This window comes from Gilvibacter sp. (assembly GCF_965601605.1).
Lineage (GTDB): Bacteria > Bacteroidota > Bacteroidia > Flavobacteriales > Flavobacteriaceae > Gilvibacter.
Window position 1 is genome coordinate 1 of record NZ_CBFCWJ010000013.1, and the last position, 40,672, is coordinate 40,672.

Sequence of the window (40,672 nt, forward strand, 5' to 3'; positions counted from 1 at the left end):
CAGTGTGGCTAAAGCCATTGAATTTATTCAAGAATTGGGAGCTGAAAATTGCTTCAATGCCTTGCAAGCCATTAAGGCGAATGCGATGGATGCCTTTTTAGAGCGCGGTTTAATTGACCAACATCTGGGCGATCGTGAAATGCATTCGTCGATCTTTAATTTGAAATTGAATTCAGACGATTACTATCGCTTAAGAGATGCTGGAGTGCTGACCTCTTTACGAGGAGATGGTGTACGCGTAAGTTTTCATTTTTACAACTCCACCCAAGATTTGGATAGCTTGTTGCAGCTTATTGGCCAAGCTTAGTCAACAACGCTTACCCCTTTCCAAAAAGCAACGTGATCTTTGATCTCAGAGGCAGCGTCTTTTGGATTTGGATAAAACCAAGCGGCATCTGGATTCTCTGCTCCATTTACACTTAAGCTGTAATAACTGGCTTCTCCCTTCCAAGGGCAAGTAGTATGTGTTTGACTGTCTTTGAAAAACTCACTTTTGATGGCACTGGGTGGGAAGTAGTGATTTCCTTCAACGACTACCGTATTGTCGCTTTCAGCGATGATTTGATCATTCCAAATGGCTTTCATAGCTAGCTGTTCTTTTTCTTGCGTTTTTTCTTCTTTTTCTTATCATCAGGATCCGCTGCAAGGGCAAAGATCACAGGAAGTGCATAAGTCACATTAACGGCCTCTCCATTGGTATATCCAGGCTGCATTTTTGGTAGCGCGTTAATTACACGTTCCAGCTCTTGGTTCACTTGTAAGTAATCTCCGCGAATCAGTACATTTTGAATAGTGCCTTCTGAGCTGATCTCAAATTGAGCAGCCAGTCGGTGTTGTCCTGCAGGCAATCCCAAATTACCGATTAGCTCCATGTCAAAGTTTTTATTGATGAACTTTGAAATGCTTTCGCTAAGGCATTTTCTCTGTTTATCGTTGTCTCCTTTGCAATCTGGATAAACAGGTACTTGTTCAACTCCTGCAAAAGGAACGGTTTTGGCCTCTTGCGCCGTAGTCAAACCACTGCAGGCCAAGACCAATAAAATTAACAATTGACGCATTACTTCCCGGTTTTAAAAGTAAATGGCACTTTATAGGATATTGCCTTGGGCTTACCGGCCAACATGCCTGGTTTCATTTGTGGAATTTGAAGGATGTTTCTACGAGCTTCTGCTTGCAGTGCCTCGCTTCCGCCACTAGTTGAGATGATCTCTACTTTTCCTTCGGTGTTGATTTGAAAATCAACGATAACACGACCTTGATCGTTGTTCTTGTAAGCTTCTGGTGGGTATTTAAAGTTTTTAGCGATGTGTTTGGAGAGCATTGTCGTGAAGCATTTGTTCATCGCGGCAGGATCACCGGAAGTATCTTCACAGCCCGGCCAAACCGGTGGAAGCTCTCTCATAGTAACTTTATTCTTATCTACAGTTCCCCATTCTTCTTGGGCAAATGAAACACTAAAGGTGAGGACCAAAGCAAAGGTCAGTAGCAGTTTTTTAGTCATAGGTAAGTTGTTTTTGCCGATCTGCCTGACAGTCGGTATCTGTTTAACGCTCAGTTGGGATCAAAAATTATACCGCAACCGCGCCTTTGATGTGCGGGTGTGGATTATAATCAACTAAGGTAAAGTCTTCAAACTGAAAGTCAAAAATATTTTTGACCTCAGGATTGATCACCATTTTGGGGAGTGGACGAATATCTCTGGAAAGTTGCAGCTCCAATTGTTCAAAGTGATTGCTGTAAATATGGGCATCACCAAAGGTGTGAATAAAGTCTCCAGCCTCGTATCCGCATACTTGAGCAACCATCATAGTTAATAGAGCGTAAGACGCAATATTAAAAGGTACTCCAAGAAAGATATCCGCAGAGCGTTGATATAACTGACAAGACAGCTTGCCATCTGCAACATAAAATTGAAAGAATGCGTGACACGGCGGCAAAGCTGCTTTTCCATTAGCCACATTTTCTGAGAAGCTCACGGAGGTGTCTGGCATCACGCTTGGGTTCCACGCGCTAACCAACATTCTGCGGCTGTCTGGATTGGTCTTTAAACCTTCTATCACGGCCGTGATCTGATCGATGCCGTCAGAATTCCAGTTTCTCCATTGGTGTCCGTAGACGGGTCCGAGGTCTCCGTTCTCATCGGCCCATTCGTTCCAAATACGCACACCATTTTCTTTGAGATAGTCAATATTGGTATCGCCTTTTAAAAACCAAAGCAGTTCGTAAATAATGGATTTTAAATGAAGCTTTTTGGTAGTCACCATTGGGAATCCTTCGCTGAGATCAAATCGCATTTGGTAACCAAAAACACTTTTTGTTCCGGTTCCCGTTCTGTCTGTTTTGGTTACACCTTCTTGCATTACGTGGCGCACCAAGTCGTGATATTGCTTCATAAAATTCGGGCTAAAACTGGCTCTAAAATAGCAAAAAAGGGAGCAAATTGCACCGCGCTTTTTAGTGGATTTCCAATAGTTATTAACCGATCAGCATTCCGGCAATAGTAGCCGTAAGTAAGGCGGCAACAGTACCTCCAATTAGCGCTTTGATTCCAAAGGCTGCAAGGGTTTTCCGTTGAGACGGGGCCAATACTCCGATTCCTCCAATTTGGATACCAATAGAGGCGAAGTTGGCAAATCCACAAAGGGCGTAAGTGGCAATTACAATAGAGCGGTAGTTAGACAAAGCCCCTGAATTCTTAAGTTCACTTAAAGAAGCGTAAGCAAAGAATTCGTTCAGAATGGTCTTTTCGCCTAAAAGTTGTCCCACCGCAACCATATCCTCCGCAGGAACACCAATGATCCAAGCAACAGGAGCAAAGACATTACCCAAAAGGAACTGCATGGAGAGTCCGTCATAACGACCGTTCGTGGCAGCAACTATAGTATCGTTAAGACCTGTTGGTGCTCCAATCATATCCATAGTGATCCAATTGAAAACAGCCATTACAGCGGTAAAGACCAAAAGCATGGCACCCACATTTACTGCGAGTTTAAGCCCTTCTGTAGTCCCTCTGCTAATAGCGTCCAAAAGGTTACTACCAATTTTATCTTTGGAGATGTCCAATCTGCGGTTAACTTCTTCCGTCTCAGGATACAGCATTTTAGCAATGATGATCGCCGCAGGGGCAGACATTATGGAAGCCGTCAATAAGTGCTTGGCAAAAATGGCTTTTTCGGCATCACTTTCTCCACCTAAAAATGCAATATAAGCGGCAAGTACGCCACCAGCAATGGTGGTCATACCTCCAACCATCAGACAGAGCATTTCAGACTTGGTCATTTTATCCAAGTAAGGCTTCACCACTAAAGGCGCCTCTGTTTGTCCAATAAAGATATTGGCTGCTGCTGCCAGACTCTCTGCACCAGATAGGCGCATGGTTTTGCTCATTACCCAAGCAAATCCTTTTACCAAACGCTGTAGCACGCCCAAATAATAAAGCAAAGAAGTAAAGGCAGAAAAGAACACTATGGTAGGCAATACCTTGAAAGAGAAGATATATCCAAAGGTTTCTGTGTCGCTTACTAAGCCTCCAAAAAGGAATTCGGCTCCTGCTTCACTGAAATTTAAAAACTGAACCACTTTGGCAGAAAGCCAGTCAAAGGCATCGGCTACGGCGTCTACTTTTAAGACCAATACGGCAAAGATCAGCTGCAGACTGAGTCCGCTGAAAACCAAACGCCAATTGATCTTGCGCCGATTACTGGAAATCAAATAACAAACGCTTAATAAAAAGACCATTCCTAAAGCACCGCGCCAAAGGCTGTTCAGGCTTAGGCCTACGCCTTGGTCCGTGTCTAATGCTAAAGATTCGGTCTTTTCTTGGATTATTTCCTGAGTGAAACTGTAGCGCACTCCATTTTCTGTGAAGTTGAAAACGGAGTCGTTAAGGGTTTCAATTCGATACCTTCTAATAGTGTCAAATGGTTTTTCGTAAAAGAATACGAGTAGATCGTTTTGACGGGTATAGTCTCCACTAGCTACTAGAGTGTCTTTGGCCAAAAGGCTGTAGTGAAATCTATTGCCCGTTAAAACAAGGCTATCTAGGTCTTTGTCTATTGAAAATAGAGACTCTCCTGAAGTTTTTTCAATGGCATCAAATTGCCAAGTTCCTTCTTCTGACTGTTGAGCAACAGTTTGAGTTATAGCCGCTAGGCCAATCAGCAACAGGAAAAGTTTTTTCAACATTAGTTAGGAACGTTTGGAGATCTCGTCGCGAATGCGGGCCGCTTTTTCGTAGTCTTCATTAGCTACGGCTTGGTCCAACATTTCATTGAGCTCTTTTAGAGTGTAGCCCGTGTAGTCTTCGCTTTGAGCGCTTGAGGGCTCATCGGCGATCAGCTGTTCAACTAAAGAAGGTCCTTCTTCGGTTTCTTCTTCTTGAGAAGTTCCTTTGAGGAAGATTCCAGCTTTATCTAGGATGTTCTTGTAGGTGAAAATAGGCGCTTTGAATCGCAGCGCTAGGGCAATGGCATCACTGGTTCGCGCATCGATGATCTCTTCAATCTTATCGCGCTCACAAATAATGCTCGAATAAAAGACGCCATCCACCAATTTATGAATGATTACCTGCTTGACTTGGATGTCAAAACGGTCGGCAAAATTCTTAAAGAGGTCGTGGGTGAGTGGTCTTGGTGGTTTGATTTCCTTTTCCAAAGCAATCGCAATGGACTGGGCTTCAAAGGCTCCGATTACAATTGGAAGCTTGCGCTGTCCGTCCACTTCACTCAGGATGAGTGCATAAGCACCATTCTGGGTTTGACTGTATGAAATTCCTTTGATATTTAAACGGACCAGACTCATGAAATAGAAGAATAAAGAAAGGCTGTTAAAAACAGGACTTTACCCATGTTTAACAGCCCTTTATTCGGGTGCCAATTTAGCAAAAATTACGCGTTATTGGCTTTAAATTGCTTTAATTTTTCGGTCAATCGTGGAACCACATCAAAGGCGTCTCCAACGATCCCATAATCTGCCGCTTTAAAGAAAGGTGCTTCAGGATCTGTATTGATCACTACCTTTACTTTAGAGGAGTTGATTCCGGCCAAATGCTGAATAGCTCCAGAGATTCCAATAGCGATATACAAGTTCGACGCTACTGGTTTTCCAGTTTGACCAACGTGTTCACTGTGCGGTCTCCAACCCATATCACTTACTGGCTTAGAGCAAGCAGTAGCAGCACCAAGGGTGTCTGCCAGGTCTTCAATTAGATTCCAGTTTTCAGGTCCTTTTAAACCGCGTCCACCAGAAACTACTACTTCTGCATCGGCGATCGTTACCTTATCTGTAGCTTTATCAATAGAGGTTACTTCTACGCCATTGTCTCCTGCAAGCTCCACATCAAAGGCTGAAGCAGCTGCAGCACCACTGTTCTCGTGTAATCCGTAGGCATTTTTAGCCAAACCGATCACAGCAACATCGGTCTTTAGCTCGTTAATAGCAAAGGCCTTGTTGGTGTAAACTGTAGATTTAACTTTCATTGGGCTGGTGCTTTCTGGAAGTGCAACAACGTTAGGAGCATAAGCAGCTCCGAGTTCCACGGCCAAAAGCGGCGCCAAATATTTACTGTTTGCGCTGGAAGAAACCACAACGGTCTTCGCACCAGCGGCTTTTGCTGCTTGCGCTAGGGCCGCAGCGTAGTTCTTTGCATTGAAGGTCTCCAAAGCCGCATCGTTGATCTCCATCACCTTATCGGCTCCGTAGTTGCCTAGATCGGCAGCGTTTCCACCATTAATACTAACAGCAGTTACCTCTCCGCCCATGGCGTTTGCAACACCTTTGGCGTAAGAAGTCAATTCAAGGGCTACTTTCTTAAAGGCTCCTCCTTCTGATTCGGTATATACTAATACTGACATAATTCTTCTTTTTACAGGTGATTAAATCACCTTGGCTTCGTTGTGTAACAATTCGATTAACTGATCCAAGTTTTCAGGATCTACCATGGTTACGGCTCCTTTAGGTGCTGGCTTTTCAAAAGCAGCGGTCGCAGCATGAGCGTCTGCAGCATCCGCAGCAACTACATGTAAAGGTTTCTTTCTCGCCATCATGATCCCACGCATGTTTGGAATGCGAAGGTCACTTTCTTCCACTAATCCTTTTTGACCACCAATAACCAAAGGAAGGCTGGTCTTTACAGATTCCTTTCCTCCGTCAATCTCACGAACTGCAGTAGCATTGCTACCGTCAACTTCTAAATTGATACAGGTGTTAACAAAATTGGCGCCCAACATGGCTGCCATCATTCCCGGTACCATTCCGCCGTTGTAATCAATACTTTCTCGACCGGCAATAATAAGGTCGTAACCTCCATCTTGAGCCACTTTGGTCAATTGCTTGGCCACAAAGAATCCATCAGTCGCTGGAGCATCCACACGGATGGCTTCATCAGCTCCAATGGCTAGGGCTTTTCGCAAAGTTGGTTCTGCACTCGCATCTCCAACGTTGGCAACGTGCACAGTAGCACCTTGCTTCTCTTTGAACCACATGGCGCGGGTCAAACCAAATTCGTCATTAGGGTTGATCACAAATTGAACACCGTTGGTGTCAAATTGCGTATCGTTATCGGTAAAGTTAATTTTGGATGTAGTGTCTGGAACGTGACTAATACACACTAAAATCTTCATAGTTCAGACTTTTTTTAAGCTGTTTTTACTGTCGTCAAAGTTACCACTATAATTTCGAATATTTACTATGCACGCATAATAAATTTTCAAAAAAAATGCACTTATTTCCATTTTCTTGTGGTGGTGGAGACGAATAAATAGTATTTTTGTTTTTCTCAAAAAATGAAGGAGATGTTCGATCTGAGATCGACTTGAAATCCAAAGCGATAATTATGAAAACCATACAATTTAGAGAAGCAATAGCAGAAGCGATGAGCGAAGAAATGCGTCGCGATGAATCTATTTACTTAATGGGAGAGGAAGTTGCCGAATACAACGGGGCTTACAAGGCCTCAAAAGGTATGTTGGACGAATTTGGACCGAAGCGTATTATTGATACACCAATTTCGGAACTCGGTTTTGCTGGGATTGGAGTAGGGAGTGCAATGAACGGCAACCGTCCGATCATTGAATTCATGACCTTCAACTTCTCTTTAGTAGGTATTGACCAGATTATCAACAACGCCGCTAAGATGCGTCAAATGAGTGGTGGTCAGATCAACGTTCCTATGGTTTTCCGTGGGCCAACTGCTTCTGCAGGACAGCTTGCTGCAACACACTCGCAGGCTTTTGAAAGTTGGTACGCCAACTGTCCAGGTCTTAAAGTGGTTGTTCCTTCCAATCCAGCCGATGCGAAAGGATTGCTCAAAGCAGCTATCCGTGATGACGATCCTGTGATCTTTATGGAGTCCGAGCAGATGTATGGAGATAAAGGTGAGGTGCCAGAGGGCGAATACCTTATTCCTTTAGGAGTTGCTGACATTAAGCGAAGTGGTGACGACGTTACTATCGTCTCTTTTGGAAAGATTATCAAAGAGGCATATAAAGCCGCGGATGCCCTTGAGAAAGAAGGAATCTCTTGTGAGATCATTGACTTGCGTACTGTACGCCCAATGGATCACAACGCTATTTTAGAGTCTGTTAAGAAAACCAATCGTTTGGTAATTCTAGAAGAAGCTTGGCCATTTGGTAATATCGCTACAGAGATCACTTATCAAGTACAGAGTCAGGCCTTCGACTATTTGGACGCTCCTATAGTAAAGATCAATACGGCCGATACACCGGCTCCGTATTCTCCTGCATTATTGGAAGAATGGCTTCCCAATAGTGAAGATGTTGTTAAAGCCGTCAAAAAAGTGCTTTACAAATAAAATCTAGGCGCAATTTTTGCGTTCTAACTGCTTCAGAACAGAAGCGGCCCTGGCCCCCATTGTCTATGAGAGAACAACTACTTGTCTTCCTCTTACTCTTTACCTCTTTGAGCTTTGCTCAGACGAAGATCAGTGGAGAAGTGTTTGACGAGTTTGGAGATCCTGTTCCCTTTGCCAATGTAATTTTCAAAGATTCTTCAGAAGGAACCATTACCAATGAGAATGGTCGGTTCTATTTGGAATCCGATACTAGCTATGACACTGCCGTAGTTTCCTTTTTAGGGTATACCACCAAGGAGGTTCCTCTTACCAGCCGTACCACTTATAATATGAAGATCGAGCTGGCTGAAGAAGCCTCGAGCTTGGGAGAGGTAGTTGTATTCACAGGAAAGCAATCCAAAAAGAACAATCCCGCCATTGATATCCTTAGAAAGATCTGGGAGAATCGTCGGGAGAACGGTGTCAAAAAATTCAATCAGTATCAATACGAGAAGTATGAGAAGCTCGAGTTTGACCTAAACACGATCGACTCCGCCTTGATAAAGAGTAAGATCTTTAAAGGCATGGAGTTCATCTTTGATCAAACCGATACTTCTAAGATCACGGGAAATACCTATCTGCCCATCTTTATCAATGAGGCCTTTTCTAGAGTCTTTGGAGATAACCTCCAAAACTTACAAAAAGAGATTCTGGAAGGGAATAAGAATTCTGGTTTTAGTAATAATCAGACCATCATTGAATTTGTCAAGGACCTCTATTCAGAGTACGACGTTTACGACAATTACATCAAGTTCTTTGATAAGGCCTTTACCAGTCCGCTCTCCAGAACCGGGATCAATGTTTACAATTACGTCCTTTTAGACTCTGCGTATATCGGAGATAAGTGGTGTTATAATATTGTATACTACCCGCGGCGTAAGAACGAGCTGACCTTTAAAGGAGATTTTTGGGTGAACGATACCACTTGGGCCATTAAGGAGATCAATATGCAGGCCACCAAGAGTGCCAATTTGAACTGGGTGCGGGAGGTTTATATTGAACAGGAGTTTGATGTGCTCAACGATTCCATCTTTTTGATCACCCGAGATTATTTTCTGAGTGATTTTAGTCTGCGTAAAAAGGAGGGGGCTCGAGGTATCTATGGGAAGCGTACCACGCTTTACGACAATTACGAATTTGACATCCCCAAAGAGCGCGACTTTTATAAACAACAAGTAGATCCTTATGATTACGAGGTCTACAATAGGCCAGATGATTTTTGGGATGAGAACCGCATGGAGGATCTCAACAAGGATGAAAAGCAGATCTACACCCTCTTAGATACCTTAAAGACAGTTCCGAGATTCAAGACCTTATATAATATTGGTAGTGTTTTAGCCAGTGGTTATTACGAATTCCCAAACTTTGATTTTGGGCCGGTGTTTTCCATCTTCGGATTCAATGAGGCAGAAGGACTACGGATTCGCCTGGGTGGACGGACCTATTTTGGCCGTAACGATAAGTGGCGTATTGAAGGCTTTGGTGCCTATGGATTTAGGGACGAACGCTTCAAGTTTGGACTCTCTGGAAAGTGGCTGCTCGATAGGCGCTCCCGATTCATCATCTTTGGCGGGCATAGGAAGGACACCGAGCAGACCGGAGCATCCTTGACCAACACCAATGACGTGCTTGGGCGGAATTTGGCTTCATCGGCTTTAATTACTGTGGGAGCCAATGATAGACTGACTCGGATCAATCTCAGTACCGTTGGATTTGAGTTTGAGCCTTATAAAAACTTTATTTTCAGAACTACGGGCTCGTTTAGAACACTGACCTCGGCCACGGATACTTTTAGCCTGGATTATTTTGATGAGAACGGCGGCATACAATCCGAAGTAAGACAAGCAGAGCTTTCCACAGGATTGTTTTACACTCCTGGGCGCAAGACTTCCGGTTACGGCGTGGAGCGCACGGTAATCAATGACGGCGGATTTGCCTCCATATTTGTGGGAGCAACCTTTGGAATCAAGGATGTCTTTAATAGTGACTTTGAATATCAAAAGCTGCAAGCGCTCTATACACAACCATGGAATATTGGCGGTTTTGGCCGCGCTTATACCACTATTGAGGTTGGGAAGATCTTTGGAGAAGTTCCGCTGAGTTTATTGAGTCCAATTCCAGGAAACCAAACGTTGTTCAGTATTTACAACACCTTTAATCAGCTCGATTTTTACGAGTTTGTCAGTGATACTTATGCCTCCTTCCACTTGCAACACGACTTTGGAGGGCGCTTCTTTTCACGAATTCCAGGCTTGAGAAAGCTCAACTTGAGAGAGGTCATTGGGTTTAGAGCAGTTTATGGAGAGATCTCCGATGCCAACATCGCCCTGAATGCCTCCAACATACCTTATCAAGCGCCAGAGGACATCTATTGGGAATGGAGTGTCGGTATCGGGAACATCTTCAAAATCTTCCGTTTAGACTTTAATTTTAGAGGAAACTACCTCGATAACCCAGATGCGCGCCGCTTTGGTGTAACGGGAACTTTTGGGTTCAGTTTTTAGACGAGGGGGTTCACACTACTTATTAGCCTTGAGTTCAGGGGTTTTAATTCACTAGTATTCAATTTTTTAGGTAACGCCTTATTTCGGCGGTTATATTTGCGTTTCTAAATTTTATATCCCGACTGATTTCATTACTTTTGCGGTCGCAAATTGAAAGTCAACTAAAAATAGAAATATGTTAGAATCAAACATTATTTGGGTACCTATTGCACTCGCTGTGCTAGGTCTTCTATTCATGCTTGTAAAGATGAGCTGGGTGAAGAAGCAGGCTGCCGGAAACGAGCGCATGCAATCCATCTCTAAAAGTATTAAAGAAGGTGCATTGGCCTTTTTGAATGCTGAGTACCGTTTGTTATTGATCTTTGTTGTGGTAGCATCCGCAGCCTTGTTTGGAGTGTCTCAAATGGTTGAGACCACAAGCATCATGATCGTTCCTGCATTCATCCTTGGTGCATTCTTCTCAGCTTTGGCTGGAAACATCGGGATGCGCGTTGCAACAGAAGCAAACGCGCGTACTGCAGAGGCAGCTAAGACTAGTCTTCCACAGGCATTGCAAGTTTCCTTTGGTGGTGGTACAGTAATGGGATTAGGTGTAGCCGGTCTTGCGGTATTGGGTCTGAGCTTACTATTCATGTTCTTCATTGGACAGTTTATGGGTGCTGATGGCTCTTTCTACGACAACATGACCATTGTACTTGAAGCGCTTGCAGGATTCTCTCTTGGTGCGGAAAGTATTGCACTTTTTGCTCGTGTTGGTGGTGGTATCTATACCAAAGCTGCTGACGTTGGAGCTGACCTTGTAGGTAAAGTAGAGGCAGGTATTCCAGAAGATGATCCACGTAACCCAGCAACTATTGCAGATAACGTTGGTGACAACGTAGGAGACGTTGCCGGAATGGGAGCTGACTTGTTTGGTTCATATGTAGCAACTGTATTGGCTGCCATGGTATTGGGTAACTATGTTATTCGTGACATGAGCGCAACAGCTGCTTACACAGACGCATTTAACAATATGGGGCCTATCTTACTTCCGCTAGTAATTGCTGGGGTTGGAGTATTGGCTTCTATCTTAGGAACCTTCTTGGTTCGTATCAAAAATAACGATGCTAAAGAAGCGCAGGTTCAGAAAGCCTTGGATATGGGTAACTGGTTCGCGATCATCATTACTTTGATCGCTAGTTACTTCCTTATCGGTTGGATGTTGCCAGAGACCTTGACCATGAACTTCTTCGGGGAAGGGGCTAAGGAGATCGCTTCTATGAACGTATTCTGGTCTGCATGTATCGGATTGGCTGTTGGAGCCTTGATTTCTTTCGTTACTGCATTCTACACTTCTCTAGGGAAGAAACCTGTACTGGATATTGTACAAAACTCAGGAACTGGTGCTGCAACAAACATCATCGCTGGTCTTGCTGTAGGTATGAAATCTACACTGTGGTCAGTACTTCTTTTTGCTGCTGCGATCTACGGTTCTTATGAGCTTGCTGGATTCTACGGAGTAGCACTTGCTGCTTCTGCAATGATGGCAACTACGGCTATGCAGTTGGCAATCGATGCATTCGGTCCTATCGCAGATAACGCTGGTGGTGTTGCTGAGATGAGTGAACTAGAAGAGCACGTACGTCAACGTACAGACATCCTTGACTCAGTAGGTAACACAACTGCTGCTGTTGGAAAAGGATTTGCAATTGCTTCTGCAGCCTTGACTGCTTTGGCATTGTTTGCTGCTTATGTAACCTTTACAGGTATCCAAGGGATCAACATCTTTAAGGCTGATGTATTGGCTGCCCTATTCGTAGGGGGAATGATTCCTGTAGTATTCTCTGCCTTGGCTATGAAGTCTGTAGGTAAGGCTGCTATGGAAATGGTAAAAGAAGTACGTCGTCAGTTCAAAGAGATTCCTGGAATTATGGAAGGAACAGGTACTCCAGAGTACGCTAAGTGTGTAGATATTTCTACTAAAGCTGCTTTGAGAGAGATGATCGTTCCTGGATTGATCACTATTTTGACTCCTATCGCAATCGGTTTGATCTTCGGTGCTGAGCCACTAGGAGGTTATATGGCTGGTGTATGTGTTAGTGGTGTAATGTGGGCGATCTTCCAGAACAACGCTGGAGGTGCTTGGGACAACGCTAAGAAATCATTTGAAGCTGGAGTTGAGATCGACGGTGAGATGACTTACAAAGGTTCTGACGCGCACAAAGCGGCAGTAACTGGAGATACTGTTGGTGATCCATTTAAAGATACTTCAGGACCGTCTATGAATATCTTGATCAAATTGACTTGTTTGGTTGGATTGGTAATTGCTCCGATCTTAGGAGGTCACGGAGAAGAGGCTTATGCCGATAACGTGATTGAAGCGGGTAACGTAAAATTCGTTTCTGACGACGGTACGACTACCATCATCAAAATGAACGGAGACGCTACTGCTTTGGCAGAAGGAACTGAAGACATCACTGTTGAGGTGACTATGGACGAAGATGCTCAAGCAACTGCAACAGCTACTGTAAAGATCACTAAAGACGGTGAAACTACTACAGAGACCTTTACTGGAACTCCAGAAGAAGTTGAAGCTAAGGTGGAAGCTTACAAAGAGGCAGAAGGTGCTTCAGTAGACATTGAGATCGTAAAAGAAGTGAAAAAGGTAGTAGACGGATCGTCTAAATAATAAAACCTTTAGATATAAAAAAAGCCGCTCCATCGAGCGGCTTTTTTGTTTTTAAAATGTTCCTACTAAACCTACGGTATTATATCCCGCAGTAAAGCGCCAACTGATCCTGTGGCGGTTTTGATAACTGTCTTCATAACGTCGGCTTCCAAAAAGGTAGTTGTCCACGCTGTCTACAACAGCAATACTGATGGCCGCGCCTAGAACAATATCAGTTACCCAGTGGGCATCGTCCCATAAACGAGAAACTGGCGCAATGCTTCCTAGAGCGTAAATTCCAGATTTCACCCAGATATTGTCAAACTGCTTGGCAATGGAATGCGCCATAGAAATGGACAGGATGGTATGTCCAGAAGGGAAGGAGTGGTAACGTGCGGTTCCTTTAAAGGGTTCAAACTCAAAAGGGCCCGTAAAATCATCTGGTCGCGCACGACCAACAGCGGTTTTAAAAAAGGTTTGAAAAAGCCCGGAGGTGGCTGCGGATGCAATAATGAGCACTCCAGTTTTCCGCACCTTTTCATTTTTGGTCAACAATCCAAATCCGTAGATACCACCAGAGACCATAAAGAAATTCTGAGGACTTCCAAAGTACCAACCAAATTCTTTGAGTACGCCAGGGGCGTTGGGTTCTTGTTCTACAAAATAGTTACGCGCAGATTGATCCAGAGCCGTAAACATGGAAGTTGCGGTGATCACACTCACTGCCGTGAGGAAGTCGTCTCCCTGCCAACGCACAGGCGCTGTAATGCTGTGTTTAAAGCCTCCGAAGGCACTTTTGGCATCATACTTTAGGGTTTGCCAAATATTGGCGTCTTGAGCAAGTGTATCTGCATTAGGGGACTGTCCGAATAAGTTAAGACTCGAGCCCAGTAAAAACAGTACGATCAAAAATTTTTGCATGTAATTAGGACGAAAATCAACAGGTTTCGTTACAAACAAAAATAGACTATTTGATTTAGATGTTTATCTCGAGAAAGTCGCCACAAAAACAGCATCAACTTCACCGCTGCCAACCGGAGTATCCAGAATCTCCGTTTGCTCAATGCGCAGTCGCAGCATATCCGCAGTAAGCAATTCAATGGTGATCACAGCATCTTGATCATCTGCAGTGCCGGTAATTGTGAGGGTGTTGTCTTCCAAGCTCCAAGTGCCGTCTCCTAATAGATCGAGGTTTTCTAAAGTCTCTTCTTCACTTACACCTAAAAATGTTGTCGTCACGGTCATGGAGAATTGTCCTTCTGAGCTTACTTCATTCGGGTCTTCAGAAAAGGTAACAGTTGCGTCTATATCAAAACCTTCGCCTTCTTGAGTGGCGGTCACAGGTAAGCCTTCAATTACAGTAGTAATTGTAGAGTCAAAGTCAATGGTCTCAGCGGTCCACGTTCCTACTAAGGAAACTTCGGCTTCTTCTTCCGTGGTTGTAGTGGAATCATCATCAGAGCTGCAAGCAATGTACATAGGGACAAGCAGCAGCAGGGCTAGCAATTTTATAGTTTTCATAATCGATTTGGGTGTTAAGGGGTCTGTATTAAAAGAGTCCGTGAAGTTCCGCGTCAATGCGACTGATCACACTTCCGAGATCTTCCGGATTGTCTACAAAATTAAGGGTGTCCACATCAAAGATCAACAGATTGCTTTTGTCGTAATCGTGAATCCAAGCTTCGTAGCGCTCGTTGAGTCGACTTAAATAATCAATGCTGATGGAGTTCTCATATTCACGCCCTCTTTTGTGGATCTGACTCACCAAATTAGGGATGGAACTGCGCAAATAGATCAACAGATCAGGTGCTTCAGTCACACTTTCCATCAGATCAAAAAGCGAACGGTAATTTTCATAATCGCGATTGGTCATCAGACCCATCGCGTGTAGGTTAGGAGCAAAGATGTACGCATCTTCATAGATCGTGCGGTCTTGGATATAGTCCTTTCCACTTTCTCTAATATCCACAATTTGACGAAACCGACTGTTCAAGAAATAGATCTGTAGATTGAAAGACCAACGTTCCATTTGGTTGTAAAAATCATCCAAATAAGGATTGTCTTCCACATCCTCAAAATGAGGTTGCCATTTGTAGTGCTTTGCCAATAATTTGGTGAGCGTAGTCTTTCCTGAGCCTATGTTTCCGGCTATCGCAACATGCATAAAATTAGGATTGTTTAGAGTTTGGTTAGTCTGAAGGAATACACGAATTCTCCATCGTAAATATACAGGAATTCTGAAGTTAGTTGCAAGTCTTTTACGGCAATTTTTGTGCCCGATTCAGTGGCTTCGAACTGCTGCTCGGGAGCCTCTGTAAAATAGATCACATCTTGCTCATCCAGAGCAATTAAGCCTCTTTGAGGAGAGGTCCAGATCTGCGTAAAACCAGGGTTGTCAAATATCCGTAGAATACTTCCATAAACGTTATAGGTGATCACCTCAGAATCGGTTAAAAGATGGCAAAAATTGAAGTCGCTTGCCGTAGCCACAAGGTTGCCTTCTACAGGCTGCGAAATGATACTTCGTTTCCCCGATCTGTAATTGTAGAGCTCCAACTGCTGAGCGTCTTTGTTAAAGACCCAAACGCTATTGTTGTTTGCAACTCGAACGGCCTCAATGTTCAGATAATCCTCCACCTCATTGAAATTGACACGTTCAATTTCATTTAAGGTATTGTCTAGAAATACAGCAATATTGAAATCGGCATAATAAACCAAGATCCGCAAGGGATTAATGATGTCTACCGCGGCTATGCTGCCCAAAGTAAAATCTGCGTAGTTCCAGCGGTCTCTTTCACTGGTTTTGATCAATGCGTTGTTGACCACAGAATAGGTGTTGTTGTACGCGTCTACTCCAATAAACTTATCGGCATCCAAGCGGGTTTTGTCATCGAGCTTTAACTGCCCAAAAGCCAAAACCGGCAACAGTAAAAACAACAGCATCTTCATGCAGTCAAGATACAAAAACTAATCACATATCAGCTTGTATCCGTAACCGCGAACATTGACTATTTGAAGGCTGGAATCTGCTTTGAGTTTTTTGCGCAAATTGGAGATAAACACATCCATAGATCGGGCGTTGAAAAAGTCGTCACTGCCCCAGAGCTTTTTCAAAATAAAGGAGCGATCCAACAACTGATTCTTATTGGCGCAGAGGTGAAAGAGCAGTTCGCTCTCGCGGTGGGTCAATTTTACAGGCTCTTTGGATTTGTACTGCAATTCTTGACGGTTGGCGTTAAAGTTAAAAGCACCCAATTGGAAGTTGGTGTTTTTGTCCGGGTCGTCGTTCTGCTTGAGTGCATTTTTGATCCGAACGATCAGCTCCTCCATGCTGAAGGGTTTTTTTAGGTAATCGTTTCCACCTAGATTAAAACCGTTGACTACGTCTTCTGTCTGGGATTTGGCCGTTAAAAAGATGATGGGTGTTTGAGTGTCTTCTGCGCGAATTTCTTTGGCCAAAGTAAAGCCGTCTTTAAGCGGCATCATAACGTCCAGAACCAAGAGTTCCGGTTTTTCATGTTGGTAAGCCTTTAAAGCCTCCTGGCCGTTGACACAAAGGGTCACCTTAAAGTCACGAGTTTCCAAGCTCTCTTTGATGATCTGACCCAAGGCCGGTTCATCTTCTGCCAATACTATGTGGATGGGCTTATTCATGCGGAAGGGTTAAGGTAAATGTAGTGCCATTTTTTAAATTCACGCCTATGGCTCCTCCATGCTTTTCAATGATGTTCTTGGCGTAGTATAGGCCAATTCCAAAGCCTTTTACGTCATGGGTATCGCCTTTTGGGACCCGATAGAACTTTTCAAAAATACGCTGACTTTGCGCCTTACTTAATGAGTTTCCGTTGTCATGCACCGCGATCTTTACTCCGGCGGCATCGGTAGTGATATTCAGGCTGATGATGTCTCCGCCATACTTCAGGGCGTTGTCTATCAAAGTATTGATCACGTTCTCTAAATGAAAGGAGTCAGCGTGAATTTTTAGATCTTCCGGCGCGGCATTTAGGCTGATGGATTTCTGTGAGGTCACATAAGCCTCAGGCAAAACTGCCAAACGCGTGCAAAGCGCAACCAGGTCAATTTCTTCCTTATTCAAAACAAGTGCGTTGCTGTCTAGCGTTGCAGTCTCTAATAATTTTTCTACCATGCCCGAGAGTTTTTTAACCTGCTCTTGAGACATAGCTGCGTATTTTTTACTCTTCTCCGGATCGTTATCCGCATTGAACTTTTGGATGCCTTCCAGAGCCACACCAATGGTGGCTAATGGCGTTTTAAACTCATGGGTGATGTTAGAGATCAGATCGTTCTTGATCTCTGCCAATTGTTTTTGTTCTCTGATGATTCTGAGCAAATAAAGCAAACATCCAATGATACAACCCACAAAGATCAAAGAGAGCCCCAAGCTAATGCCGTTGCGATGCAAGATCAGCGGAGTGGTATTTCTAAAGAAGACCTTCAAGGAGCTGTCTTGCATCAAAAAGCTGGACTTGGCTTGCAAAGACTTTACAGAAGGATTGGAATTCAAGGTGCCTAAGGTTTGGGTTTCACCCCAAGGCGTGTCGTATTTTAAACTGTAATCTATCCAGAGTTCACGCTCGTGCAGTTCTTCATGAAAGATCGAATCTAAAACAGGTAAAGACATCTCTTCTTCTGCAAAGGAGATCACGATCTTATTGGTCAATTGCTCAAAAGGCTTTCTTCCCAGACGTTGAAAGAAGCTGCGCATGGTGTCTCTAAAGCGCTCTGGCGGTCTGTTTTTGATGATCGAATCAACAATACTTATCGCGGTCATGGTGGAATGATTGGTGGAATCATTGAACTCAAAGCGCTGAAAGGTTCCTTTGGGCATACTGTCTAGAAAGGTCCATTGGTCTCCTAGACTAATCGTGTTGGCGTCATAGGTGAGGGTCAGGGTGTCGCTGGCAAAAAGCATGCTTTGCTTTTGGGCTAAGCGGGTGTAATAATCATCAACAGCTTTGTTTAGACTGACCTGTACATTGGCCACCAGCTCGCGTTGCTCAGCCTTAAAACTGCGATAGAACCAATAGGCCTGCAGCGAAAGTGTGAGCACAATCGCGGTGATGATGAAATACAATATGCCTTGATACTTTCTTGGCTTCATGTTTCAAAAGTAGGTCTATTGGTTAGCATTTTCCAAATCGCTTAACAGTGCTTAACAATGCTTAACTTGCCTTAATATTGTCTTTGCGCATCTTTGTAGTGTCATCAAAACAAAAAAAGAACAATCATGAAAACACTCGTTTATTTATCGGTAGCCTTTTCGCTGATCGTCGGATCCTTACACGCTCAGGATTTTCAAGGGATCGCTACGTACAAAACACAAACTAAATTAGAGATTCAATTAGACAGTACTCAGGTGCCATCAGAAATGCAAGAGCAGCTCATGGCCATGATGAAGAAGCAGTTTGAGAAAGAGTACACGCTAGACTTTAATAAAGATGCTTCCTTATATAAAGTTGTGGAATCACTCGATGCCCCGGCGGTTGGCGGAGGGGGAATGCAAATTGTTGTGGCTGGTGCTGGGGAAGCCGATGTGCTTTACAAGAACATTGCTGAAAATCGCCTGGCCAATAAAAGCGACATTTTTGGAAAGACCTTCTTGATCAAGGATTCTTTGCCAGAGTTGGAGTGGACTTTGACTAAAGAAACCAAAAACATTGGGCAGTACACCTGTTTCAAAGCAACGCGCACAGAAACCCGAACAGTTCAAACTTCTTTTAGCTCGGATACCGAAGAAGGCAAAGACTCAAGCAGTGAAGCTGTTGAAGAGGAAATTACCATTACCGCATGGTATACTCCTCAAATTCCACTGGGACACGGTCCGGGAAGGCATTACGGTTTGCCAGGGCTTATTTTGGAGATCTCTGACGGAGACCAGAGCATACTTTGCAGTAAGATCGTCATGAATCCTAAAGATGGAGTAAAGGTCAATGAGCCGACCAAAGGGAAGGAAGTGACCCAAGACGAATATAACGCCATCATGCAGGAGAAGATGAAAGAAATGCAAGACCGTTATCAGCCGAGCAATGGTCGCCGTGACGGCAACAGTTTTGAGATCAGAATTGGCGGTTAGTGAACTTTAACAAAGCTTTAATAAACCTCTAGGACTTCTGCGAGTCTAAAGACTTTAAATTAGCTTTGCTATAAACCACTAAACTGTTAATTGTCAAGGACATGAAGAAATTACTACCCTTAATGTTGATGCTTCTGAGTATCGGCATGAGCGCTCAAGAATTTAGCGGAAAGGCCTATTACCAATCAAAAACCACTGTGGATATGGATTGGGGCGGTCGTGAAATGACGGAGGAGATGAAAAAAATGATCGCTGAGCGTATGCGCAGATACCTCGAGAAAACCTACATTCTAACCTTCAATGGACAGGAATCTATCTACAAGGAAGAAGAGGTTTTAGAGACAGATGCTAACGGGGGTAGCCGTTGGATGGGAATGATGATGGGTAGTTTTACTCCCGGAGATCAGTACAAGAATCTAGAGACCGGGCAACTGGTCCAAGAGCAAGAATTCTACGGCAAGCAATTTCTGATTGAAGACGAGATCGCCAATTTGGAATGGGAAGAGACCAAAGAGTCCAAAATGATAGGTCAATATTTGGCCATCAAAGTGACCGCGGTTAAAAAGATCGATGAGAACGATTGGAGTATGGCCCGCAGACGCGGTGGCAGAGATCGCGGCGGTAAGCCCGACGAAGAAAAAGCCAAAGACTCTACAGCAACCGCAAGTGCCGATGACGACCCAATGAGTCAAATCGAAATTCCAAAAGAAGTGATCGTTACCGCTTGGTACACTCCAATGATCCCAGTGAAACACGGACCGGGAGAATACGGCGGATTACCAGGACTTATCCTTGAACTCAACGTATACCGAACAACTATTCTATGTTCTAAAATTGTGATGAATCCGGAGGATTCCATCGAGATCAAAGCACCTTCTAAAGGAAAGAAGGTTTCTCGTGAGGAGTACCAAACGATTGTCGCAGAAAAAATGGAAGAAATGCGCGAAATGTGGGGCCGTGGACGCGGCGGACGACGCGGTGGATTCCGAGGATAATCAATCAATCAAAATACAGTGCAGCCAACCATGAAGAAATTACTCTTTATAAGCATCCTATTGTCTTTATTTAGCTTTGACGCAGACGCGCAGAGCATCAAATTAAGAGGGGTGATCAAAGACTCTATTGGAGAACCTTTAGAGCTAGCGAACATCATCGCAACCATAAAAGAAACTGGGGAAATTGAATCCTACGCGATCACCAATTATGAAGGTCGCTATCAATTAGACCTCCCGACTAACAATACCTACACGCTTAAAGCGAGCTTTTTAGGACTAGAGACTAAAGAGTTTGACGTGACGGTTCCAGAAGGATCCGACGACATGACGCGAGACGTAACCTTGAACCCTGCGCCCAATCAATTGGACGGGGTGGAGATCGTCTATGAAATGCCGGTGACCGTGAAAGGGGATACCATAGTTTACAATGCCGATTCCTTTACCACAGGTAATGAGCGCAAGTTAGAAGACGTCATGAAGCAGCTTCCGGGGGTTGAGATCAACGATGACGGAGAGATCGAAGTAGAAGGGAAAGCCGTTTCAAAAGTAATGGTTGAAGGAAAGGACTTTTTTGACGGAGACTCTAAACTCGCCACAAAAAATATCCCAGCAGATGCGGTAGATAAGGTGGAGGTCTTGAGAAACTATAACGAGGTGGATCAAATGCGAGGACTTGGGAATGATCAGGACAACATAGCCATAAACATCAAACTCAAAGAGGGCAAAAAGAACTTCTGGTTTGGTGAGGTTTCTGGGGGAATTGGATTTGATAGCGACGAGAAAGACCGTTATTTGATCTATCCTAAATTGTTCTACTACAGCCCGGATTACAGCATTAATATCATTACTGATTTCAATGATATTGGACAGGTGCCGTTTACTTTTAGGGACTATTTCAACTTCACCGGAGGGTTTAGAAACTTTAACCGTGGTGGTGGAACCAATTTCAATATCAATACTGGAGACCTCGGTTTTGCCGTTGGGCAGAACAACCGTGCTAATTCTATTGAGACCTCGTTCTTAGCGGCGAACTTCAGTTGGAATGCCAGCAAGGCATTAGATATAAGTGGTTTTTCGATTCTATCAGATAACCGCACCAGCTATATCACTAATACTATTAGAAATTATGTGGCCACCGGAATTACGGAGACTACCAAAAATGTGAATGATCAACGCACGCAGTTGGGGATGCTCAAGTTGAGTGCTATTTACAAGCCAAACTCCAACTTCCAATTGGACTATGATGTGCTTGGAAAGACTTCGGATCAAAGCGAAGTGAGCTCTATCATCTCGACGGTAAACAATAACCCTAACGAGATCAATGAAGACGAGAACACCACGCCTTTTTCCATCAATCAAAACATCAACGCCTATTACACTGTAGATGAGAACAACATCTTTGCGGGGCAGGTGCAGCATTTGTATCAAGATGAGGATCCGTTTTACAGTGTGATCCAAGATTCAATTCCGTTCCGCGGGGTGTTTACGCAAGTGAATCCGTCGGCGCCTTTTGATAGTTCTCAAGATACTTTTGATCCGCTGCAACGCATGGATCGTTATGATGTGAATCAGCAGCGACGCATCAAAACCAATAAGTTAGATGCCAAGGTGGATTACTACTACGTGATCAATAATAAAAGCAATGTGAACATCAATGTGGGAGCGACCTTGAGTCGTCAAGATTTCAACTCCGGGATCTTCCAAGAATTTATGTTTACGGGTGCTCCTGTGGCCTTTGAGGACGACGAGTTCAATAACGATGTGACCTTTAATTTTAGTGATTACTTCTTAGGAGTTAATTATAAATTCAAGGCAGGGATCTTCACCTTTACTCCTGGAGCAACTCTACACAACTACCGTGTAAAAAGCGAACAGTTGGGCAGTGTTTCTGAGAATAACGAATGGTTGGTGTTGCCGAACTTCAATGCCATTGTGGAGCTGAAAAAGAGCGAGAATATCCGCTTTAATTACTCCATTCAAGCGCAGTATACGGACGTAAACAACTTTGCAGAAGGATTCATCTTTAACAACTACAACCGTTTGTTTAGAGGTAATCGCAACTTGGAGAATGCCTTTGTGCACAATTACAATTTGACTTACTTCAGCTTCAATATGTTCAATTACACCAATGTGAGTGCGAACATCAATTATACTCGTAGAATTGAAGCGATCAAGAACAATACAGCTTTGGCTGGAATTACACAGATCTCTAGTCCGATCAACTTGAACAGTAACTTTGCAGACGAGACCCTGTCTGCCTTTGCGAGGTTTACCAAGAATATCAAGCGTCTGCGTTTTTCTTTAGGAGGAAACGTGAGTTGGGGTAAATTCAATAATATCATTAATGAAGATATTCGTGAGAGTATCAACTTTACTCAGAGCTATAACACCAGTTTGAGAACTAGCTTCCGTGAGTGGCCAAACATTGAGTTGGGGTATCGCCTTACACTGAACAACTATGACAACGCAGGGGTGGAGTCTACTTTTACGACCCATCAGCCTTTTGTGAATTTTGACGCGGTATTCTTGCAGAATTTCACTTTCAATGCAGAGTGGAGTTACTTCAACTATACGGACGCGGCAGGAACTATTGAGAACACCTATTCGTTCTTAGATGCCAATCTGTATTACCGAGAAAAAGACAGCAAGTGGGAATACCAATTACAAGCTACAAACCTTTTGGATGTTGACTTTTTAAACAACGACAGCTTTAACGAAAACTTCAACAACACTTCGCAGTTCTTTGTACTGCCTCGAATAGTGATGTTGATAGTGCGCTACGAATTGTAGTGTTGATTGATGCAATGAAAAAGAAAAGGGAACTTTAACGAGTTCCCTTTTTTTATGCTATAAGTTGAAGGCTGATTTTACCTGGTCAACATAATCGAGTTTTTCCCAGGTGAAAAGCTCTACCGCTTTTTCAACCCGTCCAGAGTATGGACTTTCAAATACTTTATTTACGGTTTGTGGTTTTCTTCCCATATGTCCGTAGGCAGCCGTCTCTGAATACATTGGGCTGCGCAATTTGAGTCGGCTTTCAATTGCAGCAGGACGCATATCAAAAATCTCCGCTACTCGGCGTGCAATCTCTCCATCGGTCAAATCAACTAAAGCAGTTCCATATGTATCCACAAAAATGGAGGTAGGTTCTACTACTCCAATGGCATAAGAAACTTGTACCAATACTTCTTTAGCTACTCCAGCGGCAACCAGATTTTTTGCAATATGTCTTGCGGCATAGGCTGCAGAACGATCCACTTTAGAAGGATCTTTTCCGCTAAAGGCACCTCCACCGTGTGCTCCTTTACCACCGTAAGTATCTACAATGATTTTACGTCCGGTAAGTCCGGTGTCTCCGTGTGGTCCACCAATTACAAATTTCCCGGTTGGGTTAATGTGGTATACAATATCGTCATTGAAAAGCGCCTGTGCATAAGCAGGCAATTTGCTTTTTACTCTTGGAATCAAAATTTCAACCAAGTCTTTTTTGATCTTGGCCAACATGCGGTCGTCATCGCTGTCAAAATCATCGTGTTGGGTAGAGATCACAATGGCATCAATGCGCTGAGGTACGTTGTCGTCACTGTATTCGATGGTTACCTGGCTTTTACTGTCAGGTCTTAAATAAGTGATCTGGTCGTTTTCTCTACGGATGGCAGCCAGTTCCTGTAGAATAGAATGTGAGATCTCTAAGGCCAATGGCATATAGTTTTCGGTCTCACTAGTGGCGTAACCAAACATCATTCCCTGATCTCCGGCACCTTGCTCTTCTTTGCTCGCACGATCAACTCCTTGGTTGATGTCCTGAGATTGTTCGTGAATCAAGGAGATAACTCCGCAGGAATCACCACTAAACTGATAGGCTCCTTTGGTGTAACCAATCTTATTGATCACATCTCTGGCAATTTGTTGTACGTCCAAATAGGTATTGCTTTTGACCTCTCCAGCAAGAACCACTTGTCCTGTGGTTACCAAGGTCTCACAAGCAACTTTAGCTTCTGGGTCAAAGGCTAAGAAATGATCCAGCAGTGCGTCACTGATTTGATCGGAAATTTTATCTGGGTGTCCTTCTGAAACACTTTCAGAGGTAAATAAATAGGCCATAAACAGGAATCTTGTCGTGTCTGTAATGCGCACTTGGTCGTCAATACCTCAATAACATTACAAGGTATGCCCAGCTGCGCCTAATCGGCCTCAAAAATACGAAAAAATACTTCTTAAAAACGCCGGCTTAGTGCTCGTTCAACCGAAAATCTGGATAGGCGGTCATGCCGTGTTCGTGAGTGTCTAATCCTTCAATCTCTTCTCTTGCAGTAACACGCAGACCCATAGTGCGTTTAATGGTATACAGGATGATGAACGAGGTCAAGCAGCAGAATCCCGCGATGATCGCAATGGCCTTGAATTGAATCCACAACTGACCCATTCCTGCTTTATCTCCAAACATGCCTACGGCCAGAGTTCCAAAGACTCCACACACTAAATGTACGGAGATGGCTCCAACAGGATCGTCAAGTTTGAGTCTGTCGATCATACTAATAGCCAATACGCACAAGCCGCCAGAGATGGCTCCTATGATCATGGCTTCATTTGGCGACATGACATCGGCGCCCGCAGTTATTCCAACCAAACCAGCAAGGACGCCGTTAAGGATCATTGTCACGTCATAAGATCTAAACTTAATATAGGAAGTAAAAAATGCACCTACAGCTCCGGTAGCAGCGGCTAAGGATGTGGTCACCAGTACTAAAGATACTGTGGCAGGATCCGCACTCAGTACGGATCCGCCATTAAATCCAAACCATCCAAACCAAAGTAAAAATACGCCCAGCGTCGCTAAGGGTACATTGTGTCCGAAGATGGGTTTTATACCATCTGCAGTATATTTTCCAATTCTAGGGCCTAACAAGATCACAGCGATGAGCGCAGCCCATCCACCCACAGAATGCACTAGGGTAGAGCCAGCAAAATCATGGAAGTTCATGGCTGCAAGGAATCCACCTCCCCAATGCCACATGCCAACAATCGGGTAGATCAAGCCGACATAAAATAAGGAGAAGATCAAAAAGCTGTTGATCTTGATGCGTTCTGCAACGGCTCCAGAAACTATGGTTGCGGCCGTCGCGGCAAACATGGCTTGAAATAAGAATTCCGTGTAAAAGGTATAGCCCATATTATAGGTTTCGGTCAGGCCGCCATTGGGGAGTGGCAGCCCGAACCCTTTAAAACCAAAGTATTCGCCAGCAAAGGCTTCTCCGGGATACATGAGGCTGAACCCAAAGAAGGCATAAGTAGAAAGGCCAATGGCCAATATCATGACATTCTTAAACAATATGTTGATGGTATTTTTAGAACGAGTCAATCCCGATTCCAGGGAAGCAAAGCCCAAGTGCATGATGAATACCAAGCCTATTGAGATCATCATCCATACATTGTTGATGGTAAATACTGCGTGCTCCATGGTAATTTCTATAAGGTTTGTCCACCGCTTTCTCCGGTGCGAATTCTATAAACTTCTTCAATTGGGCTTACAAAGATCTTTCCGTCTCCTACACTGCCCGTTTTTGCCGATTCGATGATTGCTTGAATGGTGCGCTCTTCAAAATCGTCATTGACTACAATAGAAAGCCATCGGCGTTGAATATCGCTGGTCTTGTAGGGTACGCCTCTATAAACGGAGCCGTGCTTTTCATTTCCTTGACCGGAAACATCCCAATAGGAGAAAAAGTTGACCTCCACTTCATGCAGGGCTTGTTTAACTGCTTCGAACTTTGATTTCCTGATGATCGCCTCGATTTTCTTCATAATCTGTGAGTTGATGCTTCAAAAATATAATTTTAAATAGTATACCCCCTAAAAAATAGGGGGTAGTAATTAATTTTTATCAACATAATAAAAAATACCCCTAAAAAATTAGGGGTATTTAATTTATGTGATAATTTTTACGATTTCCTTAATCGAAGTTAGAGGCGGATAGGTAAGCATTAATTACCGCTTGTTCTCCAGCCTTATCAGGCATAGAATTTCCGTGCTCCATTCCCAGAACACCTTGGAATCCGCGGTCGTGAATGTACTTAAATACATTTCTGTAATTGATCTCTCCGGTACCAGGTTCGTTGCGTCCTGGGTTGTCCCCGATCTGGAAATAGGCGATCTCATCCCAACAGGCTTCTATATTTGGAATCAAATTTCCCTCTTGAATTTGTTGGTGATAAATGTCAAAGAGAATTTTGCAGGAAGGACTATTCACTGCTTTGCAGATCTGATAGGCCTGAGGCGATTCTGTCAAAAACAATCCAGGATGGTTTCTAAAGTTCAAAGGTTCTAAAACCATGACCAAACCGTGAGGCTCCAAAATTTCACAGGCTTTGCGCAAAGCGTTTACCACATTGGCGGTTTGATAGTCTTTAGAAAGTCTCAGGTCTACATGGCCAGGTACTACGGTCATCCATTTAGCTCCGATGCGTTTGGCAACGGCTACAGAATCTTTTATGTCTGCCAAGAACTCGTTGAGGTAATCTTCATTACCACTTGCCAAGTTGGGCTCCTTCCAATAGATTTTGTGCGCCACAAAAACGCCCATGGTCATTTGGTGCTTTTTAAGCAAAGCGGCCATAGCCTCTTGGGTTGCCAGTGAACGTCCCTTGAGTTCATTGTCTTCAAAAGCGGTGAAACCTTGGTCTGCCATAAACTGGATCTGATCCAGAATGTCTGTTCCTGCATGTGCTTTGAACATGCCGTCATGCGGCGCAAAATGCAAAGGAAATTTGTTCTTTGCGGGTGTAAAGGCGTTGGCAGCTTGTGCCTCAAGGCTTCCCCCTAAAAACGAAGCGCCCACCGAGGCGAGCGCTACATTATTTATGAATTGTCTTCTTTTCATCTTTGGATTCGCTACTAAAGTGAATAACGTTTTCCTCCGGTGAGTGTTTGCAGGTCATCACAAACATAGGTTCCCGGTACAGGTTCATAAACCAGATAATCCTCTCCAATCTGTTGGGTTCCTAAATAGGCGTTGATACACATCCATTTAAGTCCGTTTAGGAACTTCGAAACCGAAACTGGTGTATCGTCTTCAAAGTCTTCAAAGCCTTGATTGGTTCCTGGTGGGTCTGGTTTTTCGTCTCTTGGGTGCAGCATATTGGCATCCAAGAAAGCCATATAGTTTTCATCGGTCATTACAGAAAGGTCCTCACCATGCTCGGCTTTCATCTTTCCAATAACTTCTCCAAAGACCGTTTTGATCTTTCCTTGGTATTTCACTGTGGAAACATCGTTCCAATAAGTGTCAATAAATTGAACCACGTTCAATTCTGAAGCAGCTGGTGTAGGCTCTGTCTTTGGCAAGAATACATCTGCCAATCGGCCTACAACCATCGCTTGGGTTTCATCCATAAATGCTGGAACCCATTTTGGATCTGAACTGGTGCAACTTTCCAGCAAGCTGAAAAGTGCTGGTGAAGCCACTACAAAACCTGTAGTAAGTCCAATATTCTTAAGTGCTTGTCTTCTATCCATGGTTTATAGTGTTTATGCTTCTTTCATTTTTTTGAATTGCTCTGCTGCGTGGTTTGCTGCGCGAGCCGTGAAGGCCATATATCCTAAGGAAGGATTGTGGCATCCGGCTGAGGTCATGAAGGATCCATCAGTCACATAAACATTTTTACATGCATGAACCTGGTTCCATTTATTCAAGACCGAAGTTTTAGGATCGCGCCCCATACGTGCAGTTCCCATCTCGTGGATTCCAAGACCCATACCGCCAATGTCATCATAGGTAGTAATGTCTGTAAATCCACCAGCTTCTAGCATTTTAACCGCTTGCTCTTTCATGTCCTTGCGCATGGCGAGTTCGTTCTCACCAAAGTCCGCATCAAAAGTTACGGTAGGTAAGCCCCATTCATCCAATTTGTCGTAATCCAGGTACATGCGGTTGCTGTGATCTGGCAAAGTCTCTCCAAATGCGAGCAAGTTCATACTCCATTCGCCTGGCTTTAAGATAGCTTCTTTTAGCTCCGGACCGTATTTAAGTTCGGCAACCATATCGCCGTAAGCACCGCGATTGGCTCCTCCTTGATATCCGTAACCACGCTTAAAGGTATCTACGTCCGTATTTCCTCCAAGGTTTCTGAATCGAGGAATATAGATTCCGTTCGCACGGCGACCTTTAAAGTATTTATCGTCAAATCCAACCGCTTTTCCACGAGCTCCAACTCTAAAGTGGTGGTCCATCAGGTTATGGCCCAGCTCTCCAGAGTCGTTTCCGAGTCCGTTCGGGAAGCGATCTGATTTGGATTGTAGTAAAATTGAAGTCGATGCAACAGCAGAAGCACACAAGAAAATGATTTGTGCTTTGAATTCCATCTTCTCTTTGGTCTCCGTATCAATAACACGAACTCCAGTTGCTTGTTGAGTGGCATCGTCATAGATTACCTCATAAGCAATCGAGTTTGGTCTCAGGGTCATATTTCCGGTAGCCTCCGCAGCAGGAAGTGTACTACTGTTGGAGCTAAAATAGGCACCATAAGGACATCCACGCATACAGCGGTTCCTATATAAACATTGAGAACGACCTTTACCAGGCTTGGTTCCTTCTGTGATGTGTGCGGCACGACCAATGGTCAATACACGTCCATCATCAAAGCTTTCGTTGATCTTGCCCTGCAGGTGCTCCTCCACACAGTTGAGCTCCATCGGCTTGAGGAATTTTCCATCTGGCAAAATGTCTAAGCCAAGGTTGGTTCCACTTACACCAATATACTCCTCTACATAATCATACCACTCTTTTACATCAGCATAACGCACTGGCCAATCTACTGCGATACCTTCTTTCTTGTTGGCTTCAAAATCAATGTCACCCATGCGGTAACTTTGACGTCCCCACATTAGGGAACGACCACCAACGTGATATCCACGGATCCAATCAAAGCGGCGATCCTCATTATAAGGGTGTTTTTTATCATCCACAAAAAAGTGTTGATGCGCTTCATTGGTCACATAACCGGTACGGTGTTGTTTGTGTTTTTTTAGTCGAGTCTCACGGCTCGGAGTTCCACCATTGGGAAGGTCCCAGGGGTCTAAATTTGCCGTGGTGTAATCTTGAGGGTGTTCAACCATGCGACCGCGTTCCAAGACCAAGGTCTTGAGTCCGTTCTCGCAGAGTTCTTTGGCGGCCCATCCGCCAGAAATTCCTGTACCTACTACGATCGCATCGTATTCAGCATCAGGATTTGGGAGAAAACAACTTGTCATTATACTGTTTAGTTTTGGTAAGATTAACCTTAAGGTGTTATTTTTACAGAGCAACTAAATTAATTATCTTATCTGTAATAAATCAAATTTATTATTGTTAATTTGATGCCTCTTCTAAAATTTTTCTAATGAAAATGCAACTAACTCGTCAAAAGTTTACACTTTTAATATTGTTATTAACTGCCTTTACGCTAGGCAGTTGTAAGTCTGAAAAAGCTGAAAAAGAACCTGAAAATCAGGCCGAAACCGCAGCAGAAACCACCGCCGAAAAGACCAGTGATCCTTTCTTCAAACTATCGCTCGCGCAATGGTCTATCCACCGTATGATTTTGGAGGACGGGATGGATCCTTTTGACTTTGCAGTTTATGCCAGAGACAACGGTTTTGCCGGATTAGAATACGTGAGTCAGTTGTACAATTCTGCCATGGAAGAATACGACACCAAGGACGAAGCCATTAAAGCTATCACCCAAAGACTCAAGGCAGAGAGTGAAGAAGCGGGAATGGAGAATCTCATCATCATGATTGACGGTGAGGGTGACCTATCTGTTAATGACGAGGCTGCTCGTGATCAGGCGGTAGAGAACCACAAACGTTGGGTTGATGCTGCTGCAGAATTGGGTTGTCATTCTATCAGAATCAATCTGTTCGGTTCTTTGAATGATGAGGAATGGAAAGCCAACAGTATTGATGGACTTTCAAAATTAGGAGCTTATGCCAAGACCAAAGGCGTGAATGTTTTGGTGGAAAACCACGGATGGCAATCGTCTAATGCACCACTTCTAATGGAGGTAATCAATGCTGTGGGAATGGATAACTGCGGAACCCTTCCAGACTTCGGAAACTTTTGTGTGAAGCGTAAAGACGGAGCAAAATGGGGCGAGTGTGAAATGGAATACCCAGACATTTATGAAGGAGTTCAACTCATGATGCCTGCCGCTAAGGCAGTAAGCGCAAAGTCTTATGACTTTGATGAAGACGGCAACGAGACCAAAATTGACTACGCTAAAATGCTTCGTATTGTTAAGGAGGCAGGATATACTGGATATATTGGTGTAGAATATGAAGGGAATAATCTTTCAGAACAAGAAGGAATTGAAGCCACGCGTGACCTACTCATTGCTTTGGGTAGCAGCATGTAATAACAACCAAACTAACGAACAATGAAAAAATCCACCTATTTCCAACTCTCCTTTATGATGTTCCTCGAATTTTTTATTTGGGGCGGTTGGTTTGTGACCTTAGGAACCTTTATGGGTAATAACCTTTCTGCAAGTGGCGGGGAAATTGCACAAGCGTTCTCTACCCAATCTTGGGGAGCGATCATTGCTCCTTTTATTATTGGACTCATTGCGGATCGCTTTTTTAATGCAGAACGAATTTTAGGAATCCTCCACTTAGTAGGAGCTGGTCTGATGTATATGATGTACACCGCAGATGACGTAGCATCTTTCTATCCTTATACCTTAGGATACATGATTGCCTATATGCCAACACTGGCCTTGGTGAATTCTGTGGCGTTCAATCAAATGAACGACCCATCTAAGGAATTTCCGCGTGTACGTGTTTTTGGAACCATAGGTTGGATCGTTGCTGGTTTGGTGATCAGTTTTGTTTTTGCTTGGGATTCGGCAGAAAATATCGCTGCAGGAATGTTGCAAAATACCTTCCTAATGGTAGGAATTGCCTCTGCGATTTTAGGGGTTTTCAGTTTTGCCTTGCCTAAAACACCTCCATCAGTAGGTAAAGATCAAAAGGTAAGCTTATCTGACATTCTAGGTCTGGAAGCTTTAAAGCTACTTAAGGATAGAAACTTCCTAGTGTTTTTCTTGTCAAGTGTATTGATCTGTATCCCCTTGGCTTTTTACTACCAAAACCTAAGTCCATTTTTAACTGAGGGTGGTGTGGAAAATTCCACAGCAATGACCACTGTTGGACAGATCTCAGAAGCGGTATTTATTCTGTTATTACCCTTCTTCTTTAAAAAATACGGTTTCAAGAAAACCATTCTAGTTGGGATGCTGGCTTGGGCAGTACGATATCTATTGTTCGCCTTTGGTGATATGGATGGCCTGTTCTTTATGGTTATTACAGGTGTGGTCTTGCACGGAATATGTTACGATTTCTTCTTTGTATCTGGTCAGATTTATACCGATAGCAAAGCAGGTGATAAGGCCAAGAGTGCTGCGCAAGGATTAATCACTTTAGCCACTTACGGAGTGGGTATGTTGGTCGGATTCTATATTGCCGGAAAGGTTGTAGATGCCAACTTGCTAGGTGAAAGCAGTCACGATTGGAAACAGATCTGGTTGTTCCCAGCTGGATTCGCAGCGGTAGTAATGGTACTGTTTGCTGTGCTCTTTAAAAATGAAAAAGTAGAATACCAAGATTAATCTATGGCTCAAAAAATTAAATGGGGCGTACTTGGCGGTGGTGGTGATTCCTTAATTGGAGTTTTGCACCGCGTAGCAGCCAGTATGTTCGATGCCTACGCGCTGACCGGAGCGGTTTTTAATCCGGAATTGCAAAAGAGTATTGCTTTTGCAGAAGAATTAGGAATACCCACTGATCGTATTTATGCCGATCTCGATGCATTCGTTGCTGGAGAACTGGCTCTGCCAGAATCCGATCGTATTCAAGTGGTATCTGTATTAACGCCTAACTTTCTGCATTTCCCTATGGCCAAGCAGCTTTTAGAAAGCGGTTTCCACGTGATCTGCGAAAAGCCAATGACCATGAGTTATGCGGAGGCTTTAGAGCTTCAAGCAGTGCAACGTGCCAGTGGAAAACAATTTGCTTTAACGCATACCTACACGGGATATCCAATGGTGCGTCAAATGAAGCAGATGATCGCCCAAGGTGTTATTGGTAAGATTCAAAAGGTAGATGTGCAATACTATCAAGGTTGGATCAATCCAATCATCCACGATCCGCAGCTGAGAAAAACAACTTGGCGCTTGGATCCGGAGAAATCTGGAATCTCCTGCTGTATGGGAGATATTGGTGTGCACGCTTACCAAATGCTGGAGTTTGTTACTGGACTTAAAGTACAATCCATCCTAGCAGATCTGAACCACCTGTATGAAGACAATCAAATGGATATAGACGGCACGGTCTTATTGCGTTTGGACAAATACGTCAAAGGGGTGTTGCGTGCCAGTCAGATCGCCACCGCAGAAGAAAACAATTTTACAGTTGCCGTTTACGGAGACAAAGGTTCCCTCAAATGGGAACAAGAGAATCCAAACTACGTGTATTGGTTAGAAGATGGTCAGCCTATGCGAACCCTAAAGCCAGGACATGAATACAATGACGCCCTTTCTTTAGATGGAACCAAACTCCCTCCAGGTCACCCAGAAGGGATTTTTGATGCTATGGGTAATATTTACAAAGGCATGGCCAAGGCAGTGCGTGGACAAGAGCATCATCCGGGAGAGTTTCCGGGAATGGAAGACGGAGTGCGAGGTATGTACTTTATTGAGCAAGCCGTGGCTTCCCACAGTCAAGGTAATGTTTGGATCGATTTAAACGCATAAACCAATGAAAACTATAAAAGGACCTGCTGTTTTTCTAGCACAGTTCATGGATGATAAGCCGCCGTTCAATTCTTTGGATGGACTCTGCGGATGGGCCCGAGACTTAGGTTATAAAGGGATTCAGATTCCGACTTGGGAAAGCCGATTAATCGACTTAAAACTCGCGGGTGAAAGCAAAACCTATTGTGACGAACTCAAAGGAAAGATCGCCGATTACGGTTTGGAGATCACCGAACTCTCTACGCATTTGCAAGGACAACTGGTCGCTGTGCATCCTGCCTATGATTTGATGTTTGATAATTTCGCTCCAGATGATTGCAAGAACAATCCTGCCAAACGTACCGAATGGGCGCGTCAGCAGCTAATGTCTGCAGCACGAGCAAGTAAACATTTGGGTCTCAAGGCACACGCTACTTTTAGTGGTGCTTTAATGTGGCATATGTGGCATCCTTGGCCACAATTACCAACAGGTTTGGTAGAGATGGGCTTTAAAGAATTGGCCGACCGCTGGCTTCCTTTATTGGATGAATTTAAAGACAATGGCGTTGCGGTTTGTTACGAGATCCACCCCGGAGAAGACTTGCATGACGGAGTCACTTTTGAACGCTTTTTAGCCGCCACAGGCAATCATGAAGCGGTGAACATTTTGTATGATCCATCGCATTTTGTTTTGCAACAGCTGGACTATATCACTTATATAGACCACTACCATGAATTCATCAAAGCCTTCCATGTAAAGGATTCAGAATTCAACCCGACTGGAAAGAAAGGAGCCTACGGCGGATACGGTGATTGGAAAGACCGCGCAGGTCGATACCGCTCCCTAGGAGACGGTCAGATCGACTACAAAACAGTCTTTAGCAAACTCACGGAATACGGCTGTGACGTTTGGGCTGTAATGGAGTGGGAATGTGTGATCAAAAGCCCAGAACAAGGGGCGCGTGAAGGCGCCAAATTCATTAGTGATCACATCATAGAAGCTACTACAAAACGCTTTGATGACTTTGCAGGAGCTGAGATCGATAAAGAAAAACTCAAAAAGATTTTAGGACTATAAAAACCATCCTTATGAAACGTATATACCGATTAAGTGTATTGCTTGTTTACTGCGGATTCGCTGTAGCTTGTAACCAAAACGCAGAGGCCCAAACCGATACAGAAGCTGTCCAAGAAGAGACCGTGACTGAAGTGGAGCAAGAACCGACAGACCCTAAAGAAACTGAGCAATGGGAGCCTGTTCCTGCTGAGATCGATCCTGTTGGTAATAATGGAGTGCCCTCTGATGCCATAGTGCTTTTTGACGGTTCGAGTTTGGATAATTGGGAGTCTGCCAATGATGGCTCTGCAGCCCAATGGGTGCTTAACGGTGATGGAAGTATGACCGTTAAAGACAAGACCGGTGATATTCAGACCAAACAGTCCTTTGGTAGCGTTCAGTTGCATTTAGAATGGCGATCCAATCCCGACAACAAAGCCGACGGGCAAGCCCGTTCCAACTCGGGAGTATTCTTGCAAAACCGTTATGAGGTTCAGGTATTGGACAACAACGAAAATCCGACTTATGTGAACGGACAAGCAGGTTCCATTTACAAACAATCTCCACCACTTGTTAAAGCGGCTGTTCCTACCGGAGAATGGAACACCTATGATATCATTTTTAGAGCACCGGAATTTGATGCTGACGGTAAAAAAACCAAATCAGCCACCATTACCGTGCTTCACAATGGGGTTTTAATTCAAGATCATTTTGAGATCCAAGGAACTACCGAATATATCGGCTGGCCAAAAAATGATGCCCATGGCAAAGCCCCAATAAAATTACAGGATCACCAAGATATGAGTGGGGTGAGCTACCGAAATATATGGGTGCGCGAACTGGATTAAATTCGCATAAAACACAAAACTTAAAAGCCTAAAATTTTCAAAAATTTTGGGCTTTTTTTGGATTTGTCAATTTTGTGTCGCAATATTTGTGCTCATAAAGTTCAAACACTTATTGAAATGTTATCAAGAAAGGTGGAGGGATTAGACCCTGTGAAGCCTTAGCAACCCTTTGTGTCTTTATACAAAGAAGGTGCTAAATTCTACCGATTAATTTTGGATAGATAACTCAAGACCCAGTTTCCCGTTCCGGGAAGTGGGGATCAATTTCTTTTTAACATTTTTCTGTAAGTACGCTTTTTTAAAGCGCATTTGACTTTTGGATTAATTCAGTTTAACTCGAAAAGAAAGAAAAATGAGTACATCAAAATTTGCGACCGCAGCTTTACATGCCGGTCATGACACAACGAATCACGGAGGAACCAGAGCCGTGCCAATTTACCAATCTACCAGTTACGTTTTTGACAACAGTGACCATGCAGCCAACTTGTTCAACTTGAGCGAGACCGGTTACATTTACACCCGAATCAACAACCCAACCTGCGATATTCTAGAACAGCGATTGGCTGCTCTAGAAGGTGGGATCGCTGCGGTAACTACTGCCTCAGGTACTGCAGCTATTGCCACCACTCTACAAACGCTCCTTCGCGCCGGAGATCACATTGTAGCTTCTAACAGTCTTTACGGCGGGACCTTCAATTTGCTCAATGTTACCCTGCCTCGTTTGGGTATCACTACCACTTTTGTGGACCCGTCGGAGCCAGACAGTTTTACCACAGCGGTACAAGAAAATACCCGAGCAATATTCATTGAGTCCTTAGGAAACCCTAAGCTGGATGTTTTGGATATTGAAAAGATCGCCGATCAGGCTAAAGCTGCTAAAGTGCCATTGATTGTGGATAATACTGTTGCGACGCCTTATTTGCTGAATCCAATTGCTCATGGAGCCAACATTGTGATCCACTCTTTGACCAAGTATATCAACGGTAACGGAACCGCTCTAGGTGGTGTAGTTGTTGATGCAGGAACCTTTGATTGGACCAATGGAAAATTTCCAGAATTTACGGAGCCGTCTCCAGGTTATCATGGTTTGGTTTATGCTGAGGTGCTCAAAGAAGCATCCTTCATTGCCAAACTTCGAATAGAAGGCCTGCGCGATTTTGGCGCAGCATTGAGCCCGTTCAACGCCTTCCAGATCTTACAGGGATTGGAAACGCTGGAGATCAGAATCAAGAAACATTCATCCAATGCTTTGGCGCTGGCCAAATGGCTCCAAAGTCAAGAAGAAGTCGCTTGGGTTAATTATCCAGGACTTCAAGAAAGCGACTATTACGCTTTAGGTCAAAAGTATCTGCCAGAGGGGCAGAGCGGTATTGTGACCTTTGGACTTAAAGGAGGTTATGAAGCTGCAAAAAAGGCGGTAGATGCCACTCAGATCTTTTCGCTTTTGGCCAATATTGGAGATACGAAATCTTTGATCATCCATCCCGCAAGTACCACACATCAGCAGTTGTCTGAAGCAGAACAACAGTCTACTGGTGTGAGCCAAGATTTGATCAGACTCTCTGTTGGCCTAGAAAATGTGGAAGATCTCATCGGAGATCTGACCCAAGCGTTTGCTCAGGTTCACAGTCCGCAGCCTGCCGCGACCCATTAAAATTTTTGTTTGAATTATTAGTGTTTAATGTTAGGCGAACTCCGGCGATATAGTCGTCGTCGGAGTTCCATTTTAAAGCTATGAGTGAACTAAAAAAGATTCAACTGCGCCATGCGCGCAAGGCCAAAGATGCCACCTTTGACTTTATCAGCTATCAGGAATTTGGACAACCGCTGCACACGGCTCCCGTGGTAGTAGTGCTTCACGCATTGACTGGTAATTCTGAAGTTGCCGGTTCCAAGGGTTGGTGGAATGGTTTTATCGGTGAACAAAAGGGAATAGATACCTCTAAATTCACGGTATTGGCTTTCAATATTCCAGGCAATGGTTATGACGATCAGTTGATGGATAACCCATACGCCTATCGCTTAAAGAATGTGGCTGCTTGGGTTTTAGAAGCTTTAGATGCTTTGGAGTTGCAAGAGGTATATGCCTTGGTTGGTGGTTCTTTAGGCGGATGTTTGGCTTGGCAGATCGTTGCTTTACGTCCGGATTATGCCAAACATTTGATTCCTGTGGCAGCGCATTGGAAGGCCAGCCCCTGGGTGGTTGCGCAAGGGATGATTCAAGACAGAATCTTGTCAAATTCTAAGGAGCCAATTGCAGATGCGAGAGCCCATGCGATGACCTTTTATAGAAATCCGAATGCCTTTACTGTCAAGTTCAATCAAGAGGATAGCTTAGAAGCGGCCGCCTCTGTCTACGACTGGTTGAATTATCACGGGAAGACTTTGGAGAATCGTTTTGCTCTAGCAGCCTATAAATTCATGAATTGGTTGTTAACCACTCATGATATTACTGCAGGCGGTACTTCTTTGGAACAAACCCTTAAAGCCTTTACAGGAACCTTGCATTTGGTTGGGATTCATGAAGATCTACTCTATGTCCAGCGAGACATTAAGCAGACCTTTTGGGTGGCTCGAGAATTGGGCACTCCAGTACATCATTACACCTTGATTTCAGATCAAGGGCACGATGCATTTTTGATAGAACAAACCCAGCTCGGTGGTTTGCTAGCTTCAGTATTTGCATCCGCATCCTTAAAAGAAAACAGTTATGAGCTTAGTTAATGCCCCCGAAAATATATTGATCCCGACGGCAAAGATCGATCTGGATAACATCAGAAATAAACAAATTCATTTATTCATCATAGGACACGGTCAAGTAGGGAGTTTGTTGATTGATCAATTGATCGCTGAACGAGAAAACCTGAAAAAACGCAGACGCATTGACCTTTCTGTTGTGGCCGTTGCGAATTCTACAACCGTGATCTTTGACAAGCAAGGATTACAGGAAGATTGGCGAGAGCGCAAGGCAGCCGAAGGAACTGGCTATACCATTCCAAAATTGATCCAGAAAGCCCATAACCACGGCTTGTACAATACTGTCATGGTAGACAACACGGCTAGTCCGAGTTTTGTTTTGAATTATCTGCCCTTTATAGAGGCTGGATTTTCTTTGGTTTCTTCCAATAAGGTGGCCAATACTTTGGGAATGGATTTTTATACCTCCTTGAGAGAACGCCTGGCCAAACGCCAGCAGGACTATCTTTATGAAACCAATGTAGGTGCAGGTTTACCGTTGATAGATACTATAAAACTATTGCATCTTTCGGGAGAGAATATCACGCGAATTCGCGGAGTTTTCTCAGGTTCGCTCAGCTATATTTTTAATCGATTTAGTGCAGAGAAAGTTCCATTTGACAAGGTACTTCAGGCTGCAATAGATCAAGGTTATACGGAGCCTGATCCGAGGGAAGATCTTTGCGGAAATGACGTGGCGCGAAAACTATTGATCTTGGCCAGAGAACTTGCCTTGCATTGTGAGTTTGAAGAGGTGGCTGTTGAAAATCTAATTCCTGGACATCTCAGAGAAATAGAGACCGATAAATTCTTGTCAAAACTCAAAGCTTTGAACGCCCATTTTGAAGGGGTTAAATCTTGTTGTGCTCCGGATGAGGTTCTCCGCTATGTGGCTACTTTAGAAGGAGATTTAGCCGATGATTTTGGCGCTCAAATGCACGTGCGTTTGGAGGCCGTACCTAAGCAGAGCATTTTAGGGCAATTGGGCGGAAGCGATTCTATTTTTGAGATCTATACAGAAAGCTATGGAGAACACCCAATTGTGATTCAAGGAGCAGGAGCGGGACCTAAGGTAACTGCTCGCGGGGTCTTTGGTGATATTCTGCGTATAAGCGAGCGAGTTTCTGCGTAACTTTGTTTTTTAAATTTATAACGGTATGCAAGTAACTCTTCAACGCAAGAACGACGACTATTTATTTCACGGAATTGGAAAGGCTGGTGTGGCGATCCCAATCGATAATACTTCAGAAGAGAATGCCCAAGGAGCGAGTCCGATGGAATTACTACTTATGGGTGTTGGTGCCTGCAGCGCTATTGATGTGGTTGCTATTTTAAAGAAGCAGCGCCAGCAAATTGATGATTATTCTATGGAGGTAAACGGTACTCGCCATGAGGTGGAAGGTGCTAAGCCTTTCAAAGCCATGGAAGTAGTGATCAAGCTTAAAGGTGATATTGACCCAGCCAAAGCCTTGCGCGCGGCAGAATTGAGCTTTACTAAATACTGTTCTGTTTCTCTGACCTTTGAGCCGCAGGTGCCCGTGAGTTATCGTGTGGAACTCAACGGAAGTCCAATTCAAGAATAAAATTTACCTTTGAGAGTACAAGATGCTCTCTAGAAAAACCAAATACGGACTCAAGGCGCTCGCTTTTTTAGCGAAATGGCAGGACGATTCTCCTGTTCAGATTTCGGTTATTTCTGAATCTGAGAATATTTCGCAGAAATTTTTAGAGAGTATTTTACTCACTTTGCGCAAAGCAGGATTTCTCAGTTCTAAGAAAGGTAAGGGCGGAGGTTATTATTTGCTTAAAGAGGCCAGCGAGATCAAGATCGCCAGTGTGTATAGAATATTGGAAGGCCCCATTGCCATGGTTCCATGCGTGAGTTTGAACTTCTATGAAAAATGTGACGATTGCCCAGATGAAGAGGCCTGTAGCGTACACAGACTCATGATTCAAGTCCGTGACAATACCTTGTCAATTTTGGAAAATACTACCTTGGCCGACTTAATTTCAGAAGAATCCATTTAAGATTTTTTATTCTCGTAAATAGGTTTAATTTTGTAAACTCTACTAATCCGATAGGGTAATTATATTTATGAGTTTAATATCCCCAGATAAACTGGCTTTGTTCAATCAGAATCTATTGCATGAATCTCCAGAGGCCATTGTGGAGTTTGTTCTGGGATTAAGCAGCAACCCGGTACTCACCACCAGTTTTGGGAAGTACTCAGAACTGCTTTTGCATCAAGTACTTCAAAAGGCCCCACAGATTAGCGTCCTTTGGGCAGATACTGGCTATAACACTCAAACAACTTATGAGCATTGTAGCCGTCTTTGTGATAAGTATCAATTGAATCTGTATACGGCAAGACCAGAATATACTAGAGCACATAGTGAATACCTTTGGGGTGAACCAGGTTTGCAAAACCCTAATCATCTTAAATTGACCGAAATTCTCAAGTTGGAGCCGATCAATCGAGCTTTTGAGGAATTAAAGCCAGATCTTTGGTTTACCAATATCCGCAAAGGGCAAACACAGTTTCGCGATCAATTGGATGTGCTCAGTTTGAGTCCACAAGGGATCTTAAAGGTGAGTCCATTTTTTCACTGGACTGATGATGAACTGGAAGCCTATGCCCAAAAGCACGGTTTGAAACTCAATTTGGATTATCAAGATCCAATCAAAGCCTTGTCCAAAAGAGAATGTGGAATTCACTTTTCAAATTAATGCGCCCTGTTGTATTTTTAAGGAGTGAAAAAAATTCCAACTCAACAAGACCTTCAAGCGGCCGTTGATACGGTAAGGCCTATCGTTCATAGAACAGCAGTTCTGCAGTCGCGCATGCTCAATGATATCTCAGGAGCTGACATCTACTTTAAATGTGAGAACTTTCAACGTATGGGCGCTTTTAAAATGCGCGGTGCTGTCAATGCAATCGCACAGCTCACTGAGGCTGAGCGTTCCAAAGGGGTAGTCACCCATTCCAGCGGAAACTTTGCACAGGCTGTTTCCTTGGCTGCGGCAGAATTAGGTGTACCCGCATATATTGTAATGCCCAGCTCTGCGCCAGAAGTCAAGAAAACTGCGGTTATCGGTTATGGCGGAAAAGTTTCTGTTTCTGAGCCTACATTGGAGGCCCGTGAAGCTATGGCTGCAAAGATTCAAGCAGAAACAGGT

At 43.8% G+C, this 40,672-nt stretch carries 38 protein-coding genes, 1 pseudogene and 1 riboswitch; of the genes and pseudogenes, 19 read left to right on the plus strand and 20 right to left on the minus strand.

Going from position 1 to position 40,672, the window contains the following annotated elements:
- A pseudogene (locus ACSLP7_RS03420) lies at positions 1–307 on the plus strand (aminotransferase class V-fold PLP-dependent enzyme); the annotation flags it as partial.
- On the opposite strand, the gene ACSLP7_RS03425 reads toward ACSLP7_RS03420, so the two are convergent.
- From ACSLP7_RS03425 to ACSLP7_RS03460, 8 genes are all read right to left on the minus strand, one after another.
- Positions 304–585: a DUF427 domain-containing protein gene (locus ACSLP7_RS03425; RefSeq protein WP_435578018.1), complete on the minus strand. Its 282-nt coding sequence runs from the start codon at positions 583–585 to the stop codon at positions 304–306. The pseudogene ACSLP7_RS03420 and the gene ACSLP7_RS03425 sit on opposite strands and share 4 nt — an antisense overlap.
- A gap of 2 nt (positions 586–587) precedes the next feature.
- Positions 588–1,058, minus strand: a complete 471-nt coding sequence (locus tag ACSLP7_RS03430; protein ID WP_435578019.1) for a hypothetical protein — start codon at positions 1,056–1,058, stop codon at positions 588–590.
- Positions 1,058–1,501, minus strand: coding sequence for an energy transducer TonB (locus ACSLP7_RS03435; protein WP_435578020.1), 444 nt, complete (start codon positions 1,499–1,501; stop codon positions 1,058–1,060). Before ACSLP7_RS03435 ends, ACSLP7_RS03430 begins: the two co-directional genes overlap by 1 nt.
- Before the next feature lie 67 nt (positions 1,502–1,568).
- A complete protein-coding gene (locus ACSLP7_RS03440; RefSeq protein ID WP_291182206.1) occupies positions 1,569–2,393 on the minus strand; it encodes a thymidylate synthase in 825 nt (274 codons plus the stop codon).
- An 82-nt stretch (positions 2,394–2,475) separates the two neighbouring features.
- Positions 2,476–4,185 (minus strand): NupC/NupG family nucleoside CNT transporter, encoded by a 1,710-nt coding sequence (locus ACSLP7_RS03445; protein ID WP_435578021.1) that lies wholly within the window; start codon positions 4,183–4,185, stop codon positions 2,476–2,478.
- A gap of 3 nt (positions 4,186–4,188) precedes the next feature.
- The gene (locus ACSLP7_RS03450; protein ID WP_435578022.1) at positions 4,189–4,800 is read right to left on the minus strand and encodes a bifunctional nuclease domain-containing protein; all 612 of its coding nucleotides are present in this window, start codon (positions 4,798–4,800) and stop codon (positions 4,189–4,191) included.
- Between the two features lie 86 nt (positions 4,801–4,886).
- A complete protein-coding gene (locus tag ACSLP7_RS03455) occupies positions 4,887–5,852 on the minus strand; it encodes an electron transfer flavoprotein subunit alpha/FixB family protein (protein WP_435578023.1) in 966 nt (321 codons plus the stop codon).
- Positions 5,853–5,873: 21 nt separating this feature from the next.
- Positions 5,874–6,620, minus strand: a complete 747-nt coding sequence (locus ACSLP7_RS03460) for an electron transfer flavoprotein subunit beta/FixA family protein (protein WP_435578024.1) — start codon at positions 6,618–6,620, stop codon at positions 5,874–5,876.
- A gap of 191 nt (positions 6,621–6,811) precedes the next feature.
- On the opposite strand from ACSLP7_RS03460, the gene ACSLP7_RS03465 reads away from it, so the two are divergent.
- The 3 genes from ACSLP7_RS03465 (at position 6,812) to ACSLP7_RS03475 (ending at position 13,021) form a co-directional block, all read left to right on the plus strand.
- The gene (locus tag ACSLP7_RS03465; RefSeq protein WP_435578052.1) at positions 6,812–7,810 is read left to right on the plus strand and encodes a pyruvate dehydrogenase complex E1 component subunit beta; all 999 of its coding nucleotides are present in this window, start codon (positions 6,812–6,814) and stop codon (positions 7,808–7,810) included.
- A gap of 65 nt (positions 7,811–7,875) precedes the next feature.
- Positions 7,876–10,353: a DUF5686 family protein gene (locus ACSLP7_RS03470; RefSeq protein ID WP_435578025.1), complete on the plus strand. Its 2,478-nt coding sequence runs from the start codon at positions 7,876–7,878 to the stop codon at positions 10,351–10,353.
- 175 nt (positions 10,354–10,528) lie between these two features.
- Complete coding sequence (locus ACSLP7_RS03475) at positions 10,529–13,021, plus strand: sodium-translocating pyrophosphatase (RefSeq protein ID WP_435578026.1); 2,493 nt, start codon at positions 10,529–10,531, stop codon at positions 13,019–13,021.
- Positions 13,022–13,072: 51 nt separating this feature from the next.
- Here the strand turns inward: ACSLP7_RS03475 and ACSLP7_RS03480 are convergent, their stop codons facing one another.
- From ACSLP7_RS03480 to ACSLP7_RS03505, 6 genes are all read right to left on the minus strand, one after another.
- A complete protein-coding gene (locus ACSLP7_RS03480; protein ID WP_435578027.1) occupies positions 13,073–13,921 on the minus strand; it encodes a phosphatase PAP2 family protein in 849 nt (282 codons plus the stop codon).
- Positions 13,922–13,984: 63 nt separating this feature from the next.
- Positions 13,985–14,521 carry a hypothetical protein gene (locus ACSLP7_RS03485; protein WP_435578028.1) on the minus strand — a complete coding sequence of 179 codons (537 nt, stop codon included), beginning with the start codon at positions 14,519–14,521 and terminating at the stop codon, positions 13,985–13,987.
- Between the two features lie 28 nt (positions 14,522–14,549).
- Entirely contained in the window at positions 14,550–15,164 is a 615-nt protein-coding gene (locus ACSLP7_RS03490; protein WP_272832907.1) for a deoxynucleoside kinase, read from the minus strand.
- Positions 15,165–15,178: 14 nt separating this feature from the next.
- Positions 15,179–15,949 (minus strand): hypothetical protein, encoded by a 771-nt coding sequence (locus ACSLP7_RS03495; RefSeq protein ID WP_435578029.1) that lies wholly within the window; start codon positions 15,947–15,949, stop codon positions 15,179–15,181.
- 18 nt (positions 15,950–15,967) lie between these two features.
- Positions 15,968–16,654 carry a response regulator transcription factor gene (locus tag ACSLP7_RS03500; RefSeq protein WP_435578030.1) on the minus strand — a complete coding sequence of 229 codons (687 nt, stop codon included), beginning with the start codon at positions 16,652–16,654 and terminating at the stop codon, positions 15,968–15,970.
- Entirely contained in the window at positions 16,647–18,122 is a 1,476-nt protein-coding gene (locus tag ACSLP7_RS03505) for a sensor histidine kinase (RefSeq protein ID WP_435578031.1), read from the minus strand. The genes ACSLP7_RS03500 and ACSLP7_RS03505 overlap by 8 nt, the downstream gene beginning before the upstream one ends.
- Before the next feature lie 126 nt (positions 18,123–18,248).
- On the opposite strand from ACSLP7_RS03505, the gene ACSLP7_RS03510 reads away from it, so the two are divergent.
- The 3 genes from ACSLP7_RS03510 (at position 18,249) to ACSLP7_RS03520 (ending at position 22,879) form a co-directional block, all read left to right on the plus strand.
- On the plus strand, positions 18,249–19,094 hold the full coding sequence (locus tag ACSLP7_RS03510) for a GLPGLI family protein (protein ID WP_435578032.1): 846 nt from the start codon (positions 18,249–18,251) through the stop codon (positions 19,092–19,094).
- A 101-nt stretch (positions 19,095–19,195) separates the two neighbouring features.
- Positions 19,196–20,089, plus strand: a complete 894-nt coding sequence (locus ACSLP7_RS03515) for a GLPGLI family protein (protein ID WP_435578033.1) — start codon at positions 19,196–19,198, stop codon at positions 20,087–20,089.
- Between the two features lie 30 nt (positions 20,090–20,119).
- The gene (locus ACSLP7_RS03520; protein ID WP_435578034.1) at positions 20,120–22,879 is read left to right on the plus strand and encodes a carboxypeptidase regulatory-like domain-containing protein; all 2,760 of its coding nucleotides are present in this window, start codon (positions 20,120–20,122) and stop codon (positions 22,877–22,879) included.
- 57 nt (positions 22,880–22,936) lie between these two features.
- Here ACSLP7_RS03520 and metK read toward each other — a convergent pair whose 3' ends face one another.
- The 6 genes from metK to ACSLP7_RS03550 form a co-directional block, all read right to left on the minus strand.
- Positions 22,937–24,193, minus strand: coding sequence for a methionine adenosyltransferase (gene metK, locus ACSLP7_RS03525; RefSeq protein ID WP_435578035.1), 1,257 nt, complete (start codon positions 24,191–24,193; stop codon positions 22,937–22,939).
- A 127-nt stretch (positions 24,194–24,320) separates the two neighbouring features.
- Positions 24,321–25,550, minus strand: a complete 1,230-nt coding sequence (locus ACSLP7_RS03530) for an ammonium transporter (protein ID WP_435578036.1) — start codon at positions 25,548–25,550, stop codon at positions 24,321–24,323.
- A gap of 8 nt (positions 25,551–25,558) precedes the next feature.
- Complete coding sequence (locus ACSLP7_RS03535; protein WP_435578037.1) at positions 25,559–25,894, minus strand: P-II family nitrogen regulator; 336 nt, start codon at positions 25,892–25,894, stop codon at positions 25,559–25,561.
- Positions 25,895–26,042: 148 nt separating this feature from the next.
- Entirely contained in the window at positions 26,043–26,969 is a 927-nt protein-coding gene (locus tag ACSLP7_RS03540; RefSeq protein WP_435578038.1) for a hydroxypyruvate isomerase family protein, read from the minus strand.
- Positions 26,970–26,983: 14 nt separating this feature from the next.
- Entirely contained in the window at positions 26,984–27,604 is a 621-nt protein-coding gene (locus ACSLP7_RS03545; protein WP_435578039.1) for a gluconate 2-dehydrogenase subunit 3 family protein, read from the minus strand.
- 12 nt (positions 27,605–27,616) lie between these two features.
- Complete coding sequence (locus tag ACSLP7_RS03550; protein ID WP_291182226.1) at positions 27,617–29,338, minus strand: GMC oxidoreductase; 1,722 nt, start codon at positions 29,336–29,338, stop codon at positions 27,617–27,619.
- A gap of 128 nt (positions 29,339–29,466) precedes the next feature.
- On the opposite strand from ACSLP7_RS03550, the gene ACSLP7_RS03555 reads away from it, so the two are divergent.
- The 12 genes from ACSLP7_RS03555 to ACSLP7_RS03610 form a co-directional block, all read left to right on the plus strand.
- The gene (locus tag ACSLP7_RS03555; RefSeq protein ID WP_435578040.1) at positions 29,467–30,480 is read left to right on the plus strand and encodes a sugar phosphate isomerase/epimerase family protein; all 1,014 of its coding nucleotides are present in this window, start codon (positions 29,467–29,469) and stop codon (positions 30,478–30,480) included.
- A 21-nt stretch (positions 30,481–30,501) separates the two neighbouring features.
- Positions 30,502–31,731, plus strand: a complete 1,230-nt coding sequence (locus ACSLP7_RS03560) for a nucleoside permease (protein ID WP_435578041.1) — start codon at positions 30,502–30,504, stop codon at positions 31,729–31,731.
- Between the two features lie 3 nt (positions 31,732–31,734).
- On the plus strand, positions 31,735–32,874 hold the full coding sequence (locus ACSLP7_RS03565) for a Gfo/Idh/MocA family protein (protein ID WP_435578042.1): 1,140 nt from the start codon (positions 31,735–31,737) through the stop codon (positions 32,872–32,874).
- Positions 32,875–32,878: 4 nt separating this feature from the next.
- Positions 32,879–33,931, plus strand: coding sequence for a sugar phosphate isomerase/epimerase family protein (locus ACSLP7_RS03570; protein WP_435578043.1), 1,053 nt, complete (start codon positions 32,879–32,881; stop codon positions 33,929–33,931).
- Between the two features lie 11 nt (positions 33,932–33,942).
- A complete protein-coding gene (locus ACSLP7_RS03575; RefSeq protein WP_435578044.1) occupies positions 33,943–34,758 on the plus strand; it encodes a 3-keto-disaccharide hydrolase in 816 nt (271 codons plus the stop codon).
- 117 nt (positions 34,759–34,875) lie between these two features.
- A riboswitch (SAM riboswitch) is annotated at positions 34,876–34,986 on the plus strand.
- A 124-nt stretch (positions 34,987–35,110) separates the two neighbouring features.
- Complete coding sequence (locus tag ACSLP7_RS03580) at positions 35,111–36,412, plus strand: O-acetylhomoserine aminocarboxypropyltransferase/cysteine synthase family protein (RefSeq protein ID WP_435578045.1); 1,302 nt, start codon at positions 35,111–35,113, stop codon at positions 36,410–36,412.
- 80 nt (positions 36,413–36,492) lie between these two features.
- Positions 36,493–37,482, plus strand: coding sequence for an alpha/beta fold hydrolase (locus tag ACSLP7_RS03585; protein ID WP_435578046.1), 990 nt, complete (start codon positions 36,493–36,495; stop codon positions 37,480–37,482).
- Positions 37,469–38,626, plus strand: a complete 1,158-nt coding sequence (locus ACSLP7_RS03590) for an aspartate kinase (protein WP_435578047.1) — start codon at positions 37,469–37,471, stop codon at positions 38,624–38,626. Before ACSLP7_RS03585 ends, ACSLP7_RS03590 begins: the two co-directional genes overlap by 14 nt.
- A 25-nt stretch (positions 38,627–38,651) precedes the next feature.
- Positions 38,652–39,077: an OsmC family protein gene (locus ACSLP7_RS03595; RefSeq protein WP_435578048.1), complete on the plus strand. Its 426-nt coding sequence runs from the start codon at positions 38,652–38,654 to the stop codon at positions 39,075–39,077.
- Positions 39,078–39,099: 22 nt separating this feature from the next.
- Positions 39,100–39,522 carry an RrF2 family transcriptional regulator gene (locus tag ACSLP7_RS03600; RefSeq protein WP_435578049.1) on the plus strand — a complete coding sequence of 141 codons (423 nt, stop codon included), beginning with the start codon at positions 39,100–39,102 and terminating at the stop codon, positions 39,520–39,522.
- A 67-nt stretch (positions 39,523–39,589) separates the two neighbouring features.
- Positions 39,590–40,222 (plus strand): phosphoadenosine phosphosulfate reductase family protein, encoded by a 633-nt coding sequence (locus ACSLP7_RS03605; protein WP_435578050.1) that lies wholly within the window; start codon positions 39,590–39,592, stop codon positions 40,220–40,222.
- 24 nt (positions 40,223–40,246) lie between these two features.
- Positions 40,247–40,672: pyridoxal-phosphate dependent enzyme (locus ACSLP7_RS03610; RefSeq protein WP_435578051.1), on the plus strand; the 426-nt coding region annotated here is incomplete at its 3' end.

Bases quoted from the DNA above. Each gene is read 5' to 3' on its own strand.
- ACSLP7_RS03535 (WP_435578037.1), bottom strand. From the start codon at position 25,894: ATGAAGAAAATCGAGGCGATCATCAGGAAATCAAAGTTCGAAGCAGTT.
- ACSLP7_RS03555 (WP_435578040.1), top strand. From the start codon at position 29,467: ATGAAAATGCAACTAACTCGTCAAAAGTTTACACTTTTAATATTGTTA.
- metK (WP_435578035.1), bottom strand. From the start codon at position 24,193: ATGGCCTATTTATTTACCTCTGAAAGTGTTTCAGAAGGACACCCAGAT.
- ACSLP7_RS03515 (WP_435578033.1), top strand. From the start codon at position 19,196: ATGAAGAAATTACTACCCTTAATGTTGATGCTTCTGAGTATCGGCATG.
- ACSLP7_RS03505 (WP_435578031.1), bottom strand. From the start codon at position 18,122: ATGAAGCCAAGAAAGTATCAAGGCATATTGTATTTCATCATCACCGCG.
- ACSLP7_RS03545 (WP_435578039.1), bottom strand. From the start codon at position 27,604: ATGGATAGAAGACAAGCACTTAAGAATATTGGACTTACTACAGGTTTT.
- ACSLP7_RS03450 (WP_435578022.1), bottom strand. From the start codon at position 4,800: ATGAGTCTGGTCCGTTTAAATATCAAAGGAATTTCATACAGTCAAACC.
- ACSLP7_RS03475 (WP_435578026.1), top strand. From the start codon at position 10,529: ATGTTAGAATCAAACATTATTTGGGTACCTATTGCACTCGCTGTGCTA.
- ACSLP7_RS03510 (WP_435578032.1), top strand. From the start codon at position 18,249: ATGAAAACACTCGTTTATTTATCGGTAGCCTTTTCGCTGATCGTCGGA.
- ACSLP7_RS03590 (WP_435578047.1), top strand. From the start codon at position 37,469: ATGAGCTTAGTTAATGCCCCCGAAAATATATTGATCCCGACGGCAAAG.
- ACSLP7_RS03520 (WP_435578034.1), top strand. From the start codon at position 20,120: ATGAAGAAATTACTCTTTATAAGCATCCTATTGTCTTTATTTAGCTTT.
- ACSLP7_RS03570 (WP_435578043.1), top strand. From the start codon at position 32,879: ATGAAAACTATAAAAGGACCTGCTGTTTTTCTAGCACAGTTCATGGAT.
- ACSLP7_RS03435 (WP_435578020.1), bottom strand. From the start codon at position 1,501: ATGACTAAAAAACTGCTACTGACCTTTGCTTTGGTCCTCACCTTTAGT.
- ACSLP7_RS03430 (WP_435578019.1), bottom strand. From the start codon at position 1,058: ATGCGTCAATTGTTAATTTTATTGGTCTTGGCCTGCAGTGGTTTGACT.
- ACSLP7_RS03455 (WP_435578023.1), bottom strand. From the start codon at position 5,852: ATGTCAGTATTAGTATATACCGAATCAGAAGGAGGAGCCTTTAAGAAA.
- ACSLP7_RS03440 (WP_291182206.1), bottom strand. From the start codon at position 2,393: ATGAAGCAATATCACGACTTGGTGCGCCACGTAATGCAAGAAGGTGTA.
- ACSLP7_RS03595 (WP_435578048.1), top strand. From the start codon at position 38,652: ATGCAAGTAACTCTTCAACGCAAGAACGACGACTATTTATTTCACGGA.
- ACSLP7_RS03530 (WP_435578036.1), bottom strand. From the start codon at position 25,550: ATGGAGCACGCAGTATTTACCATCAACAATGTATGGATGATGATCTCA.
- ACSLP7_RS03600 (WP_435578049.1), top strand. From the start codon at position 39,100: ATGCTCTCTAGAAAAACCAAATACGGACTCAAGGCGCTCGCTTTTTTA.
- ACSLP7_RS03470 (WP_435578025.1), top strand. From the start codon at position 7,876: ATGAGAGAACAACTACTTGTCTTCCTCTTACTCTTTACCTCTTTGAGC.
- ACSLP7_RS03575 (WP_435578044.1), top strand. From the start codon at position 33,943: ATGAAACGTATATACCGATTAAGTGTATTGCTTGTTTACTGCGGATTC.
- ACSLP7_RS03550 (WP_291182226.1), bottom strand. From the start codon at position 29,338: ATGACAAGTTGTTTTCTCCCAAATCCTGATGCTGAATACGATGCGATC.
- ACSLP7_RS03490 (WP_272832907.1), bottom strand. From the start codon at position 15,164: ATGCATGTTGCGATAGCCGGAAACATAGGCTCAGGAAAGACTACGCTC.
- ACSLP7_RS03585 (WP_435578046.1), top strand. From the start codon at position 36,493: ATGAGTGAACTAAAAAAGATTCAACTGCGCCATGCGCGCAAGGCCAAA.
- ACSLP7_RS03540 (WP_435578038.1), bottom strand. From the start codon at position 26,969: ATGAAAAGAAGACAATTCATAAATAATGTAGCGCTCGCCTCGGTGGGC.
- ACSLP7_RS03605 (WP_435578050.1), top strand. From the start codon at position 39,590: ATGAGTTTAATATCCCCAGATAAACTGGCTTTGTTCAATCAGAATCTA.
- ACSLP7_RS03460 (WP_435578024.1), bottom strand. From the start codon at position 6,620: ATGAAGATTTTAGTGTGTATTAGTCACGTTCCAGACACTACATCCAAA.
- ACSLP7_RS03560 (WP_435578041.1), top strand. From the start codon at position 30,502: ATGAAAAAATCCACCTATTTCCAACTCTCCTTTATGATGTTCCTCGAA.
- ACSLP7_RS03480 (WP_435578027.1), bottom strand. From the start codon at position 13,921: ATGCAAAAATTTTTGATCGTACTGTTTTTACTGGGCTCGAGTCTTAAC.
- ACSLP7_RS03485 (WP_435578028.1), bottom strand. From the start codon at position 14,521: ATGAAAACTATAAAATTGCTAGCCCTGCTGCTGCTTGTCCCTATGTAC.
- ACSLP7_RS03445 (WP_435578021.1), bottom strand. From the start codon at position 4,185: ATGTTGAAAAAACTTTTCCTGTTGCTGATTGGCCTAGCGGCTATAACT.
- ACSLP7_RS03425 (WP_435578018.1), bottom strand. From the start codon at position 585: ATGAAAGCCATTTGGAATGATCAAATCATCGCTGAAAGCGACAATACG.
- ACSLP7_RS03500 (WP_435578030.1), bottom strand. From the start codon at position 16,654: ATGAATAAGCCCATCCACATAGTATTGGCAGAAGATGAACCGGCCTTG.
- ACSLP7_RS03495 (WP_435578029.1), bottom strand. From the start codon at position 15,949: ATGAAGATGCTGTTGTTTTTACTGTTGCCGGTTTTGGCTTTTGGGCAG.
- ACSLP7_RS03580 (WP_435578045.1), top strand. From the start codon at position 35,111: ATGAGTACATCAAAATTTGCGACCGCAGCTTTACATGCCGGTCATGAC.
- ACSLP7_RS03565 (WP_435578042.1), top strand. From the start codon at position 31,735: ATGGCTCAAAAAATTAAATGGGGCGTACTTGGCGGTGGTGGTGATTCC.